This is a genomic window from Pseudomonas antarctica, assembly GCF_001647715.1.
GTDB lineage: Bacteria > Pseudomonadota > Gammaproteobacteria > Pseudomonadales > Pseudomonadaceae > Aquipseudomonas > Aquipseudomonas antarctica_A.
The window spans coordinates 1,324,245-1,377,420 of the sequence record NZ_CP015600.1 but is presented as its reverse complement, the minus strand read 5'-3'; the positions used below and the strand labels follow the sequence as shown (position 1 = coordinate 1,377,420).

Sequence of the window (53,176 nt, the reverse complement as noted above, 5' to 3'; positions counted from 1 at the left end):
TTGTTTGCGCTTGATTTATATCGCCGCCAGAGAACGTGCTGGCCTTCTGCATCGCATCAGCCATTGAGTTCAATTGGTCGCGGTTGAATCCTGCCGACTGACCGGTAGAGCGAAGTACAGCGCCGAGCTGAGCCTGCTCCTTTTCGGCGTTTTTAGTCTCAGTGACAAACCGTCCAAAAATACTCGCCACCGAAAATCCGGCAACTGCGCCGGCAGCAACAGTGCCAAGGGCGCTCCATGCAGTAGCGGCCTGATTGGCCGCATCGGCAATTTCCTTTGATGACTTTTTTGCAGCGCGGCCAGCCTGATCCATCGGTCCAGTGAAGCCGCCGATCTTGGCAATAAGATCAAGCGTAAGGGTACCAAGTGATCCAGCCATGGTTTTCTCCTGGCAACAAAAAGCCCGCACGTGGCGGGCTTACATAATTCAAAAAAGAGTTAACCGCCCTTGAGGCCGCCTACGGAAGCATCCTGAGCGAAATAGCAGGCATAGCGAACCGCGCTCATCATTGCGGCGAAGAGCAAGGAGTAGATGGCGCTACCTGCCGCCCAGAAAATAACCGGCCAATTCATAACCATTTGGCCTTGACTTAGGTAGCTTGGCGTCGACGCGACTTCGATGCGGCCAAAGTTGTACAAAACAACAATGGCGCCAATGAAAACCAAGGCCGCCATAACCTTTGCCAAAAAAACGCACAAGTCCAAACGAACTCTGTTCATAGAGCCTCCGATCATCAGAAAAGAGGCAATCTATCACCCATGATCTATCAGGCCCAACTTGCCACCGCCTCCTCCAGCGACCCGACGCGCGGATCCATATGCGGTGCGAAGTCCTGCTGGTACAGCCTCGGCGCGTCCTTGCCGGTCTTCGAGTTGACGTAGAACGCCTGGAGCTGCGCCAGAGCCATCTCGACCCGCATGCCCTGGTGCAGCGATCCACGCTTGGCGCGAAACTTCATCCAGACCACAAACTCGGAATAGGTCATGCGCTCCTGTGCTTCGGCAATGGTGCGGCCGCCGATTCCGTTCATGACCAGCTCGCACCACAACTCATCCGAAGGGTCTAGCGCTTCTTCTTTCCCGAGTTCTGCACCTCGCCGATGGCGATCAGTAGCAGGTTGGTCAGGTCAGGGTCGAGTGCGCCCTTCTCCGGATCGGCCTCGCCAGTGATGTCGGCCACGGTAAACACCGCCTTGCCCTCGGCATCACAGATGCTAGAGGCAATGCGGCAGGCCAGCGGGTCAGCGCCACGGTGGGCAGCGATGTCGCCCACGGCGGTCTGGTACGACAGGGGCCGGACGTAGCAGGTGAACTTGGCGCCTTCCCACTCGATTTCCTTGGCAACCGGCCGGGCGGTAAACGCCTTCGATTTCTTCAGGTTCGCGATGCTCAGTTCCATTATGGGGATACCTTACGAATCCAGGCGGAACCGCCCGAGCGCTGAATCGACACTGTCGATGCAACCACGGCGTTCTGCGCGAAGGTGAATGGGAAGTCGGCCACGTAGCCCTGGAAGGCGAACCAGGTGCGGGTCGGTGGCAGGTCGAAGTCGTCACCGGCAGTCAAGGAAACCGTCGCAGTAGCGCCAGTGCCAGCGCCGCCAGTGAAGGCGACGGTCGGGGCAGAAGTGTAACCGGCACCCTTGTTGGTGACCGTCACGCCGGTGACCACGCCACCGGACACGGTAGCTGTTGCAGTAGCGCCAGAGCCGCCGCCACCGGTAAGGGCTACAGTTGGCGCAGTGGTGTAACCGGTACCGCCAGCAGTGACCGTTGCCACGCCCAGGCTGCCGCCGGCGGCGATGGTGGGCACGATGTCTTTACCATCAGACCAGCCAACCACCCACTTGATAGTGGTGTCGCCGTTAGCTTCCGAGAGCTGATGTAGGCGAATGTGGCTCGCGTTGTTCGGGTCAGCGTTCAGACCGAGCGATGCTTGGCCAGGTGTGCGCAAGCCTTTCTTATAGCTGCGCTCATCAGCGCTGAGACAGGTATCTTCGACTTGCTCAGCAGGCGAACCGCCCGGATCGAAGCTGGTGGCGCACTCCACTTCCATGACGGTCATAGGCCCGGTACCGGTAAGCGGGGGGACCAGTGCGTAGATCTGGGTTCCTTGGGAAAGGATCGACATGGCGTTCTCCAAATGTCGGGCATAAAAAACCCGCACTTGGCGGGGTTGGTTTGGGTTGCAGCGTTATCGAGGTACGAACCAGCTTACGTCGAAGCTGTATCGGTAGTTCTTTGTGACCGGGTCGCGGCTCTCACCACCCCATCGGATGATGTAGGCGTGGGGCTCAATGGCATCCCGTAGCGCCCTGGCCGCGTCGCGAGCGTCTTTTCCGCAAGTCGCATACACGTCAACCTGTAGCGTGTAACCATCGATATCTGGGCGCCCCGCCAAGTAGTTTTCCGGGTCGCCGCCAATGGTTTGCCATACCGCGTAGGGCTTGGGCGCGTCCTGGGCGGCATCTCCGAACGAGTACAATCGCTGGGGCCCGCTACCCAGCAAGGCCTTGACGCCGTCATCAGCAGCACAAACTGCGTTGATAGGTGCGAACATCAGCTGTTGCTCCTTGCCTTGTTTTCACGGCGGATAGCCCTGTCGAGAGCCTTTTCGAACTGGGTGGCGAATTCGTTGGTCACTTCGGCTATGTGGCTTTCCAGCGCGGGCCGCATGAATGGAACCGCAGCGATATGCTCGGTACCAAACTCCAGCAAGCGCCAGTGAGGCGTTGGGCCATTGGTCGAAGTGCTGCCACCCTTTCGCAAGACCGCGCCGTGCAGCACGCCTACGCGGAACCCCAGGTCACCCGTACGCCTGAACAGGCGACCGTTCCAGCGGAGAACTATGTTGTCTGCTATCGAACGGCCTGTTTCGGGGTCATCGAGTTTCCGCGCGCCTTCCCTGACATACCCGGCCACCAGCTCAGCGGCGCGGCGGAGCGCTGTGCGCCCAGTTTTACGCCTGACCTCATCGTTCACGGTGGCGAGCTTTGCGAGCACGCCATCGATCCCGACAAGACTGAACTGGATTTCGTCAGCCATCGTTCACGCCCTCTGAATACGGCAAGGTCAAATACTCCCGTCCAGACTTCGGATCGGGTAGCACAGCCTGGATGTTGTAGATCTTGTCGCCTTCAATGCCACGCATGGCAGCTTTGATGTCAGATCGGTACCGGATCACTATCCGGCCGACCTCCTCGGACTGGGCGGCCTTGGCCTGAATGAACTCGCGACCGCTGAGCGGGTTAACCGCCGCCCACAGAGTGGCAACGTCAACCCACGACGCCTCTATAGGCTCCATGGTTTCGGGGTCCATCCCGCTTACCAGCTTCTGGAATAGGATGCGGTGACGCAGATCGCCTGCCTTCATGGGGTCGCCTCCGGTTCTTGCGGCCCGCGGAAGTTGCGCGAGGACCAAAGCAACGAGTCGACAGCCAAGGGTAGCTCGGCAGCGATGGTGCCTACTATTACCGCCTCACGGCTGTTGTAGGAGTGCCCGAGCAAAAGAAGCAATGCCGCCTTGAACGATGCGGGGAAGTCGGCCACGACCTTCAGCGATGGGTTATCGCAATACCACAAGGCCCAGGCCAGTGCAGACTCAGCGTAGAGTTCAATGAGGTCGTCGTCGCCGTCATCGTCAACGCGCAGATGCTTGCGCATCAAAGCGATCGGCAGCAGATCGGTGACGGGGATGCTCATTTTTTACCGCCTGCTTTCTTGGTTGCATTGGTCGCAGGTGCTTCTTGCTCCTGCTCCTGCTCCTGCTCCTGCTCCTGCTCCTGCTCCTGCTCCTGGATTGGATCGGCCTCTACCTCTTCTGCCAAGTCCAATCCGATCAATGCCTCTGCATATTCGTCCTTTACCTCACGGACCTCGAACTGGCTGAAATTGCCGGCGTGGTAGTGCGAGAACTGCCGCAATGCGCGAATCTTGATCATGACGCAATCGGGGCAGTTGCCTGCCCCGCCCTCGATTATGGTGCGGTTGCGAAAGGACCGGTGATGATCGCGGTTGGCCGGTAGTGAGCCAGGGCCAGGCGTTCTTCACAGAGGATGGTCAGCATATTCTTGACGAAGTTATCGCGATCTTCGCGGCTGACTTCGACGGTTGCGTCCATGCGGTCCCAGACCTGGGAGGCCAGATCAAAGCCGCCGACAGTGAACGTCCCCAGGGCCTGAGCCTTGGTTGCAACCACTGGCAGACCCCACATGACCTTGGCGGCGAAGGCTGCCGGCCCGCCGAAGATGTAGCGGCCATCAGCATCTTTCAGCAGCGCGATTGCGTGCCAGTCGCGCGGGTTGAGGATGATGCCGGAGGCTTCAAACTCAGACTCACTGGTCTGGAAGATCGCGTGGGCAATCTTGTCAGCACGGGTGTCACCGGTAACGTTCAGCGCTGCGTCGTAGGCCGTGGCAACCTTGTTCAGCCCGGTCAGGTTGTCGCCGGTACCGTCACCGTTCAGCAGCTGCCCTTCCTCAACCAGGGCCAGTCCGAACAACAGCCGGTTGTTCACGTACGACTCGAGCATCGGAGCATCGTCCATGACCTGGCGCGAGGCCTGAATCCAGTGAGCGATGGTTTTGACGTTCGCCGTTTCCTTGGTGAACGTCAGGTTGGACTCAGGCTTCAGCGTGCCCTCGGCGACCGGCGCGGCGCTGTTGGTGAAGATGTTCTCGCGGACATATTCCAGCGAGTTCGAGCTGATACGGCCTTGTGCCAGCAGGTCACGAATGGTGAGCCGGCGCAGGCCGGGCATCAGGATGCCAGCGTTGCGCTGAGGCTCGATCAATGCGCCAGCCGAACCAGCGCCGCTGCCAAGCTGCTTGCTGAAGCTTTTAACGTCAACCTTGCCCGAGGACTTGCCGTCCCAGGACTTTTGAAGGTCGAGCGCTGTTTGCTCGGCAAACGACTTCTTGGTTTCTGGGTTGTCCAGATTGCCCGACGCCAGCTTCTGTTCCAGGTCAAACAGTCGGGTACCGGACTTGGTCAGCTCTTCCTGGACGGTTTGGAGGTCGGTCTGCAGCTTCTTGCTAACAGCACCAGTCTCGGTGATTTCCTTCTTCTGCGCGTCGAACAGTTGGGTCATGTTCGTCTGCGCGTCTTCGATTGCCTTTTGGATTTGGGCCAATTCGGACATGGTTCAGTTTCCTACAGTTGGGAAGGTTTTAAGGCGATTGAGAATCGCGGTGATTTCGCCACCTTCGGAATCGCTCCGAACTGCGGACTTGATCCGGGCGATAAGGCCCAGGGCTTGCGACTTCGAAAGACCAGCTGAATCTCTCAACCAGTGCTCTACGTCGCGAATCGTTTCGATGCTCTCCATGCTCTTGAGCGCGGTAACTGTGGCGTGCTCGTTGGCAGGAAAGGTGCAGATGCTGATTTCGCTCAGGCCTGCAAAGCTCTTGAAGGTGCGGCCAGTGGCCGTAAGGTCGAAGCCATCACGGGCAGCCGTTGCGCCAATCGAAAGGCCCTCGACGGTGCCATGCTGCATTGCAGCCTTGATCGCCTCGGCCTGCGTGTAGCCAGGAGTCAGCTCGCCGCGAGTGAAAAGTCCCCTGCTGTCTTCTTCCAGAGTCAACCACTTACCAACTGGAATTTCGTTCCGGCGATGGTTGAAGAACATCGCAACCTGGCGGGTCTGTCCGGTCAGCGACTTCTTGAAAGCGCCCGGCAGGATGATGTCGCCATCCGAGTCGGTAACGTTGAACACCGAGGCATAACCCTCGAAAATGCCCTGGGTGCCGTTACCGGCGAACTTGATCTCAGCCTGATCAAAGGCGATGGTCTTTTCGATGATGGACATTGGGTAGCTCCAGAAAAACTAAACCCCGCTAGGTGCGGGGTTCGTTTGGCCAAGTTGGGTAAGCGGCACGTTCTGAGACTGCCGGGTTGCGACGTCACCGCCAGGAAGTGGCGGCAGGTTATCAATGCGGCGTCCTTCGTTGATCGTTAGAAGGCCTGTGTCGACCTTGGTCTTCATGTAGTTCGCTCGCGCGGTCGAGTCACCGCTCAGCAGTCCGGCCCGGTTGTGCTCGGCATGGATGCGACCAACATCCGAGGGATTGACGAGCCAGCGCAAAATGCTTGTCTCCCAGATTTCAAGGTAAGGGTCTAGGGTGTATTGCAGGAACCCAAGGTTCTGCTGCTCAATCCCGGAGCCCCAGCTGGTGGACTTCTCAACATCGCCAACCAAGTGCGGCGGTACCCCGAAGAACCTCGCCAACTCACTGACCTGGAACTTGCGGGCAGCCATGGTCTCGGCGTCCTGTGGGCTGACGCCAATGGCTTGGGTGGTAAACCCGGCCTCAAGAATCCAGAGCCGCTTTTTGACAGGGCCTCCAGAGATCTCCTTAAAGTTCTCCTCCACCTGGTCACGCTGCTTTGCGCTAAGCGTTTTTTCGCCAGTGGACAAAATCTGCGGAGATTTAGCACCGTTGGCATAGAAGTCTCGTTGCTGATCTTCCATGGCAACCGCGACTGATGCCGTCTTAGCGCCGAAGGCAATTGGCGACAACCCCACAAGCCCATTAAAGCCAAAGCCCTTGAGGTGGAAAATTTCGGACTGCTTGAAGTCGGCAAACTCACTGTCCCGGCGATAGCGGTAAACAACTCGCTTACCTTCCAACCGAACATCCATATTTACCGACAGCAACGGCACAAGGCTAATGATGTCGCCAGCGACGTTCCGCTCGATCAGTGCGTAAGCGTTGCCGTAGTAGCAAAGCTGCATGGTCATGGCGACACGGAAGTCAAAGGCCGTCATAAATTGGTTGGGGCTGTAGCGCAGCAGGCGGGCCAGCGGGTTGTCCAGTCCAACCTTGATTCGGTCGTCGCCTTTAGTTTCGAACACGTCCAGGGGTAGGCATGCCGTCACACTGGAAATTAGACGTACGCAGGCGAACACCGTTGAGATTTGAAGTGAACGCTCGTCGTTGACGACTGAATCCCCCACCACCCCGGAGGCCGAGATGGGACCGGTTTGCGATCCCTGGTCGGGTGATACCAGTCGCCCACCGACGAAGAAGCTCGCCATGCGCGCCCAGAAGGGACTGCGGGTGCGCAGGTCAATGCTGTAGTCGGTATCTGCCATTACATGCTCATCGGTCGATTGAGGAAGTCATCAAGGTTTGCGGTGTCGACGTGAGCACCGGAAACGCCTAGGGCCATCAGCAGTGCGGCCATATCGTCGATCTTGTCAGCCGAACGCTTCTTGTCCGGAGCCATATTCATGTTGTCGTCACGCCTGGCGATCAGGTTCGACGCGCACCAGTTGAGAAGCATGTCGCCACCGTGTGCCAGGGTTCCCGCGATGTAAGCCAGCTCCAGCGCCTGCATGGCTGGGTGGTAGGACTTCGGCCCCTGGATGAACTCCACCATTGGAAGCTCCGCCGCTACCAGGCGGTTTACCAGATCCTGGGCGTTCCACTTGTCGTAGGCGATTGCCTGGACGTTGAAACGCTCGCAGGCCGCCTTAACGTCCGCCTCAATCACGGCATAGTCAGTGACATCGCCCTCAGTCTGTTTCAGCAAGCCCGACTCAACCCAGGAGGCGTAAGGCACAGTGCCCCGCTCAGTGCGGAACGCTACCGCGCTCTCCGGCGCCCAGCGCCAGCCATAGGTGTAGATCACACCATCAACGTTCCAGACCAGCCGAAACGATGTGAGGTCAGTAGTCGAAGCTAGGTCGAGGCCACCCCAGCATGGGTACTGTGAAAGCCACTCAAGATCGACCTCGCCACCACAGCGCTGCCACTTGTTCAGATCGACCCAACCGTCAGCCGTTGAAGCCGGGCGGTTCAGGCGTTTGATTCGAAACTCGGCCATCTTGGATGGCATCTGTTTCGCTTCCACCGCCTCCTTGCGAATCGCCGCCAACAGGTGCGGGTTCACATCCATCAGCGGATTGGCTTTGATCCAACAGGCTTCGTCGAACTCATTGTCAGCTTTGATACCCAGCGTTTTGTCTTCGTCGTCGACCGCGTAAAACACAACCAGGAAGTGATCGGCGGTATTGCCGAACAAGCCAGACAGTAGCTTCTTCGCGAACATCCGAATTTCAGCCCACGGCCCAGGGTTGGTGTACCCCTCGGTCGTGGTGTAAAGCCAAAGCGGGTTGCCACGGGCGCCGGCCGCTGACGTCAGAACGTTCAGCAGGTCGGCGGTTTTGTGTGCGTGGATCTCATCGAGACCGACGTGCGACGGGTTCAAGCCGTCCTGTGTCGATGCCTTGGCATGAATAGGCTTGAAGCTCGCACCGGTTTCCATGCGACTGATCGACTTGGCCCAGACCTCAAGACCGAAGTACTCGCGCAGGTCGGCGTTCTTTTCGACCATGCGCTTGGCAGCGTTAAAGATGATCGCTGCCTGGCCGAAGGTGGTGGCGGCACTGACGATCTGCGCGCCCTCTTCCGGCTCGCAACATTCGCAGTACAGAAGGATCGCCGAGGACAATGTGCTCTTGGCGTTCTTCCGGGCTACGGCAAACAGGGCCGACGTGAAACGACGAGGGTGGAACATCCCGTCATCGTTCCAGCCTTCGGTGTATACCGCCTCGCGCTTACGGAATCCAAACAGCTGCACCACAAAGAAGATGTGGGAAGCGTGCATGACAATCGTCGGCGTTTCCCACTTGCCCTCTACGTGATGCAACTTCTCGATGAAGTCGCATGGGTCATTGGCGTGCCACTCATCAAAGATGAACGGACAATCCTTTTTCTTTGCGCGCTTCAGATCATCAAGGAATCGCTTCGATGCCTCGCGGATCAGGCGGCCGTGCTTCTTCCTTTTCTTGTCGGCCACCGCAGCCTTTGCGTAGTCGGTCGCGATCTTGACGAAATCACGCATCCCAACTCCAGACTGGACAACCAGATCATTCGATTATTTAGCACCCTGCTTGCGACCGTTACCGGCGAAGGCGTTCCCCTTTGGCTTCTCAGAACCTGACGAAACCTTACGCCGACTGGCCGGGGTCATTCCGAACTCTGAAAAAAGCGCTTTAAGCGCCGTGGTTTCTGCCGCTGTCGACTCCATATCTGCCTTGGCCTTCTTCCGAAAGCACTGCCAGGCGAAACAAAGCTGTTCCAGCGAATAGAGGTCGACGACCTGCAGCACCCTAGCGCTGACAAGTTGCCGGCCAAGTGATCGCCACATTTCGGAGCCGTCGACATTGAGGTGCTGCGGCGGATCTGGAAAGTCGGCAACAAGATCGAACTCCGGCGCGTCTGCTTCCTCGCGATCCGGGCGAGTTGTACCGGCCAGAACCTTGAGGTGCGGGGCCGTTGGCTTCCGTCCTCGGGTCATTTTTGGTCCTTCAATTTTGGAAATCTAATTTTGACGGTGCGAAAAAAACGTTTTGGCGCGGTCTAGAAGCAAATGTCTCTGAAGTTCCTACCCTCCCCCCATGTCGTAATGCGAAATAATCTCAACACGTTCATTTACGCCCTGTTTTAGTGCCTTTTTGCTCTTCAGCGGCGAGCGTTGCCAAACCCACCATCCTCGGATGCTGTCTTGCGACTGTGGCATGTGTGGCATAGGCCTTGCCACTGGGTGACGTCCCAGAAGATGGTCATGTCGCCTCGATGCGGCGTGATGTGATCCAAGTCAGTGGCGGGCTCAACCCTTCCTTGTCGCTCACACTCAGCACACAGTGGGTGCTTGCGTAGGTAGCCTGTCCTGCCTTGTTGCCACCGGTATCCATACCCTCGCTGGGTGCTGGTGCCACGCTGCTGCTCGACTGGTTGATGCAGAATGGTCTTGGCTGCTGCTGGTGCGTGGCGCTTCGGCCTCACTGGCACGGTGTGCCATCCATGTAGGTCAGTGGCGGTGCATCGGGGTCTTGCTCGACCTGATCATCTGCCAGCGCCTGGATCAGCAGGCTTTGCTGCTCGGCCATCCGCTCGAGGATTGCCGTCTGCTTCTTCTGCTCTTCCAGGCTCTCCTGGAGGAACTGGGCAAGTAGCGTGTTCATTGCGCTGCCTGTGCATAGGTGCGTGAATGCGACTGAAGGTCAGTGATGTCCACCTCGACGATGCGGGCCTCGGCACTCACTGGCTGGATGATCTCGGGTAGCACAGTGATGGTGGCTTCCCACACTCCACCCGCACTGGCCGTTAGGGTGACACCGGTCACACCGGTCAGCTCACTGCCGTCGCTCAGCATCACCTTCGTGCCCTGTGCCATCTGGGCTTGGCCTGGCTTCTGGTTTGGTGGAGGCATGATCGTGACCACGCTCAAGGAGTTGCTTTGCTCGCTCATATCCCAACCTCGTCATCTTGTTGATCCATTCGCGCCTGGCGGCGCATCCATTGCAAGCCACTACTGAGCCGCTCGACTGAGCGCTTCATCCGCCTTATCTGCAGCCTTGGCCGCCGTGTCTGCAGCCTGGACTGCTGTGTTCGAAGCCTCTTGCACCTTGACCGCCGCGTCCTGAGTCTTCTCGGCCAACGTGGTCAGCCGCAGGTCCCGCTTACCCAGGGCCGCGTCGTAAGCGGCGCGCACTTCGGCAAGCTGCTTGGTCTGCTCGCTGCTGGCCGACCAGACTCCGGCTTGGTAACCAAGGATCAGGCCGCCGGCAACCAGCACTAGAGCGATTACCCACACCTCTACGCGCCTCCACCAGTGGCGGGCAATGAAGTTGATTGCGCATCTCTCCATCAGGCGATACCTCCAAGCTTAGTGCGCAGGCGGTGAATTTCTTCGCTCTGCTCTGTGACGCGCTCAGTGAGCTGGCCCACCTGACTGGTGAGGGCTTCGATTTTGCCTTCCATGCGACCCACTGCGGCGGCAAGGTCATTGCGCTCCTTGGCGAACTGATCAGCGCGGGCCTCAGCCTCTTTACGTGCGGCGCGCTCTTGGTTCAGGAGTTCGTTCAGCCGCTTCAGCGTGCCGATATCGGCGCTGTCCATTGCCCGGTCGGTCGCGTCCTTGGAGAGGAACTTCCTCAACCACAACAAGCCTCCGAGCAACACGGTTCCGGTACCGCCTAGCCATGCGAATGTGCCTGGGCCGAGGTCGTTTGGGTCCATTGTTGCTCCGGTGTCTTGTGGTCATCCCGGGTTGGGAGTGAAGGAATGGATTAGCGGCGGCGCCAGAGCAAACCACCCTGGCGAAGTTCGGCGCGGATGACCTCCTTGACCTGATCGGCCTGCGCCGGGGTCAACTTATCAGCCTGCTCTTTCAGGTCCTGGCCAAGCTTGGTCTCGCTGATCTTTCCGGCGATAGCGTCAAGCACCGCATCAACGCCTCCCGCCAGCTTCCGTTCGAATTCAGTCGGGTACTTGATCGCGAACTTTTCAGCAGCTGTTATAAATTGCGACGACAGCCCAAGCCCGATGCCCGCGGCATAGCACTTACCGTCGGCGGCGAGCTTCATCCGCACACCCCATGCGGCCGGCCATGGCGACTTTATGATGCCGTCCTGAATCGTGGCCTCGCTGAGGTAGACCTTGTCGCCATCAACCCTGAAGGGCAGAGGCTGCTCAGGCTCTGGCTGGTCCAGATTGCCAATCGTGTAACGCACAACGCCGTTACAACTGACGGTGGTCACGCCATTCTTGATGCTGATGTGGGAGCCGGCCATCTCCGCCTTCTTCAGGCGATCAGCCAGCTCTTCCTCGGTTTCGAGACGGGAGTAGCTCAGGAACAGGCGAGCATTGAACGATTCATCGCCGTAGCTCGCATCGAACTCTTCGAACTCGGCGGCATGGCGATACTCTTCCGCAACCTTTTGCAGTTCGGCCTGCATGAACTGGAGCAGGTTGGCGGCGTTCTTGGGCAAGTCGTATTTGCTCCAGCTGGACACCTCGACCGACACCATCTGACGCTCGGGCGCATTCGCCGCGCTGCCAAGGGTGCAAGAGTTAATCTCGAACTCGCCGGTGAGGCTGTTGAGCTTCCAGCCGGAAACGCCAGGCACGTAGTTGGCGCTCTGGATATCACCGACGCGCGCTGTTTCAATTGATCCGATCCGCGCTGCCAATGCCGCGTCCGCCGCCACTCGCGCAGCCGACTCGGTCTGGATCTGGGTGCTGAGTGCAGAGAGCTGAGCGCCAACAGCTTGAAGTTTAGGATCGGACATTTGCTGTGCCTCATAACGAGAAAAGGCCCGCCGATATGGCGAGCCTCTGAAATAAGTTTGCGTGTCTCTCCACGCCTGTCCGTCTGAGCCGGCCCCAATAGCACAGGATGAGCTGCTCAAGCTGCCGGTGTTCTTTCGTAACGCGTGACTACCGGCGATACCGCGTCCAGGCCCGCCCGAAGGCCCACCCTGGCTATGGCTCTCACATCGTTTTTTGGACATAAAAAAACCCGACGCTGTGGTCGGGCTTTCATAAAACGGAATCAGTAGATGTCAATGCCGCTCAGTTTGGCTTGGGCAAATGGCGCGGTGGTTGGTGCTGAAAACTTCCAGTTCTCCCCGGCGCCAATGTCCGTTGCGTGAGCCACTGTGTTTCCGATGACATTCCAGCCCGCGTCATAGAGTTTGAACTTCACAAATACAGCTTTCAGCGGCGCATTGGTATTGTTATGAGCCGTGCCCATTACTGCGGTGAATCCTTCCGGCGCCTGGCCTGCATGAATATCGGACAACGTTACCCGGTCATCTGCAATTACAGCCGTGGACATAAGAAGTGCTGCTATGGCGAGGATCTTCCGCATCGGTACTGCTCCATTTTGAATAGAGCTCAACCTTTGCCCAACCAGCGGAGGCTGTCAACGGATCATCACAGCAACGCCTTAAACCCAGGCATAAAAAAACCCAACACTATGGTCGGGTTCGGCGGCAGTGCATCTCCTAGACACACAACCGCAATGTGGTGAATTAGATTCTCATTTTCTCAGTTCGTCAAGCCGCTTCTGCTATCAGCCCCGCTTCATTGAGAATAACCCAGGCTGAAGCGATTGCCGTGTCCCGCTCGGCCTCCAGCCATTTGCGCAGGTCAGACCGCCACCGATACAGCGTCTTTTCTGGCGTGGGCGTCTCGGCATTGTCCCAGGTGTGCAGCACCATGAAAGACTCCGGAAGGCGCGGTGTTGCCCATGCCGTCACGCACTTGGTCCTGAACAGGTGGTGAGACTTGCCGGGTGCTGACCGGGCCAGGTGCGCAATCGCGGCGAAGCGCTGCTGCTGGGTTGAGCCGTCAAGGTCGACCATGAAGTGGGCCACCAAGATATGCCACTGCGGCGCCGCCAGTACTCGGCGTAATAGCGCTCGGGTCATGCTGTCCTGGGTCAGTTGATCAAACCGATCCATTGGGCAAGGATTGTCGGCGCGCTCAGCCTCCCATGCGTCAGGTTTGTACTTGTTCTGCCACCCAGCGCCTTTGTGGAGCGATATCGAGTCGACGTTCATTGCTCGCATTACGGCGTGTTCTGCGCTGCGGTATACGCTCATGCAGCCCTCCGAATTCGACGTGGTGGCGGGTTGTCGTCCAGGCCCAGGATATTTCGCAGCAGCTTGTCGGCCGACTTGCTCTTGGCGTTCCCTTCTGCCACCCAGCGCTTGCAGTAATCCCCGAACTCGATATTGACCCGGGTGGCGTGCCAACTGGCGACCATATCCAGAAGGCAGGCCAATGCCAGCGCACCACCGACCTTCTCTTGAGCCAGGCCGTCCCCGGCAATCTTCAAGAACTTGCGCTCATGTTCCTGCAGGCTTTTGCGCGGCAATGCCGCCGTGACGTTACTCATAGAGTGGCACTCCGTACTTGCAGATATTCGTTTGGCTTCATGCCGTTGCGAGCCTGGGATGAGATCGCATGGCTCCAGGCGCGATACGCTTCCTCGGGCGAATCCCCAACTCCAGCCCAGGGGTGTTCCTTGGCGTAGCACCAGAACGTGCCGCTGCGGCCGGTGATACGAGCCTTCGGCAGTCGCCCGGTGAACCCGACCTTGCGCCGCGCCAGCCAACCCTCGACCGCGGGCCAGATGATTGCCTGCTCGGGCTTGGAGAAATCACCTTTACCGCCGTTGCTGTAGACCTCGGCCAGACCATAGTCTTGGTTTGCCACCCACAAGACGAACCCGCTTGGGGTGTGGATCAACTTGTAACCCTTCATCGTCCAGGCCCAATCCTCGGGATAGTCGCGGATCGATGCGGCGATGCGCTCGGCTTCGGGATATTCGGGCGCCGGTACGACAGTCGTGCCCAAGGGAAGAACGCATGGCTTTCCGGCTTCCAGGGCGGACTGCAAGGCTCTCAGCGATTCACCGGAAACGAAAGGTGCGGGAGCGGCGCTCCGCCCCAGCAGGCGGTCAAGCAGCTTAAAACTTCTCATCGTTCTTCCTCCCCTTGAAGCGACTGGCGAGCGGGCGCCCCATCTCAACCTCTTCTTCTGACGGATACGGGTTGCCAATCAGCTCGACAAACCTGTGATAGGCGCCCTGGTGCTGGACGCGGCATGAGCCGGTCGGGCCGTGCCGGTTCTTGTCGACGATCAGCTCGGTAACCCCGGCCTTGCCTGCGTCGGATTCACCGTCGCGGTGCACCAGGATCACCACGTCGGCGTCGGCCTCGATCTGCCCTGAGTCGCGCAGGTCGCTTTTGGTCGGGCGCTTGTTGGGGCGATTGCTCGGGCCGCGATTGAGTTGCGCCAGCACCACGATCGGCACGCCCAGCTCCTTTGCCAGACGCTTCAAGCCTTTGCTGATCTCGGTGACCGTCTCGTACCGGCTTGCCGCTTTGGTTTCGCCGTTGACCAGGCCGATGTAATCCAGGGCGACGAACGCCAGGCCGTGCTCGCGCTTCACTGTCCGGCAGATTTGGCGAATGTCCCGCAGAGTCAACGAAGAGTCGTCGCACATGATCAGCGGGGCATCCATCAGCTTGTTCACCGCCGAGGTTAGGCCTGGCCAATCAGCGTCGGTCATCGAGTGGCCTTCGTTGATGTGCTTGAGCTGTACGCTACCGACCGAAGCCAACGACCTGTTCGTCAGCTCCACGTCCGTCATTTCCAGCGAGAACACCAGCGCCGGCTCGTTCTTGACCAGGGCGACACGCTCGGCGATGCCTAGACCCAGGGTGGTCTTGCCACTGCCGGGCGTTCCCGCCACCACCACGACGTGGCCAGGACAGATACCCGGGATGAATTCATCCAGCGACGGCAGGCCCGTATCGAACCCGAGGCTTGCTGTCCGGTTGAACCGGCGGTCAACGCCATCGATCGCCTCGGGCAGAATGTCCTTGATGAACCGGTACCGGCGGCGGGAGTCGAGACCCTCCGCTTCAAGCGACACCCACGCCTGCTGGCCCTGGCTCATCACCTCATCAAGCGCCTCACCGTCGATCAGGCGCTGGCTCATGATTCTCGCGGCGGCGATAACCCGGCGAGCCACGGAGCGCTGCTTGACGACCCGTGCGTATTCGTCAAAGTTCGCGGCGCTCGGCGTGTTCTGCACCAGAATCCCTACAGCAGCCACAGAGCTCTGCCCGTCAGCAAGGAAAGGGCGAGCCTCACAGATGGTCACAACGTCCACTGCGCGACCTCTGGAGCGCAGCCCCAGCACGACCTCGAACAACTCGGCGCACGCGGGATGGTGGAAATCCGCTACGGACAGCTTCCCTCCGGCCTCATCGATCAGGTCGGATTGCTGGATCATGCTGCCAATCAGGGCGTATTCAGCCTCATGGCTGTAGAGCGCCGAATCGGGAACCTGCTGGTAGGAAGATGGGGAGCCGTCGAACTCAGGGTAATCCCTCATGCCAGGCCTCCCGATCGAGCAGACTTCCAAGTGAACGGCGCCAGTAGGCCCTCGTTTTCGCGCAGGCGATCAGCGGCGCGCGGGCCGATGAAGGTGTGCAGATCCTCCGGTTTCTGATTGCTGATCAGGATGGCGGGCTTGATCAGTTGGTAGCGACGGTCGATCACCTCGTGCAACAGGCCGGGCGTGAAGTCCTTCCCAGGCTTCGCGGTGTGCATACCAACCTCATCGATCACCAGCAGGTCGACAGATGCCAGCTCGTTGATCAGATCCGTCTTGGACGGCCCCGAGTTGCTGCGGAAGCTATCGGTTACCGCCTGGGTGATCGACTCGGCGGTAACGATCAGGCCTGTGCTGCCGTCGTTGCGAACAATGCACTGCAAGATTGCGCAGGCCAGATGCGTTTTGCCGGTACCGATCTCGCCCATCAGCATCAGCGCGCGGCCGGCGGCACGATGCTCGTCGAACTTATCGGCGTACTTGCGGCAGATGCTCAGTGCGCGCTGCTTGGCCTTGTCGTCGCCGGTGACGTAGCTGCTGAGGCTGCACTTGCGAAAGCGTGGCGTGATCCCGGTGGCGATCAGGTCTTCGTTCAAGCGTTCGGCTGCGACCTCCAGCACGGCCTGCAGGTGCGCGTCCTGATCCTTTGGCGTGTTGTACAGCGCCTGCCAGCGGCACGCCGGGCAAGTGTTGAGCTTCCACGATCCGTCGAACTGTTCAACCAGCGACTGCTTGAACGCGTTGTGCCCTGGAGTACCGCACGACTTCTCACGGGTTTCAGCCAACTCCGGCGCCAGGATGAATTTAGAAACGGTCATTGGGGTACATCTCCTGGGTGTGGGTTGGGACGCTGAGGACGGCGCTTTGGTTGGCGTGGTGCGTGGTGCCATATGCGGGCTTGAGCTCGTCAGTCCAGCGCTCACCGTTGAGCCAAGTAGCCGCATTCGGAACGTAGCGGCCGTCATCCTTGGTCCAGTCGCGGGAAGCGCGGTGGTTGCCCAGAGCGGTCATCAGAGTCAGGCGAAGTTCAGCGCTTGGCTTGAGCTTGTCCCATGCCTTGCGAGCGTCTTTCTTCGATTTCTTGTTCGGGTACAGCTTCCAGAACACTTCGAAGGCTTCGGCCAGATCCTTGTCAGCCATAGGTTTTTCAGTACTTGCTGCCTTATTCAGTACTTGCTTACCTTCAATACTTACTAGGGGGGGATTTACCGGCGACGGTTCAACCGGGCCCGGATAATCCGTCGCCGGTGATTCCGACACGGTGTAGGACCTTCCGCCGAACTCGCCACCTTCGGCACGCTCAAGGAAGATTTGCAGATAGCCGGCCTGCTCAAGCTCGCGTATCAGGCCCCTGACGGCATCGCGGCCCGATGCCTTGCCCAGGCAATCCTTGGTCTGCCCGATTAGATGGTGCGTGGAGACTTCCCAGTGATCAGGCTTGCCCAGAAGGAACACCAGCATTCCCCTGGCGCCCCAACTCAGGCGCTGGTCCTCACTGATTGCTTTGTTGAGCAGGTAGAAATTTCCCTCAGGACGAGGGGCGCGAATGATGCTCATACGTTCAGCTCCCGCGTCACCCGGCGCACGAAGTCGTCATAGGTCTCAGACATGACGAAGCCCGCCTGTTCCAGCAGCTCGCGATGAGCCTTGGCGCCGCTGTACATCTTCCAGCGCTCGCGCTCGGGCAGATCGGCGAACGAGGCATAGCTCGGCCATGGGCCGACGATTACCGGCGCTGTACGGGCGTCCTGGGGGGGGGCAAGAGGGTTGGTGGTGGTCATTGCAACGTCTCCCCGCTCGCCGTGGCGCGCCTTACCAGCGTCAACGCCGGACGTTTCGCCACAAGTGCATCAGGTACCGCAAAAGAGGCGCCTGTGAGGATCATCAGCCGGCGCACGGCGGTGTCGAGGCGGCGCTTGGCGCTGTAGCGTTTCTGTCTGGCCTTGTGGAGCGCCGTGCACGCATCGTTGGTGTACTCGATCACTCCGGCATACCGAGGATCATCGAGACGGATACCGCGGTGGTTTGGCTCGGGTTCGCCGTGGGCGCGGAAGTAGGTCTGGTACATATCGTTCAGTTCATTGCGACGGCGGCTCACGGCCAGACTGGAACGGTGGTGATCAATCGACAGCTCGATGATCTGGGCTTTGAGTTCGTTCTTGCTGTACTTCTTCATGCTGTAGCCCCCTCTTCCACCATCCAGCGCTCAGCGATGATCTGGTCTTTGAAGCTCAGGTCATCAACCCACTTTTTGAGTCGCGCAATCTCAAGCTCCCCAATCTCGGAGTCGAGCAGTTCTTCTGCCGCCTCGATGCGGACAGCGGAAACGCAGATCTGCCAGGCCGGATAAAAGCTCAGTCCCGTCAGAGCCATGATCTGGCGGTAGATGGTCAGAGAGACGCGCTCCAGGTCGATGAGCTGGCCTTGGTTCAATGGGTGGCGCTTGATGCGAGGCTGGTCTTCTGGCGCATCGATCAGGTTGTGGATGTGCCAGTACGCCTGAACGAGCGATACCAGGTCGCCGCCCTTTGCAGTGGGTTCTGGCACGTTAAGGTGCTGCCGGATGATCGCAGCGATCTCCATCGTAAGGCTGGCGACAACAGGGCTGTTCTTGATCACTGGGAATCTCCATCGGCGCCAAACAGGTCAGCCAGGTCAATTTGGTAAACGTCCATCCAGGCGCCAGCGGGCCAGGCGATAACCGAGCCGAATGTGGGATGGATAACGTGAGAGGCTTTGATGCCGCGTGCTTGGCACCACTTCTTGAGCGGGCGCCAGCCACTCCTGCCGAACTCGCGATCAAGGGCCTTCTCGACGGCGACGATGGTTGCCTGAATCACACCCATGCCTAGGCGTTCCTTAAGTTGGCGAGCCTCGCGAACGGCTGCAGAAGCCGTGGCCATCGCGGTCGCTTCACGACGCGAACCGATCTCGGCTTTGGTTTCGATAGCGTGGTCACGCTGCTCGATCGCCAACTTCTCGGAGCGTTTGGATTCCAGCAGATGCTCCAAGGCGCTGATGAAGTCGGTGGGTAGCGCCGGCGCCAGTTTGGGCTCCGCACGAAAGTATCGATTTACCAGTTGGCGCTGTACGTCCCAGGCCAGATCATCGGTCAACGATTTGACGATCATCAGGTAGCCCTGCTCCGTAAGCACGATCAGTCCCCTGTTGGGAATCTCGGCACCTAAACCTTGGATTTCAAGGTTTTGGGACTTGGCGAGCAGAAAGTAGTCAGCCCCCTCAATGAAGCGCTGGCGATTCTCGCGAAAATTGCGCGCAGCGGTACCATCGACACGCTGATGAACCTCGTCGATCATCGCCAGCGTGACCACCCGCTGGCCCCTGTACTCGACGATGGGCAGCTCGGTGTTGTGAATGGTGATGACGGCACCGCCGTCTGGGAATTCGGCGATGGTCATGGGCGGCTCCCGACGTGAATCGCGTCGTGGGCAGCGCCAGCGTGCCGATGCGGGAAAAGGAAGTTCCGGCTGCGAAACGTCACCATCTCTATGCGACGCTCAATTTCCGTGGCCAATGGGTTTTCAAAGCCACCCAGCGCCGGAATAACTTGCAGCATCAGGATTGCCCTGAGCTCCCTGAATGCGGCGCGAGCCTCGTTCATACGGGCCATGTCTTCGGCACTTAGGACTGTGTCATCCAGAAGTTCCCCTTCGAGGCAATCGATGATGGCCAAGGAGGTGGTCATGGACGCACCTCCGAATCCCGCGCCACGTTTTCGGAATCGCCGTTTCGTGGCGCCGGTCCAGTGGCGAACAGGTCGCTGCGTAACTTTTCGAGGGTGGCTTCCGCTTGGCTGGACATACCTCCCGCTACTGACGCGCCCAGGATTACCAGCTGGTCGAGGGTTTCGCGCACGAGGTCATCGTTTTGCATTGAAAAAAACAAAGCCTCGACCTGTGTAAGCGCCTCCTTGCAGGCCCGCAACTCATTCATGGCAATGCAAGCAATCTCGCGATTAGTAATGACGGATGTGGTCACTGGGCACCGCCTTGGCGATTGCCATACTCGACAGGGCCAACGCTGGCATCGACCAGGGCAGCAGATGCTTCGATTAGGAAACGCACACCGTATATATGGTTCGTGGTCATGCCTTCGTCGGTCAGGCTGGCCATGATCTCCAGCGCTGAGCCCATGAGCATCGAGGAAAGATTGAGAGCTTCTTTTGCCGGCTTCCCGCAGCGCACTTCGAGCAGCGACGATTCATACTCCCTGTGCGAGAGCTCATGAAAAGGAGTGCCATCAGTGAGTAGCGCCTCTTGCACTACTGTGGGTTTGTTGCTATTTTTCGGGTGCGTCATATCGTTCTCCAGAACGAAGAAGTGCCAAAGCCACCAGCTCCACACTGGTAGCAACTAAGAACCCGCCTCCACAGCGGGTTTTTTATTGCCTGGATGAAAGTCAGCCAGACAGCAAAAACTGGAATGGGTTACAGGCCGTCATGGAGCTGACCGCCTGGAACTGGATGGATGAACAGAGGGTTTGCCAGACTGATCGTTGGTCGGGATCTGAGGCATCATTTGATTCAAGGTCGCGGGCAGCTTCGCATCACTTAAAGCTAGCGACCTGGCATGCATATCCAGAATTGCCTGGCCCGTTGAGAAACGAATATCACCGCCTTTCGCCGCACGGTTAATCGTCGGCTGACTAACACCGATGTCGCGAGCAATCGCTGATTGTGAAATGCCTAGCGCCGAGAGGGCTCTGATTGCCTCTTGAGGATTCATATTGCAAACCTATTCGCATTTGTATTTTTAGAATACCCATACGAATAGATGCGAGCAATACAATTGCGAAATTCATTTCCAAATAGGCCAGCCACATGTCTACAGACGAAAACATGCCCATTGGCGATCGAATGCTTACCGCCCTACATCAGAAAGGATGGTCCTCATCTGAGCTGTCACGCCGATCCGGAGTACCGCAGCCCACGATCCATAGGATTGGCGCTGGTGTTTCTGCGAGCCCTCGACGAGACAGCATCGACAAAATTGCCAGAGCACTGGGTGTTAGCGCGGAGTGGTTGTGGACTGGCAAAGAGACAAGATCGACTAGGTCACCATCCACTGACATTTCGGACCTGAGTCTTTGGGACGAGGCCACCCCCCTCGATGATGATGAAGTCGAGGTGCCTTTTTTGCGCGAGGTAGAGCTGGCAGCTGGATCTGGCAGGTTCGCAATTGAGGAGGATCAAGCCGAAACCCTGCGGTTTCGAAAAAAGAATCTCCGAAAGAATGGTGTGCAGTTCAATCAAGCTAAGTGCGTGACCGTTCGCGGCAACAGTATGATTCCAGTGTTGCGCGACGGCGCCACCGTCGGTGTAGACCTGGGCAAGACGAGCCTCGGCGACATCATTGGCGGCGATCTCTATGCCATTAATCACAACGGCCAGCTACGCGTTAAGCAGGTTTTCCGGCTTCCGACCGGCCTTAGGCTACGCAGCTTCAATCGCGATGAATATCCGGATGAGGATTACACTTTCCAAGAAATGCAGGATCAGCAGATCGCTATCCTTGGGCATGTCTTCTGGTGGGCGATGTACGCAAAATAGTAAATCGCATAAAATCTATTCACTTACGTATTGACTGAATAAATTCATTCACGCATAGTTTGCTCCATCGCACCCCAGCATGGAGCTTCAGACATGACCACCAACACCCTCACCGCCGGCAACTGGCAGGGCACCCTCAAGATGGGCCTGGCTCCTCGTGAGCTTGAAGCCACCCTGTGGGCCGCTGCCGATCTGACGGTGAAAGAGATTGGTCGCGTCATGGGCATCAGCCCAACTACCGCCGAGAAGCGTCTCGACAGCGCCCGCTTCAAGCTGGGCGCCAAGACGATGCGCGGCCTGGTGCTGGAAGCATTCAAGCGCCAGATCATCAGCCCGCTGGTGATCCTGCTGTGCATGGTGATCACCGCTCAACAAGCCAACACTGAACAGTTCGGTCGCATCCGCCGCCCAGGCGAGCGCCGCATTGAGACCCGCGTGGCCGTACGCCGCATCGAGGCCGCTCAAGCCGTTTAACCCAACCTGAATTCTGCGAAAGCCAACAAACGCGGCGGGCCTTTGCTCGACCTGGAGAAAGTGAATGACTCGTAAACCGATCACCCCGTTCCAGTTGTTCAAGGTGCTGATTTCGATCCTGATCTATATCAGCGCCTTCGCAGGCTGGCTGCTCTTTGCCGCCCGAGACCTGATCAGCAGCAGTTCCGACCTTGATGTTGTCGGCGGTTTCTTCGGCACGGCGGTCTGGCTGATCGCCACGGCCTGCCTGTTCCTGCACATCACTACACCAAAACCCGGCCAATCGGCCAACACCACGGAGAAAGACCAATGAAGCGGATCGCCGCTGTTGCAATGCTGTGCCTGCTCGCCGTCACGGCGGGCTGTTCGAAGGTGCCCGCCGGCTACACGGGCGTAATCGTGAACCTCATGGGTAGCGACAAAGGGGTAGCGCCCACCGAAGCCACCGTCGGCTACAAGTGGCTGACGCCGAACGAGGAACTGTTCCTGTTCCCGACGTTCGCCCAGAACTTCAACCTGCAGCAGGTCAAGTTCCAGGACCGCGACGGCATGACGATCAGCGCGCCCATCGGCATCACGCTGCGCGCCAAGCCCGGGGCGGCACCTTTGCTGTTCCAGACCTACCGCAAGTCGATGGACGAGATCATCCAGGTCAACGTGCCGCAGGTGGTGCGTAACGCCTTCAACAACGCCGGCTCGAAGGTCAAGGCCTCCGAGGTTTACGGGCCAGGCAAAGAAGCATTCCTGAAAGCCATCGAGCAGCAGGTGCAACAGCACTTCGACAGCAAGGGCATCGTCGTCGAGTCGCTCTACCTGAATGGCGAGATCGTGCTGCCGCCCCAGGTGGTGGAAGCCTTGAACAACAGCATCACCGCCACCCAGAAGGCCCAGCAGCGCGAGAACGAATTGCGCCAGACCGAGGCCGAAGCCGCCAAGGTGCGCGCCGCAGCCCAGGGCGACAAGGACGCGGCAATCCTCAAGGCCCAGGGCGAAGCCGAGTCGCTGAACATCCGCGGTGAAGCGCTGCGCAAGAACCCGGGCGTGGTTGAACTCAACGCGATCGAGAAGTGGGACGGGAAGCTGCCGGTGTACATGACCAGCGGTACTGCCACCCCATTCATCGGCATCGGCAAGTAACCGACCAATCGAGGCGATGCCCCAGATATGGGGCGTCAGCCAGGAGATCAGCATGAGCGCCATCGAAACCAAAGCCCAGGTACTGCCGCCACCTGAGCGCATAACCGTTGTTCTGCGAGCGCAGGAAGGCGAAACCCTGGAACAAGTCCTACCGTTCGTTCAGCTCGGCGCACCAGTGTCCATCGGTCGCGGTCTGGCCGTGATCGCCGGCGCCAGCGATGAAGACCTGCAGATGGTGTTGGGTAAGGAGCGCGACGAGCGCTTCATGGATATCGAACGTCTGGAATCCGCGCTGGAGGTGGACAAGCACCTGGCCATGGCTGCGCCGGTAATGGCGAACCTGCTCAAGCGTATCGACGTGAAGGTGGGCGGACTGATGGCCGTCGCTGGGCACGGTATGGCGCCGAGCGAGGAGATGTGGAGCGAAGCGGAGGATGCGCTGGCCGAGATTGAGCTGGTGCTGAACCTATCCCAGGGTAAGCCGTATGCCCCGTCTCATTTGATAGACGAGGTGCCTCTCGAAAAATTTAAGGATCACCTAGAAAAATATTTGCCGGAGAGTTTGGCGGGGGCCGTACAGGCTGAATCAACTACCCAAATTCCGGGTAGTTTCACCACCTCGGTGCCCACCGCCTTTAATGCTACGAACGTAGCAGTTTCCGAGCCGTTCAACATCGACGATCACGTCCTGATGGCTGCGAACGCTCGGCGCTACGAGTGGCTCCGCGACCGTGACCGGGTAACCGACTTCGACACCGATCTGTGCGTGGCTCGCGACGACACCGTTTACTTCGGGCACGACCTGGACAAGAACGTCGACGACGCGATGCGCCTGGCTCACCTGGAGGAATTGCACCCATGCGCCGACTGATCTCGACGGCAATAAAAGTTGGACAAGTTGTCCCACTTTTCCGAAAGGGTGGGCGGATTCCGCTCACCCTCTCTGGAAGCTGGCTCAGGTTGCACCAGCGGGGTGGGAAGAGTGTTCCCACCCTCATCACCCTGCTGCTGATCGCTGGCCAGGCCACCGCCGGCGAGCAGTTGATCGACGTCCAGCACGACAGCGTGCGCGGCGTCACCTGCTGGATCATCGCCGGTACAGGGATCAGTTGCCTGCCGGATAGTTCGCTCCTACAGGCGTCCGCCAGCACCGCCGCCGACGAAAGCCAAGCGGCACGGGCCTATCTGGCAACTTACATGTGCCAAAACGAGCAATTGGGCACCACCCCGCTCCCACAGCAAACGGGGTTCCAGCTATGAACCACCGCAACGGAACCAAGGGCCAGCGCCTGATCGAGCTGTGGTCTGCCCTGCAGGATCGCAACACGACCGTGCTTCGGATTGTGACCCTCTCCACTGAGTGCGGCATCGACGCGCGCCGGGTGTTGGCTGACCACTTTCAGCAGGGCCATGGTCGTGCGTGAGGATGGTATCGGGCGGAGGTGGACTGAGCAGGAAGTCGCACTGCTGACCGAGCTATACCCGCTGACGCCTATAACTGAGCTCGAAGCAAAGGTAGGCAAGACGGCCGGCCAGATCAAGAACAAGGCCGCCAACCTTGGGCTGAAGCGCGACCAGTCAGTATCGGGCGCCACCCGATTCAGGCCATATCCACTCGGCCCATCAAGCCACAACTGGGTTGAGCCGGGAGAGAGACGGGATGACGGACGTTACATCCGAGTGAAGCTGCCCAGTGGCAAGTGGGTGCTGGAGCATCGCTGGGTTTGGGAGCAGGCGAACGGCCCTGTTCCCGACGACTGCGTGCTTGTCGCGGAGGACGGAAATATCAGGAACACGACCTTGGCCAACCTCAAGCTGGTGACCAAGGACGAGCATTGCAGGCGAAACCAGGTACGCAAATATCCAACTGAGCTACAGGACGTAATCCTGGCCCAGCAAGACCTCAAGAGAGCAATACGGGAGAAGAAATCATGAAGAACAAACTGAGCGATCTGCGGAACCACCTCTTTGCGCAACTTGAGGCTGTGCGCGAAGCGTCCGATGAGGACTTGGCCAAGGAGGTGCAACGCGCCACCTCCGTCTCCGACATCAGTCGAGTGCTGATCGAAAGCGCCAAGGTGGAAATCGACTACTTCCGCCACATCGGCGGCGAGAACAGCGCCAGCAGCTTTATCGAGTCGAAGCCGGCACTACCTCCAGGCAAGGCGACGCGTCAATGATTATCAAGGTCGCGACACCATCCACGCACAACGAAAACGTGTCGCGACACGATAGGAGGTAGGTATGTTTCTGACAGCAGAGGAAGTTGCCGACCTGACCGGCTATAAGAAGCCAGGGGCACAGATAAAGTGGCTGACCGCCGAACGCTACGGGTTTGCGGTAGGGGGTGATGGGCACCCGAAGGTGCTGCGCCAGGTTGTCATTGGCCGGCTGGGTGGTATTCAATCAAGGAAGGGGCCGGAGCTTCGGCTGGGTTGAGGTGAAGATCGATGCGTCCGCGCAAGAAGGACCGGCACCTGCCGGCGTGCATGTACCAGAAGCATGGCGCTTATTACCTTGTCCGCAAAGGCAAGTGGAAGCGCCTGGGCACCGACTTCCAGGCATCCCTGGCCGAGTACGCCAAGCTGCTGGACAAGGGTAGCCAGGGCGGAATGCCAAAGCTGATCGACGATGCGCTCGAGCACATGCGCACCAGGACCAAGCCTCCACTCAAGCCCAACACGCTCAAACAGTACGAGGCGGCTTGCGAGCGCCTGAAGGAAACCTTCGCCGACTTCGAACCCCGCGAGGTTCTTCAGCGCCATGTCGTTGCGCTCAAGCTTCACATGGCGGACACGCCGAATATGTCGAACCGCGTTATCTCTGTGCTGCGCGCGGTGTTCACTTATGCCCTGGAACAGCAGATCGTTGACTCGAACCCGTGCATCGGCGTACGTCGACACCTTGAGCACAAACGCGATCGCTACATCACTCACGGAGAATTCCAGGCCATCTGCGCCAACTCAAGCGACAACATGCGGGTCATCTACGAGATGTGCTACCTGACCGGCCAGCGCATCGGAGACGTCCTTGCTATCCGCCTGGCCGATATAAGCGCCGAGGGGATAGCCTTCAAACAGGAGAAGACGAACGCCAGGCTGCTGGTTCAGATGACTCATGACTTGGAAGACCTTATCGCCAGGATCAAGGCGCTGCCGAGAAAAATCCGTGGGCTTACCCTGTTCTGTTCGCCGCGCGGTGGAAAGCCGGTGCACTACAGCTCGGTGAAGGACGCTTTCGCTATCAGCTGCAGGAAGGCCGGCGTAGAGGATGCGAGCCTTCACGATCTTCGAGCTAAGTCCCTCTCCGACACCGACGACCAAGGCAATGACGCTCAGAAGCTCGGCGGCCACAGTGACGCCAAAATGACTCAACGATATCTAAGGTTGCGTAAAGTCAACGTGGGACTACCACCTAAAATGCCCAAGACGACACTAGTTTGCGAATCTTGAGATAAACCTGCTTAACACTTCGGCCCCCTCTAAAGTAAGTGCGCCGCCCCTAATGAAGCCTATTGAGTACATTTCACCAATAACCCAACCAGGAACAAAACCTTGTGAAGCAAGGGCATTGAACCGATCTGCTATAGCACTATAGGAAATCGTCTTATGTTGCCCGCCAAATTTCTCGCCAACGAAACCTGACAAAAAATCGAACAATTTCTCACTAACTCCACTCCAAACATTTTCCTTTACAACTGATGACTCCACGAGCTTAGAAAGTTCGGACTTTGCATGATCAGCCTCGGATTTCAGCTTAGTCATTTGAGCACTCATATTAGCTTTCTGAGCGTCATCCAGTTTCGCCTTCTCCATGAGACCTTCAATTATAGTTTGATACTCCCCTTCAACCCTTTTTATCGTTTCAATCTCCTCATCCTGAGATTTACTCATCCAAGCCAAATATTCTGGAGAACTATTTAACTTACTATTTAAATCATCATAACCCTTATTGATACTAACTAGCTGCGCACCGAACCTTTCTTCGATACGACCGAGCAACTCAGATATGTTTTTCGTAAACTCGTATGAGTTATTATAAAAACTCTTCGACGACTCGTCCGCCTTAAAATAAAAAGCAGCAGAAAGGACAATAGCCGAAATCGCCAATATCAAACTAAGCAAATCTGTAAAACCGAACCCGCTCAAATCGATTGTCATATTTGTTACAGCTAGGCGATACGCTATAGCTATAAACAAAAGCAACAAAGAAAGGTCTCGTATATTCTGCCAAGTAAGAAACCCACCGGATCGACGTGTAGTTTTTTTGAAAGAGGCCTTCTCGTCCATTATATATCTATCCATTCTTAAGGGTTGGCGTTGGCCTTATGCTATCACCCAAATGATGCATCCGTAATTCATTCCGGTAGCCAGCGCGGGGTCGCGAGCCTCAAGGTTTTGCCTGTAGTATTAGACAGATGTTAATCGTCAAATAGACAGGCAGAGCCGAACCCCCCGTATGACCGACCTTTCCAGCCACACCCCAATGATGCAGCAGTACTGGCGTCTGAAAAACCAGCACCCTGATCAGTTGATGTTCTATCGCATGGGCGACTTCTACGAGATCTTCTATGAAGACGCGAAGAAGGCCGCCAAGTTGCTGGACATCACCTTGACCGCGCGCGGGCAGTCGGCGGGGCAGTCGATTCCGATGTGCGGGATTCCTTACCATTCGTTGGAAGGCTATCTGGTCAAGCTGGTGAAGCTGGGTGAGTCGGTGGTGATCTGTGAACAGATCGGCGACCCGGCGACCAGCAAAGGGCCGGTAGAACGTCAGGTGGTGCGCATTATTACGCCGGGCACGGTGAGTGATGAGGCGTTGCTGGATGAGCGTCGCGACAACTTGATTGCCGCCGTTTTGGGCGATGAGCGCTTGTTCGGCCTGTCGGTACTGGACATCACCAGCGGCAATTTCAGCGTGCTGGAGATCAAGGGCTGGGAGAACCTGCTGGCGGAGCTGGAGCGCATCAACCCGGTGGAGTTGTTGATTCCGGACGACTGGCCAAAGGATTTGCCGGCGGAGAAGCGTCGTGGGACCAAGCGTCGCGCGCCGTGGGATTTTGAGCGTGATTCGGCGCTGAAAAGTCTGTGCCAGCAATTCTCGGTGCAAGACCTTAAAGGTTTCGGCTGCGAAACCCTGACCCTGGCCATCGGCGCTGCCGGGTGCCTGCTTGGTTATGCCAAGGAAACCCAGCGCACCGCCCTGCCGCATTTGCGCAGCCTGCGCCATGAACGCCTGGATGACACCGTGGTGCTCGATGGCGCCAGCCGTCGCAACCTGGAGCTGGACACCAATTTGGCCGGTGGTCGCGATAACACGCTGCAATCGGTGGTCGACCGTTGCCAGACCGCCATGGGCAGCCGCTTGCTGACCCGCTGGCTCAACCGTCCTTTGCGCGACCTGACCGTGCTGCAAGCGCGCCAGACCTCTATTACTTGCCTGCTGGATGGCTATCGCTTCGAAAAGCTGCAGCCACAGCTGAAGGAAATCGGCGATATCGAGCGCATCCTGGCGCGGATCGGCCTGCGCAATGCGCGGCCCCGTGACCTGGCGCGCCTGCGCGATGCCTTGAGCGCCCTGCCGCAGCTGCAAGTGGCGATGACCGAACTGGACACGCCGCACCTGCAACAACTCGCCGTGACGGCCGGCACTTACCCGGACCTCGCAGCGCTGCTGGAAAAGGCCATTATCGATAACCCGCCGGCGATCATCCGTGACGGCGGCGTGCTGAAAACCGGTTACGACAGCGAACTGGATGAGCTGCAGTCCCTGAGCGAAAACGCCGGGCAGTTCCTGATTGACCTCGAAGCCCGCGAAAAGGCGCGCACGGGCCTGGCCAACTTGAAGGTCGGCTACAACCGCGTGCACGGCTACTTTATTGAGTTGCCGAGCAAGCAGGCCGAGTCGGCGCCGATCGACTATCAGCGTCGCCAAACCCTTAAAGGTGCTGAGCGCTTTATCACGCCGGAACTCAAAGAGTTTGAAGACAAGGCGTTATCAGCCAAGAGCCGTGCCCTGGCGCGGGAAAAGATGCTCTATGAGGCGTTGCTCGAAGACTTGATCAGCCGCCTGGCGCCGTTGCAGGACACCGCCGCCGCGCTGGCGGAACTGGACGTGTTGAGCAACCTGGCCGAGCGTGCGCTGAACCTTGATTTGAATTGCCCGCGGTTTGTCAGCGAGCCGTGCATGCGTATCGTGCAAGGGCGTCACCCGGTGGTGGAGCAGGTGTTGACCACGCCGTTCGTCGCCAACGACCTGTCGCTGGACGACGATACCCGCATGCTGGTGATTACTGGTCCGAACATGGGCGGTAAATCCACCTACATGCGTCAGACCGCCTTGATTGTGTTGCTGGCGCATATCGGCAGCTTTGTGCCGGCGGCCAGTTGCGAATTGTCTCTGGTAGACCGCATTTTCACGCGGATCGGTTCCAGCGATGACCTAGCCGGTGGCCGTTCGACCTTTATGGTGGAAATGAGCGAAACCGCCAACATCTTGCACAACGCCACTGAGCGCAGCCTGGTGCTGATGGACGAAGTCGGTCGCGGCACCAGCACCTTCGACGGCCTGTCGCTGGCGTGGGCGGCGGCCGAGCGTCTGGCGCATCTGCGCGCCTATACGCTGTTTGCCACGCACTATTTTGAGCTGACGGTACTGCCGGAAAGCGAACCGTTGGTGGCCAACGTGCACCTCAACGCCACCGAGCACAACGAGCGCATCGTGTTCCTGCACCATGTGCTGCCAGGGCCGGCGAGCCAGAGTTACGGCCTGGCCGTGGCGCAGTTGGCCGGTGTGCCGAGCGAGGTGATCACCCGTGCCCGTGAGCACCTGAGCCGCCTGGAAGAAACCGCGCTACCCCACGAGATTGCCGTGGCCAGCCCGGCCAAAGCCAGCAACAAACCCAGCGCGCCACATCAAAGCGATATGTTCGCCAGCCTGCCCCATCCGGTGCTGGATGAGTTGGCCAAGCTTGACCTGGACGACTTGACGCCACGCAAAGCGCTCGAAATGTTATATGCACTGAAGACTCGGATATAACGCAGACGCGTGCAAGCTGATAGAATCTCGCGCGGTTTGGGATGCTGCGGGCTTTTAGCCTGGCCTGCAGACTATCGCTCCCGAACCTCGCGAGCCCCACCATAAGGGGTTTCGCTGCCGCCGCCTGAGGAGAAAATTAGAAATGACCTTCGTCGTTACCGACAACTGCATCAAGTGCAAGTACACCGACTGCGTCGAAGTGTGTCCGGTGGACTGCTTCTACGAAGGCCCGAATTTCCTGGTTATCCACCCGGATGAGTGCATCGACTGCGCCCTGTGTGAACCAGAATGCCCGGCCGTCGCTATTTTCTCCGAGGACGAAGTCCCGGCAGAGATGCAGGAATTCATTCAGTTGAACGTCGATCTGGCGGAAATCTGGCCGAATATTACTGAGCGTAAAGATCCGATGCCCGATGCAGCGGACTGGGATGGCAAGAAAGGTAAGATTGCACAACTCGAGCGCTGATAGCGTCGTTGCTCCCAAAAGGCCCTTTGCGGGCCTTTTTGCGTTTCTACGGAGTAGGTTTCACTTTCCTGCAGACGAAAAAAGGGGCGGTATGACCCGCCCACATTTTTTCCCTAGTCCCTGTATTCCTTTTCATCATCCTGATGAATCGCATCCTGCGACGTTCCTTAACCATCGTTCCTTGATGGCTGTGTCAATCCGTGGACACAGGGCTGATCTTAGAGAGTTCCGAGGGAAGTTCAACGGGATCCAGGCTGCGCAGAGGCAGAGTTGAACGCCTGATCAAGTATAAATAACTGTTACTTTTCAAATAGATAGAAAAATATCTCGAGATTTCGGGATGTCCATGCCCGGTAAAAAAACCAAACACTTACGAAAAAGTAAGTGAATGCTTACACGCGCAATTGCGTAAAGGGGTCATTGAGAACCGCTGGCTGATCAATAGGCATAAAAAAGCCCCGACAAGGTCGAGGCTTCTTTCCTTCAGCGGGATCAGTCGTCGCTGACCGTAATGGTCGGCATCGCCGGTGCCGCCGCTTCCTGCAGGACGATCCGCGCGCCGACGTGACGCGCCAGCTCCTGGTAAATCATAGCGATCGGCCCATCGGGCTCGGCCGCCACGGTGGGCTTGCCGCCGTCGGCCTGTTCACGAATCTCCATCGCCAACGGCAACGAGGCGAGCAATTCGACGCCATACTGGGTCGCCAGCTTCTCGCCACCGCCTTCGCCAAACAGGTGCTCGGCGTGCCCGCAGTTGGAGCAAATGTGTACCGCCATGTTTTCCACGACGCCCAGCACCGGGATGTTGACCTTGCGGAACATCTCGACGCCTTTCTTCGCGTCGAGCAGTGCCAGGTCCTGCGGCGTAGTCACGATTACCGAACCGGCCACCGGGACTTTCTGCGCCAGGGTCAATTGGATATCACCGGTGCCAGGCGGCATGTCGATCACCAGGTAATCCAGGTCACCCCAGGCGGTCTGGGTGACCAATTGCAGCAACGCACCGGAGACCATCGGCCCGCGCCAGACCATCGGCGTGTTGTCATCGGTAAGGAAGGCCATGGACATGACCTCCACGCCCATCGACTCGATCGGCACGAACCATTTCTGGTCCTTGACCTTCGGTCGGGTGCCTTCGGCGATGCCGAACATCACGCCTTGGCTTGGGCCATAGATGTCGGCGTCGAGAATGCCCACGCGGGCCCCTTCACGGGCCAGGGCCAGCGCCAGGTTAGCCGCCGTGGTGGACTTACCCACACCGCCCTTGCCGGACGCCACCGCCACCACGTTCTTAACGTTGGCCAAGCCCGGGATCTGCGCCTGAGCCTTGTGAGGGGCGATCACGCACTGAATGTCGACCTTGGCCGAACGCACCCCGTCCAGGCCCTCGATGGCCATTTGCAGCATCTGCGACCAGCCGCTCTTGAACAGGCCTGCGGCATAGCCCAGTTCCAACTGGACCGAGACCTGGTCGCCCTGGACCTCGATGGCTCGTACACAGCCGGCAGTGACCGGGTCCTGGTTCAAATAGGGGTCGGTGTATTGGCGAAGAACGGCTTCCACCGCTGCGCGATTGACGGCGCTCATGGGCTACTCCCGAAAAAAGACTGGCTGAAACAGGCGGCTATCCTAACCGTTCCGGCCGCCCAACGGCATGCTTTCGCAGGCCTGGGAAGATTCAGAAACAGCACCACGGGGTGAAATATATTTCCCGGCGCTTTATAGTGGCCGACCTCCGTTTCATCAAGTAGCCGAGCCCCATGTCCGAGCCACGCAAGATCCTCGTCACCAGCGCCCTGCCCTATGCCAATGGTTCCATCCATCTTGGCCATATGCTTGAGTACATCCAGACCGATATGTGGGTGCGCTTCCAGAAGCATCGCGGCAATCAATGCATTTATGTCTGCGCGGACGACGCCCACGGTTCGGCCATCATGTTGCGCGCCGAAAAGGAAGGGATCACCCCGGAACAACTGATCGCCAATGTGCAGGCTGAACACAGCGCCGACTTTGCCGAGTTCCTGGTGGATTTCGACAACTTCCACTCGACCCACTCCGACGAAAACCGCGAGCTGTCGAGCCAGATCTACACGCGCTTGCGCGACGCCGGGCACATTACCACGCGTTCGATCACGCAGTATTTCGACCCGGAAAAGAAAATGTTCCTGGCCGACCGCTTCATCAAGGGCACCTGCCCTAAATGCGGCACTGAAGACCAGTACGGCGACAACTGCGAGAAGTGCGGTGCCACCTACGCACCGACTGACCTGAAGAACCCGCGGTCGGCTATCTCCGGCGCCATCCCGGTGCTCAAGGATTCCCAGCACTTCTTCTTCAAGCTCCCGGATTTCCAGCAGATGCTGCAAACCTGGACCCGCAGCGGCACCCTGCAGGACGCCGTGGCCAACAAGATCGCCGAATGGCTGGATGCCGGCCTGCAACAGTGGGACATTTCCCGCGATGCACCGTACTTCGGTTTCGAGATCCCGGACGAGCCAGGCAAGTACTTCTATGTATGGCTGGACGCGCCTATCGGCTACATGGCCAGTTTCAAGAACTTGTGCGACCGCACGCCGGAGCTGGACTTCGATGCCTTCTGGGCCAAGGACTCCACCGCCGAGCTGTACCACTTCATCGGCAAGGACATCGTCAACTTCCACGCCCTGTTCTGGCCGGCGATGCTTGAAGGTTCGGGCTACCGCAAACCGACCGGCATTGCCGTTCACGGCTACCTGACGGTCAACGGCCAGAAGATGTCCAAGTCCCGTGGCACCTTTATCAAGGCACGCACGTACCTGGACCACCTGTCGCCGGAATACCTGCGCTACTACTACGCGTCCAAACTGGGCCGTGGCGTCGACGACCTGGACCTGAACCTGGAAGACTTCGTACAGAAGGTCAACTCGGATCTGGTCGGCAAAGTCGTCAACATCGCCAGCCGTTGCGCCGGGTTTATCCATAAGGGTAATGCCGGCCTGCTGGTGGCCGAAAACGCCGCACCGGAGCTGACCGAGGCGTTCCTGGCTGCCGCGCCAAGCATTGCCGACGCCTATGAAGCCCGCGACTTTGCCCGCGCCATGCGCGAGATCATGGGCCTGGCCGACCGCGCCAACGCCTGGATCGCCGACAAGGCCCCGTGGTCGCTGAACAAGCAGGAAGGCAAGCAGGCTGAAGTCCAGGCTATTTGCGCCACGGGCGTCAACCTGTTCCGCCAGTTGGTGATCTTCCTCAAACCGGTGCTGCCGTTACTGGCCGCCGATGCCGAGGCGTTCCTCAACGTTGCACCGCTGGTCTGGAACGACCACGCCACCTTGCTCAGCAACCATCAGTTGAACGAGTTCAAGCCGTTGATGACCCGTATCGACCCAGTGAAAGTCCAGGCCATGACCGACGCTTCGAAAGAAGACCTGGTCGCCAGCCAGACCGATACCGGCGAAGCGGCACCGGCCGGCAATGGTGAATTGGCCAAGGACCCGATTTCCGCGGAAATCGATTTCGACGCCTTTGCCGCCGTGGACCTGCGTGTCGCGCTGATCGTCAAGGCCGAAGCCGTGGAAGGGGCCGACAAGCTGCTGCGCCTCACCCTCGACCTCGGTGGCGAGCAACGCAACGTGTTCTCCGGGATCAAAAGTGCTTATCCAGACCCGTCCAAGCTCGATGGTCGCCTGACCATGATGATCGCCAACCTCAAACCACGGAAAATGAAGTTCGGCATTTCCGAAGGCATGGTGATGGCGGCTGGCCCTGGCGGCGAAGAAATCTACTTGCTGAGCCCGGACAGCGGCGCCAAGCCGGGTCAACGCATCAAGTAATACGGTGTGGTGAGAAGGCTGTTGTGACGGGCGGGCTTGCCCCGCGCTGTGGCACCCAGCAGCCCTAAACCGGGCACCCGGTTCCATCGGTGTAAAATGCAGCGGCCCTCAGTAGGGCCGCTTCGCAGCCCTACGCGGGGCAAGCCCGCTCGCCACGACAGGCCTGCCCACCACAACAGGCCCTGTTTGCTTAACCGGCATGCCAGTGATTCCCTCATGACTCTGATTCAACGTATCGACGCGCTGCTGCCGCAGACCCAATGCGGCAAGTGTGGGCACCCGGGCTGCAAGCCTTACGCCGAGGGCATCGCGCTTGGCGAGGCGATCAACAAGTGCCCGCCCGGTGGGCAGGAAACCATCGCAGGACTTGCACAATTGCTACGTGTGCCGGTGCTGGAACTGGACACCAGCCGAGGCGAGGCCCCAGCACAAGTCGCCTATATTCGCGAAGCCGAGTGCATCGGCTGCACCAAATGCATCCAGGCTTGCCCGGTGGATGCGATTGTCGGCGCCGCCAAGTTCATGCACACCGTCATCATGGATGAGTGCACAGGTTGCGACCTGTGTGTCGCGCCCTGCCCTGTCGACTGCATCGAGATGCGCCCTGCGGCCAATGTGGTGCCGATTGTGGGCGGCCTGGCGGCTGATGATCACCAACGCCAGGAACGTGGCCTCAAGCGCGACCGGGCGCGGCGACGCTATGAACAACGCAGTGCGCGCCTGCAACGGGAAGAAGCGCACAAGCTCGCCGAACGACTGGCACGGGCCAAGCGCTCAACGCCGGTTGCGCCCGTACAGGCTGATACCGCTCAAGCGGCCAGGGATGCGGCGGTCAAGAAAGCCAAAATCACTGTCGCAATGAGTCGTGCCCAGTTGCACAAGTCCTTGAAGGCGTTTGGTCACCCACCGACGTTTGAGCAACAGTCGCAGTTGATCGTCCTGCAACAGCAGTTCGAAGCGGCAGAGCAGGCACTTGCAACCCTGGAAGTGAGCAGCCCGGCGCCCCTGCCGCCACAAAAAGACCCGGCGCTCAAACGCGCCAAAATCCAGCTTGCCATGCGTCGCGCCGAACTGAAAAAAGCGCAGGACCTGAACGCTGACGAACAGCAACTGGCAACCTTGAGCGCCGCGCTGTCCAGCGCAGAGCAAGCCTTGCATGACGCCGAAGCTGGCAGTGAGCAACCCCGGCCAGCCTTGCAGCGCGTGGAAAAACGCCCCATCGACGCCGAACTGCGTCAGCTGAAAACCGCCCTGGCTTATGCCCGGGCCGATGTGAGCAAGTTACAACGCCAAGCGGACGTCAGCGCAGATGAACTGAAAGCCGCACAACGCAAGCTGGATGATGCACAGCGCCAAGTGGACGCCCATAGCGGCGCCTGATCGGCCACAGGCGCTGCCGGCTGTGCTGGCGATGGTTTATCCTGCAAAGCCTGCGCCTAATTTGAAAACCACGTTGACCGCCTGCAAGGAAACGCCTGCCCCATGAACGCCGCAAAACGCCTGGAAATTTTCCGCAGGTTTCACGAAGACAATCCGGAGCCCAAAACCGAACTGGCCTACTCTTCGCCGTTCGAGTTGTTGATTGCGGTGATCTTGTCGGCCCAATCCACTGACGTGGGCGTTAACAAGGCTACGGCCAGGCTTTACCCGGTGGCCAACACGCCTGAGGCCATTTACGCCTTGGGCGTGGAAGGTTTGTCGGAGTACATCAAGACCATCGGCCTGTACAACAGCAAGGCCAAGAACGTCATCGAAACCTGCCGCCTGCTGGTGGAGTTGCATGGCAGCGAAGTGCCACAAACTCGCGAAGCCCTGGAAGCACTCCCCGGCGTGGGTCGCAAAACCGCCAATGTCGTGCTCAATACCGCGTTTCGGCAGCTGACCATGGCGGTGGACACCCATATCTTTCGCGTCAGCAACCGAACCGGCATCGCCCGCGGCAAGAATGTGGTGGAGGTAGAAAAGCAGCTGATGAAGTTCGTGCCCAAGCCATATTTGCTCGACTCCCACCACTGGTTGATTCTTCACGGGCGCTACGTTTGTCAGGCCCGCAAACCCCGCTGTGGCAGCTGCCGTATCGAAGACCTGTGCGAATACAAGGACAAGACGTCCGACGATTGAGGGATCATTGGTTTTCTCGATCAGTCGATTGAAAAAATCTTTTTTACCCGTTCATGGATTATCGTTATAAGGAGCGCCAACGGCAGTCTTAGCCTGGAGTTAACCTTATGAGCACTGGCAAAGAACAACTGGATGTAGACGACGACCTCGTTGCAGAGTCGGACGACGATGGAGACGCACCTGTTGCAGAGGTGGCCAAGACCAATTTGAGCAAACGCCGCACTATCGATAACCTTCTGGAAGAGCGACGCTTGCAAAAACAACTGGCCGATTACGACTTCGATCTCTGATCGACCCGTTGACGACCGGAAGCCTCCCTGACGGAGGCTTTTTTCTGCCGGTGGTTCTAGCTCGGTGCGCAATGGCACCCGCCCTACACGAGGCCGTTGCGCTGGGCCAGTTCGATCAGATCCACGAGCGAACGCGCATTGAGCTTGAGCAACAGACGAGTCTTGTAGGTACTGACGGTTTTGTTGCTCAGGAACATACCGTCTGCGATCTCCTTGTTGGTTTTGCCACGGGCCAGTTGCTGCAACACCATCATCTCGCGACCCGACAAGCGCTCGACCATGTCCGCTTCGCTGGCATTGCCCATGGTGGAGCGGACCGAGTTGAGCGCCTGGTTAGGGAAATAGCTGTAGCCGGAGAGGACCGCCTTGATGGCGCTCAACAACTCGGTTAGATCCTGTTGCTTGCATACGTAGCCAGCCGCCCCCGCCTGCATGCAGCGCATCGAAAAATGGCCGGGCGCCTGAGATGTCAGCACCAGCACCTTGACGGGCGCAGGCTGCTTGGTAGACGCCAGGCGACAAATAACTTCCAGCCCATCAAGCTTGGGTATCCCGATATCCAGTATGACAATGTCTGGCACATGTTCCCGTGCAAGTTGCAACGCATCGACGCCGTTATCAGTCTCGGCAACGACTTCATAACCATGACGTTCCATTAGCATGCGCACAGCAAGACGAATGACGGGATGATCATCCACGATCAGCACTTTATTCATGAGAAAGTCCAATTTCGCTGTTCGAATTATTTAGAGCAAGCACAATAGCCTAGTCGTTTCCTAGTTGGCATAGCGCTCCCCCCCAAGCAACAGCAAGCAGAGACCCAACCCACAACGATATAGGAATTACCCTACAAAAAATCACAACTTCAGGCGCATCCGGTTTTACGGAGACTTTCAGAACTTTCCGGGGCCATACATATCTTGAGTTAAACATCCGGCACATAAGCGGTACGCCGTCTATGCACCGCACAGGGTTTTCAGGAAACGCCCCTTGCTTGTCGCGGCCAGGCGAGTGAGCAGGTGAAATACAATCAACGGTTTCAGTTCCATACAACATACCTGCTTACACCCTTATTTCCTACGGAATATTCAGCGACCTACACACTCACCTTACTTACGTAGTGAATCTTCTGTAAGACATAGTTCCTATTCAGGTGTAAAAATTTCATTCATCCACGCAGAAATAAACACGCCACCAAGGGTGGCGCCACTCTCAACTTCGATATTCAACAAAACTTAAACAACCTCGCCAAACGATAAACATCACGCCCTATTTAAAGCGCGCGTCTTTATAGCCAGGCAAAAAAAATGGCCCCTTGAACAAGGGGCCATTTTTCACAACGAGGGGAACACTCAGAACAGCTTGCGACCCTTGTTGGCAGCAATGCGCATGCGCAGCGCATTCAACTTGATGAAGCCTGCCGCGTCCGCCTGGTTATAAGCACCGCCGTCTTCTTCGAAGGTGGCGATATTGGCGTCGAACAGCGACTCATCAGACTTGCGACCGGTAACGATCACGTTGCCTTTGTACAGCTTCAAGCGCACCACGCCGTTCACGTGAGCCTGGGAGGCGTCGATCATCTGCTGCAGCATCAGACGCTCTGGGCTCCACCAGTAGCCGGTGTAGATCAGGCTGGCGTACTTGGGCATCAACTCGTCTTTGAGGTGAGCCACTTCGCGGTCCAGGGTGATGGACTCGATGGCGCGGTGAGCACGCAGCATGATGGTGCCGCCCGGGGTTTCGTAGCAGCCACGGGACTTCATGCCCACATAGCGGTTCTCTACGATGTCGAGACGGCCGATACCGTGTTCACCACCGATACGGTTCAGGGTCGCCAGCACGGTGGCCGGGGTCATTTCGACGCCGTCCAGCGCGACGATGTCGCCGTTGCGGTAGGTCAGTTCCAGGTATTGGGCCTTGTCAGGAGCGTTCTCCGGGGAGACGGTCCATTTCCACATGTCTTCTTCGTGCTCGGTCCAGGTGTCTTCCAGCACGCCGCCTTCATAGGAGATGTGCAGCAAGTTGGCGTCCATCGAGTACGGGGACTTCTTCTTGCCGTGACGCTCGATCGGGATGGCGTGCTTTTCAGCGTAATCCATCAGCTTTTCACGGGACAGCAGGTCCCACTCACGCCAAGGGGCAATCACTTTCACGCCAGGCTTGAGCGCGTAGGCACCCAGTTCGAAACGCACCTGGTCGTTGCCTTTGCCGGTAGCGCCATGGGAAATGGCGTCGGCGCCTGTTTCGTTGGCGATTTCGATCAAGCGTTTGGCGATCAGCGGACGTGCGATGGAAGTACCCAGCAGGTACTCGCCTTCGTAGACGGTGTTGGCGCGAAACATCGGGAAGACGAAATCGCGGACGAATTCTTCGCGCAGGTCGTCAATGTAGATCTCTTTCACGCCCATGGCTTGCGCCTTGGCACGTGCAGGTTCGACCTCTTCGCCCTGACCCAGGTCAGCGGTGAAGGTCACCACTTCACAGTTATAAGTATCCTGCAGCCACTTGAGGATCACCGAAGTGTCCAGGCCGCCGGAATACGCGAGAACGACCTTGTTTACGTCGGCCATGCCATCACTCCACGGGGTTGTACGGAAAGCCGTCGATTCTACCGACCAAAACCGTGAATTTACAGAGGCGCGACAGCAAATGAAGATAAAGCGACAGATTATGTCGAGCGGGCGACCGATGGTCGCACCTTATGAGCGCATTTTATGACGTGTGTGCAGGGTTGCTCGGGCCAGTCGCCTGAGGCGTCGGTTTCTCGGGGGCTGCCACCCGTTCGAGCTGAATATTCACGCGACGGTTACGCGCCCGGTTGGCGGCATTGGTATTGGGTGCCAGGGGATAGCTTTCACCGTGGAAACGCAGAGTGACCTGCGATTCCTGGATGCCGTTGGCCTTGAAGTAGTCCATGACCGCCAGCGCACGACGGCGTGAGACGTCGCGGTTGGTCAGGCGGTTGCCGCTGTTGTCCGAATGGCCATTCAACTCGATATGGTTGACCGTCGGATCGGCTTTCATGAACGCGACAATCACCGCCAGCTTCTTCTTGGCCGTCGCATCCAGCTCAATGCCACCACCGGGGAAGCCGACTTCGGTCTGTTTGACCTGATCGTAATTCATCGGCAACAGCTTGGTGGTACACAGTTGATAGTCGTTGTAGGCCTTGTTGAATTTCACTGGCAGCAGACGAATTTCCGAGTAGCCACCTTCGCGCCCGTAATGCCGCACAGTCGGGCTGCGCCCTTCCAGCAAGCCCATGAACAATCGCCCGGCCTGAGCCTGAGAGCTATTGAACAACACGTCGCCACTGCCGGCACGCACAGCGCCGAGGTTGATATCACCGCGGCCCGGCTGCCACGGGGCAGCGGCGGCCAACAAGGTCGCCGAGCCCGCGCCGAGTGCGCCACTGTAGGCTTTCAGACGAAATGTCGCCTGCTCGCCGGCCCGGCGCACGAACTCACCCGAACCGAAATCGGTGATCGGCTGGGTCAAGCGGCACTCGAACTGGTCGCCTTCCACCTTCCACTCAATATTCTCCAGACGTGTCTGAAACGTGAGGGCCATCGCAGGCAGGCTGGCGAACACACTGAGCAGGGCTAGATAATGCTGGCGCACGGGAGGCTCCACTGGTTTCTACAACACTTCAAAGCGTCATACGTCGTTAAGGCATACCTTGGGATATCGGTAGCGTCCTGCAAAACTTGATAGCGAGTGCCTGCAAGAGTCTTTTCCGGTAGCATTCCCACCAGATTGACCCGCCTGGAATCCCCAATGTCCGACCGCCTGACCCTGCTGCGTCCCGACGACTGGCATATTCATCTTCGCGATGGTGCTGCGTTACCCCAAACCGTGGCTGATGTAGCGCGCACGTTTGGTCGCGCCATCATCATGCCTAACCTGGTACCTCCGGTGCGTAATGCCGCAGAAGCCGACGCCTATCGCCAGCGTATTCTCGCTGCACGACCGGCCGGCAGCCGCTTCGAACCGTTGATGGTGCTCTACCTGACCGACCGCACCCAGCCTGAAGAAATTCGCCAGGCCAAGGCCAGTGGCTTCGTGCACGCCGCCAAGCTGTACCCGGCGGGCGCGACCACCAACTCCGATTCCGGCGTGACCAGTATCGACAAGATTCTGCCGGCGATCGAAGCCATGGCTGAAGTCGGCATGCCGCTGCTGATCCACGGTGAAGTCACCCGTGGCGATGTGGACGTATTTGATCGCGAAAAGATCTTTATCGACGAACATATGCGCCGTGTGGTCGAGCTGTTCCCGACCCTCAAGGTGGTGTTCGAACACATCACCACTGCGGATGCCGTGCAGTTCGTCACCGAAGCTTCGGCCAATGTCGGTGCGACCATCACCGCGCATCACCTGCTCTACAACCGCAACCACATGCTGGTGGGCGGGATTCGGCCGCACTTCTATTGCCTGCCGATCCTCAAGCGCAACACCCACCAGGTGGCGTTGCTCGATGCCGCCACCAGCGGCAACCCGAAGTTCTTCCTCGGCACCGACTCCGCACCCCACGCCCAGCACGCCAAAGAAGCCGCGTGTGGCTGTGCCGGTTGCTACACCGCGTTTGCTGCGATCGAGCTGTACGCCGAAGCGTTTGAACAGCGCAATTCCCTGGACAAGCTCGAAGGTTTCGCCAGCCTCAACGGCCCGCGCTTCTATGGCCTGCCCGCGAACACCGACCGTATTACCCTGGTTCGTGAAGACTGGACCGCCCCTGCCAGCCTGCCGTTTGGCGAGCTGACTGTTATCCCGCTGCGCGCCGGTGAAACACTGCGCTGGCGCCTGCTGGAGGAAAGCAAGTGAGTGAAGACCATTACGATGACGAACACGAGCACAGTGGTGGCGGTTCCCGTCACCCGATGGCCGAGCGGTTTCGCGGTTATCTGCCGGTTGTCATCGACGTAGAAACCGGTGGTTTCAATTGCGCCACCGACGCCCTGCTGGAAATCGCCGCCACCACCATCGGCATGGACGAACAGGGTTTTGTGTTCCCGGAACACACGCACTTCTTCCGTGTCGAGCCCTTCGAAGGCGCGAATATCGAAGCGGCAGCCCTGGAGTTCACCGGGATCAAGCTCGACCACCCGCTGCGCATGGCGGTGAGTGAAGAAGCGGCGCTGACCGATATCTTCCGTGGCGTGCGCAAGGCGTTGAAGGCCAACGGCTGCAAACGCGCGATCCTGGTCGGCCACAACAGCAGTTTCGACTTGGGCTTCCTGAACGCCGCAGTGGCGCGACTGGACATGAAGCGCAACCCGTTTCACCCGTTCTCCAGCTTCGACACCGCCACCCTCGCTGGCCTGGCTTATGGCCAGACCGTGCTGGCCAAGGCCTGCCAGGCCGCCGGTATCGACTTTGACGGCCGTGAGGCCCACTCGGCGCGCTACGACACCGAGAAGACCGCCGAGCTGTTCTGCGGCATCGTCAATCGCTGGAAGCAGATGGGCGGCTGGGAAGACTTCAACGACTGAGGTCGTTTCCCGCGCATAAAAAAACCGGCCTTCTCAGGCCGGTTTTTTTTGCGTCGAACGTGGCTTACAGCTTGCCAGCGTTCTCGGTCAGGTAAGCCGCAACGCCTTCTGGCGAAGCGTTCATGCCTTTGTCGCCTTTTTTCCAGTTGGCAGGGCACACTTCGCCGTGCTCTTCGTGGAATTGCAGCGCGTCGACCAGACGGATCAGCTCTTCCATGTTACGGCCCAGCGGCAGGTCGTTGATGATCTGCGAGCGCACAACGCCCTTGTCGTCGATCAGGAACGCGCCACGGAACGCCACGCCGCCTTCGGACTCAACGTCGTAAGCCTTGGCGATGTCGTGCTTCATGTCGGCAGCCATGGTGTATTTGACTTTGCCGATGCCGCCATCATTGATGGCAGTGTTGCGCCAGGCGTTGTGGGTGAAATGGGAGTCGATGGAAACGGCTACCACTTCAACGTTGCGCGCCTTGAAATCGTCCATGCGGTGGTCCAGAGCGATCAGCTCCGAAGGGCAGACGAAGGTGAAGTCCAGCGGGTAGAAGAACACCAGGCCGTATTTGCCTTTGATGGCTTCAGACAGTTTGAAGCTGTCAACGATTTCGCCATTGCCGAGGACGGCAGGTACGTCGAAATCCGGGGCTTGTTTGCCGACGAGTACGCTCATTGGATATCTCCTGATGCAAGGGTGACGATTGAAGTAAAAGGACCGCCTCCAAGTCTGCCGTTTATAAGCGACAGCCCTGTGACGCAGTCACGCTTCGTAAAGACCGACCATCATACACTGAAAAAACCGTTCGTCAGCGCGACGGCGCTGTGGCCGGAAAGACCTGCGAATCTACTTTGACAATCATTCTCGTTAACATTAAGATCCATCGCACTTAAGCCTTAAACCCGCGATGGTTCTCCCTTATGTATGTCTGCCTCTGCACTGGCGTCACCGACGGACAAATCCGCGAAGCAATCTACGAAGGTTGCTGCAGCTACAAGGAAGTACGTGAAACCACCGGCGTTGCCAGCCAGTGTGGCAAATGCGCTTGCCTCGCCAAGCAAGTGGTACGGGAGACCCTGACGCAATTGCAAACAGCCCAGGCCGCGCTCCCCTATTCAGCAGAATTTACACACGCTTAAATCAGCGTGTTTTAAAGAACCGGACCTGGTGTCCGGTTTTTTTATGCCTGAAATTCAATTAGTTAGCGCCAAGACGCGGAACACAAACATTCTTATTCAGATTAATTTTCATTTATTATTCAATAACTTAGGTTTGACACTAAGGGGTTCGCCGCTCAAACTCCGGCTTATACACAGCTATTACAGGGCAGGACCCCAGTCATGAAAGGCGACATCTCAGTCATCCAGCAACTCAACAAAATCCTTGCCAATGAACTGGTCGCGATCAATCAGTACTTTCTGCATGCGCGCATGTATGACGATTGGGGCCTGGAAAAGCTGGGCAAGCGTGAATACAAAGAGTCCATCAAGGCAATGAAGGACGCGGACGCGCTGATCAAGCGCATCCTGTTCCTGGAAGGTCTGCCGAACGTGCAGGACCTGGGCAAGCTGAACATCGGCGAACACACCCAGGAAATGATCATCAGCGACCTGAAGTTCGAACAGAAGAGCCACAGCGACCTCAAGGCCGCCATCGCTCATTGCGAAATCAAGGCCGACTTCGGCAGCCGTGAACTGCTGGAAGATATTCTTGAAGACCAGGAAGAACATATCGACTGGCTGGAAACCCAAGAGGGCCTGATCGTCAAAGTCAGCCTGGAAAACTACCTGCAATCGCAGATGGGTGAATAACCCACGGCGCGCAGGTACAAAAAAGCCCCGCTCTCTTACGAGAAGCGGGGCTTTTTATTGCAGTGCTTTTTACAAAAGCATCACGCTTCTGTCTTGGCTGCTGCTTTTTCCGCGGCATCTTTGACCAGCGCTTGCAGCGAACCGTCAGCCGCCATCTCAACGATGATGTCGCTGCCGCCGACCAGCTCACCGGCTACCCACAGTTGTGGGAAGGTAGGCCAGTTGGCGTACTTCGGCAGGTTGGCGCGGATTTCCGGGTTTTGCAGGATATCCACGTAAGCGAATTTCTCGCCACACGCCATGATGGCCTGGGACGCCTTCGCGGAGAAACCGCACTGAGGAGCGTTCGGGGCGCCCTTCATGTAAAGCAGAATGGTGTTGTTGGCAATCTGCTCTTTGATCGTTTCGATGATATCCATGGAACACCTCTGCAGGAACTTCGCGACTCACAGGTCGGCACGGTGGCGCATTGTAACGCAAAATTCCAGCGCGGTGCTCGGGCCTTATGCGGCTGCCACCTGCACCGGCACACCGTTCAGCGCGGCGTTTCCAGACAATTCGTCCAACTGCCGCTCGTCAGTCAAGTCATTCGCACTCGCCCCCGGCTGCCCACTGGCGATGGTCATCTGCACGCCCGGGCGACCGTGACCCCAACCATGGGGCAGGCTGACCACGCCGGGCATCATGTCCAGGCTGGCCAGCACTTCCACTTCGATCATGCCAATGCGCGAGCTGACACGCACGCGCTGACCATCGCTCAATTGCCGACTGGCCAAGTCATCCGGGTGCATGTGCAGTTGATGGCGCGGCTTGCCCTTCACCAGTCGGTGATAGTTATGCATCCACGAGTTATTGCTGCGCACATGGCGACGGCCGATCAGCAGAAGCTCATTTGCCACCGGCTCAGGTTGCGCCGTGAAACGCGCCAGGTCAGCGAGAATGACTGCCGGTGCCGCCTGCACCTGGCCGTTAGCGGTTTTCAAGCGTGCGGCGAGGTTGGGCGTGAGCGGCCCCAAGTCCATGCCATGGGGATGATCCGCCAGCATCGCCACCGACAGCTGGTGGCTGGATGCATCACCGTACGTTCCCGCGCGCAGCCCGAAGTCGATCATCTGCGCAGGCGCCATGGTCGGTTTGAGCGCGACGCCGGTCTGCGCCGCGAAGGCTTTGGCCAAGCCGACAAAGATTTCCCAATCGTGCAACGCGCCCGCAGGCTTGGGCAGAATCGCGCGATTGAAACGGGTGACGTTGCGCACGGCGAACATATTGAACGTGGTGTCGTAGTGATCGTTTTCCAACGCCGAGGTGGACGGCAAAATCAGGTCGGCGTAACGGGTTGTCTCGTTGATATAGAGGTCGATGCTGAGCATGAACTCCAGCCCATCCAAGGCTTGTTCAAGTTGGCGGCCATTCGGCGTCGACAGCACCGGGTTGCCGGCGACCGTCACCAGGGCGCGAATTTGTCCGTCGCCTTCGGTGAGCATTTCTTCAGCCAACGCCGACACCGGCAACTCCCCACCGTATTCGGGGCGCCCGGACACCCGGCTCTGCCAGCGATTGAAATGCCCACCGCCAGTCGAGGCGACCAAATCCACCGCCGGCGTGGTGCACAAGGCGCCACCGACGCGGTCAAGGTTGCCGGTCACCAGATTGATCAACTGCACCAGCCAATGGCACAGCGTGCCAAATGCCTGGGTCGAAACCCCCATGCGCCCATAACACACCGCCTTGTCCGCCGCCGCGAAGTCCCGTGCCAACTGGCGGATCTGCTCGGCTGGCACCGCACACTGGCGGCTCATGGCGTCGGCGGTAAACCCGGCAATCGCGTTGCGCACGTCGTCGAGACCTTCAACCGGCAAATGGCTGTCACGGGTCAGGTTTTCGCTAAACAAGGTGTTGAGCAACCCGAACAACAGCGCCGCGTCGCCACCTGGCCGCACGAACACATGCTGATCGGCAATCGCCGCTGTTTCACTGCGCCGAGGGTCAACCACCACCACCTTGCCGCCCCGCGCCTGGATGGCCTTGAGGCGCTTCTCCACATCGGGCACGGTCATGATGCTGCCGTTGGACGCCAGCGGGTTACCCCCCAGGATCAGCATGAAGTCGGTGTGGTCGATATCCGGGATCGGCAGCAACAGGCCATGGCCGTACATCAGGTGGCTGGTGAGGTGGTGGGGCAACTGGTCCACCGAGGTCGCGGAAAACCGGTTGCGTGTCTTGAGCTGACCGAGGAAGTAGTTGCTGTGGGTCATCAACCCATAGTTGTGCACGCTGGGGTTGCCCTGATACACCGCCACCGCATTCTGCCCATGCCTGGCCTGGATGCCTGCCAATCGTTCGGCCACCAACGCAAACGCCTCATCCCAGGGGATCGGCTGCCATTCGCTGCCCACGCGCAACATCGGTTGGTGCAGGCGGTCCGGGTCGTTCTGGATGTCCTGCAGCGCCACGGCCTTGGGGCAGATGTGCCCGCGGCTGAACGTATCCAGCGGGTCGCCTTTGATCGACGTAATCGCCAGGGTGCCGTCCTCGGCCTGGGTCGTTTCCAGGGTCAGGCCGCAGATGGCTTCACACAGATGGCAGGCACGGTGGTGGAGAGTCTTGGTCATGGCCAGTCTCTTTTATTGGGCTTTGGCCCAACTATGGGCCGTCACCTGCGTGGGCACCAGCAACGTTCGTCCTGTGAATCGGCAAGCATCAGGCCAGGACATGGCCAAGCATGTGCAAATGTTTCAGAACCTTACACACCGTTGCTGAAACCGACACAACCCGCTCTGGGCCCGCCCTCACACATTGCAAAAGGTCTCGGCGCCAGTGTACAAATGGGCTGCTGCTGTCAGGAATCAGTCTTCAAAAGCGCTCGCGCGCCCTTCTTGAACACCCTTAAAAACCGTAGCCCTATTGGTAAGACGCGACATTTAATTATAAGATCGCGCCTTCCCCTATTTCGTCGCCCCGTGCGGCTTTCGCCGCAGGTCTCGCCCGTTGTAACAATAAACAAGGCTTTGAGTATCTGCGGTCTGTTGCAAAAAGGTAGTTAATGATGAGCGCAAGGCACTTTCTCTCCCTGATGGATTGCACGCCCGAAGAGCTGGTCAGCGTGATCCGTCGAGGCATTGAGCTTAAAGACCTGCGTAACCGCGGCGTACTGTTCGAGCCTTTGAAAAACCGTGTGCTCGGGATGATTTTCGAGAAGTCGTCGACCCGCACCCGCGTGTCGTTCGAAGCCGGCATGATCCAGCTGGGTGGCCAAGCCATCTTCCTGTCCTCGCGCGACACCCAACTGGGCCGTGGCGAGCCGATCGCCGACAGCGCCCGGGTCATGTCGCGCATGCTCGATGCGGTGATGATCCGTACCTTTGCCCACAGCACCGTGACCGAATTTTCCGCCAACTCCCGGGTACCGGTGATCAACGGCCTGTCCGATGACCTGCACCCCTGCCAGTTGCTGGCCGACATGCAAACCTTCCTGGAGCACCGTGGTTCGATCCAGGGCAAGACCGTGGCCTGGATCGGTGACGGCAACAACATGTGCAACAGTTATATAGAAGCGGCGATCCAGTTCGACTTCCAACTGCGCGTCGCGTGCCCGGAAGGCTACGAGCCTGACGCGCGATTCCTGGAACAGGCTGGTGATCGGGTCACCGTGGTGCGCGACCCGCGTGACGCGGTGATCGGCGCACACCTGGTGAGCACCGACGTCTGGACCTCCATGGGCCAGGAAGAAGAGACCGCCAAGCGCCTGGCGCTGTTTGCGCCGTTCCAGGTAACCCGCGCGCTGCTCGACCTGGCCGCGCCGGACGTGCTGTTCATGCACTGCCTGCCCGCTCACCGTGGCGAAGAAATCAGCCTCGACCTGCTCGACGATGAGCGTTCGGTGGCCTGGGACCAGGCGGAAAACCGTCTGCACGCACAAAAGGCACTGCTTGAATTCCTCGTCCCGCCGTCGTACCACCACGCATGAGCCAGCCATTACTGCTTAACCTGCGCAATCTGGCGTGCGGCTATCAAGATCAACGGGTGGTGCAGAACCTCAACCTGCACCTCAACGCCGGCGACATCGGCTGCCTGCTAGGCTCTTCGGGCTGCGGTAAAACCACGACCTTGCGCGCGATTGCAGGGTTTGAGCCCGTGCACGAAGGTGAAATCAGCCTGGCCGGCGAAGTGATTTCCAGCGCGGGGTTCACCCTGGCACCGGAGAAACGCCGGATCGGCATGGTGTTCCAGGACTACGCGTTGTTTCCGCACTTGAGCGTGGCCGACAACATCGTCTTCGGAATTCGCAAACACCCGCAAAAAGACCGCGTGGTCGCCGAGCTGCTGGAACTGGTCAACCTGAAAAACCTCGGCAAGCGTTTCCCTCACGAGCTTTCCGGCGGCCAGCAGCAACGCGTCGCCCTCGCCCGCGCCCTGGCGCCGGAGCCACAACTGCTGCTGTTGGATGAGCCGTTCTCCAACCTTGATGGCGAGCTGCGGCGCAAGCTCAGCCATGAGGTGCGCGACATTCTCAAGGCACGCGGCACCAGCGCGATTCTGGTCACCCATGATCAGGAAGAAGCCTTCGCCGTGAGCGACCATGTGGGGGTTTTCAAGGAGGGCCGTCTTGAGCAGTGGGACACGCCCTACAACCTCTATCACGAACCACAGACACCTTACGTCGCGAGCTTTATCGGCCAGGGCTATTTCATCCGGGGTCAATTGAGCTCACCGGAATCGGTCAGCACCGAACTGGGTGACCTGCGCGGTAATCGCGCCTACACCTGGCCAACGGGTGGCGCGGTGGATGTGTTGCTGCGCCCGGATGACATCGTCTACGCACCGGACAGTGCGTTGAAAGCGCGGATCGTCGGCAAGACCTTCCTCGGCGCCTCGACCCTGTACCGCCTGCAACTGCCCACGGGCGCTCAGTTGGAGTCGATTTTCCCCAGCCATGCGGATCATCAAGTCGGTGCGCAGGTAGGGATTCGAGTGGCCGCTGAACACCTGGTGTTGTTCCAGGCGTCAGGCAGCGTGGCGGCGCAGATTCCTCAAGCCGAATCCGGCGTTCGCCGCTACAGCCCCGCCAACTGATAGCTGACGAAACCGACTCAAAATGTGGGAGCTGGCTTGCCTGCGATAGCATCCCCTCGGTTTACCTTAAAGACCGAGGCGCTTGCATCGCGGGCAAGCCCGACTCCCACATTGGATCTCACTCACTTCAAGATCTATGTCAGGCCCGGCCAATCGGCGCAAATTTGGCCTGGGTATGCTCAGCCAACACCGCCGCCGGCAGTTCAACTTCCAAGCCCCGCCTCCCTGCACTCACAAAAATCGTCGCGAACGGCTGCGCCGTCACATCGATAAACGTACGCAAACGCTTTTTCTGCCCCAACGGGCTGATACCGCCCAACAGGTAGCCGGTGGAACGTTGCGCCGCCGCCGGGTCGGCCATCTCGACTTTTTTTACCCCGGCCGCATGGGCCAGCGCTTTTAAATCCAGACTTCCGACGACCGGCACCACCGCCACCAACAATTCACCTTTCTCACTGCTGGCCAGCAAGGTCTTGAACACCCGCGCCGGATCGAGCCCCAACTTTTCCGCGGCCTCCAAGCCATAAGACGCGGCCTTGGGGTCATGTTCATAACTGTGAATATGATGTTCGGCGCGAACTTTTTTCAACAAGTCGAGTGCGGGGGTCATGGCTACTCCGGGCGCGGCAAAAAGACGCTCAATTCTAGGCCAAGCCCATGCAAAACGCTCTAGTGCGCGCCTCCTGAAATGAGTGCTGGAGTGGACAAGCATGATCATTCACCAGACCAATAGTTCAAAAATGACCAATGGTTCACTTTCGACCTTTGACAGAGGTCATTCTTGTCTATATTTTTTCGTTTCCGAATACTGTAGGAATAGTCCCACAGCGTTCCAGTAGTAAGCCGTAGTCAGGATGGGGATCCCGGTTACGGTGAAAATTGCGCAACGGCCCGTTGAGGTTGTGCGCCCAACAAGAACAACAATCGAGGTTTGCCATGACAACTGCACTTCAACAGCCTTCACTTTCGAGCCAATGCATGGCCGAATTCCTGGGGACTGCGCTTCTGATCTTCTTCGGTACAGGATGTGTCGCTGCGCTCAAGGTCGCGGGTGCCAGCTTTGGGTTGTGGGAAATCAGTATCATCTGGGGGGTCGGCGTGAGCATGGCGATCTACCTGAGTGCCGGTATTTCCGGGGCTCACCTCAATCCGGCGGTCAGTATCGCCCTGTGCATTTTTGCCGATTTCGAAAAGCGCAAACTGCCCTTCTACATCCTTGCCCAGATCGCCGGCGCCTTCTGTTCCGCCGCGCTGGTCTACACGCTCTACAGCAATCTATTTTTCGATTACGAACAAACCCATCATATGGTTCGTGGCTCCCAGGCCAGCCTGGAATTGGCGTCGGTGTTCTCCACCTACCCGCATGCGCTGCTGAGCACGGCCCAGGCCTTCCTGGTTGAAATGGTCATCACCGCAATCCTGATGGGCGTGATCATGGCCCTTACCGACGATAACAATGGCCTGCCACGTGGCCCGCTGGCCCCGCTGCTGATCGGCCTGCTGATCGCCGTGATTGGCAGCGCCATGGGCCCGTTGACCGGCTTTGCGATGAACCCGGCACGGGATTTCGGGCCCAAGCTGATGACCTTTTTCGCCGGCTGGGGTGAAATAGCCTTTACTGGCGGTCGTGATATTCCTTACTTCCTGGTACCGATTTTCGCGCCGATTGTCGGCGCATGCCTCGGTGCTGCGGCCTATCGCGGGCTGATTGCCCGTCATCTGCCAAGCGCCGCACCTGCTATAGCTGAAGCAACAACTGACACGGCAGTCAACGGCAAGACGCGTATTTCCTGATACCGCCAGCCTGGTCCCACTGCCCTTTTGCGGCCCAGGCTGATTACTCACTTCCTTATTTCCGTCCAAGGCAATCGACATGACCGACATTCAGAATAAGAACTACATCATTGCCCTTGATCAGGGCACCACCAGTTCGCGGGCGATCATCTTTGATCGTGATGCCAACGTGGTCTGCACCGCCCAGCGTGAATTCGCTCAGCATTACCCGCAAGCCGGCTGGGTCGAACATGACCCGATGGAAATCTTCGCCACCCAAAGCGCAGTGATGGTCGAGGCCCTGGCACAAGCCGGCCTGCACCATGACCAGGTCGCTGCCATCGGTATCACCAACCAGCGTGAAACCACCGTGGTGTGGGACAAGATCACCGGTCGCCCGATCTACAACGCAATTGTCTGGCAGTGCCGCCGCAGTACCGAGATCTGCCAGCAGCTCAAGCGCGATGGCCACGAGCAATACATCAGCGACACCACCGGCCTGGTCACCGACCCGTACTTCTCCGGCACCAAGCTCAAGTGGATCCTCGACAACGTCGAAGGCAGCCGCGAGCGTGCGCGCAACGGCGAACTGCTGTTCGGCACCATCGACAGCTGGCTGATCTGGAAATTTACCGGCGGCAAAACCCACGTCACCGACTACACCAACGCCTCGCGCACCATGCTCTTCAACATCCACACCCTGGAGTGGGATGCGAAGATGCTGGAGATTCTCGACGTACCGCGCGAAATGCTGCCGGAAGTTAAGTCGTCTTCGGAAATTTACGGCCGCACCAAAAGCGGCATCGCTATCGGCGGCATCGCGGGCGACCAACAGGCCGCACTGTTCGGCCAGATGTGCGTGGAAGCCGGCCAGGCCAAGAACACCTATGGCACCGGCTGCTTCCTGCTGATGAACACCGGTGACAAAGCGGTCAAATCGAAACACGGCATGCTTACCACCATCGCCTGCGGCCCACGCGGCGAAGTGGCTTACGCCCTCGAAGGCGCCGTGTTCAATGGTGGCTCCACCGTGCAATGGCTGCGTGACGAGCTGAAGATCATCGCGGATGCCACCGACACCGAATACTTTGCTGGCAAGGTCAAGGACAGCAACGGTGTGTACCTGGTGCCGGCCTTTACCGGTCTGGGCGCTCCGTACTGGGACCCGTATGCCCGTGGCGCACTGTTTGGCCTGACCCGTGGCGTACGCGTGGATCACATCATTCGCGCCGCCCTGGAGTCGATTGCCTACCAGACCCGTGACGTGTTGGACGCCATGCAACAGGACTCGGGCGAACGCCTCAAAGCCCTGCGCGTGGATGGCGGCGCGGTGGCCAACAACTTCCTGATGCAGTTCCAGGCCGATATCCTGGGTACCCAGGTTGAGCGCCCGCAAATGCGCGAAACCACTGCACTCGGCGCCGCTTACCTGGCAGGCCTGGCCTGTGGCTTCTGGGGCAGCCTGGACGAGTTGCGCGGCAAGGCCGTGATCGAACGCGAATTCGAGCCGACGCTCGATGAAGCCGCCAAAGAAAAACTCTACGCCGGCTGGCAAAAAGCGGTCAGCCGCACCCGCGACTGGGAACCGCACGAAGGCGCTGAATAAGCCAACCGCCGGACCCATATAGGGTTGTAACTGGCGGGGAGCCGCTTGCTGCGTCATCATGGGCCACTTTTGTATGGCAGCCCAAAGGACGCCCCATGAATCTGCCTCCCCGCCAACAACAAATCCTCGAACTGGTCCGCGAACGCGGTTACGTCAGTATCGAGGAGATGGCGCAGCTATTCGTTGTCACCCCGCAAACCATCCGCCGCGATATCAACCAGCTGGCGGACGCCAATCTGCTGCGCCGCTACCACGGCGGCGCGGCCTATGACTCCAGTGTCGAGAACACCGCGTACGCCATGCGTGCCGACCAAATGCGCGATGAGAAACAACGCATCGGCGAAGCCATTGCGGCGCAAATCCCGGACCACGCCTCGCTGTTCATCAATATCGGCACCACGACCGAATCGATCGCGCGTGCGCTGCTCAATCACAACCACCTGAAAATCATCACCAACAACCTCAACGTCGCCACCATGCTCAGTGCCAAGGACGATTTCGATGTGCTGTTGACCGGCGGTAATGTGCGCCGTGATGGCGGTGTGGTCGGTCAGGCGAGTGTCGACTTCATCAACCAGTTCAAGGTCGACTTTGCCTTGGTAGGTATCAGCGGCATTGATGAAGACGGCAGCCTGCTCGACTTTGATTATCAGGAAGTGCGGGTTTCACAGGCGATTATTGCCAATGCGCGCCAGGTGATCCTGGCGGCGGACTCCAGTAAATTCGGGCGCAATGCCATGATTCGCTTGGGCCCGATCAGTTTGGTCGACTGTTTGGTGACGGATCAGCAGCCGGTGCCGGCGCTGGTGCAGTTGTTGAAC

The 53,176-nt window shown here is 58.6% G+C and carries 71 protein-coding genes (2 of these 71 only partly in view); 26 read left to right on the top strand and 45 right to left on the bottom strand.

All coding sequences use genetic code 11. From position 1 onward, the window contains the following. The 36 genes from A7J50_RS06075 to A7J50_RS31750 form a co-directional block, all read right to left on the bottom strand. Positions 1–379: the 5' end (the start) of a phage tail tape measure protein gene (locus A7J50_RS06075; protein WP_064450981.1), read on the bottom strand. 2,633 nt of this gene lie to the left of the window's left edge; only the first 379 of its 3,012 coding nucleotides appear in the window; its start codon is at positions 377–379; its stop codon lies beyond the left edge, outside the window. Positions 380–438: 59 nt separating this feature from the next. Next, positions 439–720, bottom strand: coding sequence for a hypothetical protein (locus tag A7J50_RS06070; protein ID WP_064450980.1), 282 nt, complete (start codon positions 718–720; stop codon positions 439–441). Between the two features lie 47 nt (positions 721–767). Then, on the bottom strand, positions 768–1,031 hold the full coding sequence (locus A7J50_RS06065; protein WP_064450979.1) for a hypothetical protein: 264 nt from the start codon (positions 1,029–1,031) through the stop codon (positions 768–770). Positions 1,032–1,063: 32 nt separating this feature from the next. Then, a complete protein-coding gene (locus tag A7J50_RS06060; RefSeq protein WP_064450978.1) occupies positions 1,064–1,399 on the bottom strand; it encodes a phage tail assembly chaperone family protein, TAC in 336 nt (111 codons plus the stop codon). Then, positions 1,399–2,130 (bottom strand): phage tail tube protein, encoded by a 732-nt coding sequence (locus A7J50_RS32210; protein WP_064450977.1) that lies wholly within the window; start codon positions 2,128–2,130, stop codon positions 1,399–1,401. The genes A7J50_RS06060 and A7J50_RS32210 overlap by 1 nt, the downstream gene beginning before the upstream one ends. Before the next feature lie 63 nt (positions 2,131–2,193). Continuing rightward, positions 2,194–2,559: a DUF3168 domain-containing protein gene (locus tag A7J50_RS06050; RefSeq protein WP_064450976.1), complete on the bottom strand. Its 366-nt coding sequence runs from the start codon at positions 2,557–2,559 to the stop codon at positions 2,194–2,196. Beyond that, positions 2,559–3,044, bottom strand: coding sequence for an HK97-gp10 family putative phage morphogenesis protein (locus A7J50_RS06045; RefSeq protein ID WP_064450975.1), 486 nt, complete (start codon positions 3,042–3,044; stop codon positions 2,559–2,561). Before A7J50_RS06045 ends, A7J50_RS06050 begins: the two co-directional genes overlap by 1 nt. Then, a complete protein-coding gene (locus A7J50_RS06040; RefSeq protein WP_064450974.1) occupies positions 3,037–3,372 on the bottom strand; it encodes a phage head closure protein in 336 nt (111 codons plus the stop codon). The genes A7J50_RS06045 and A7J50_RS06040 overlap by 8 nt, the downstream gene beginning before the upstream one ends. Further along, positions 3,369–3,701: a head-tail connector protein gene (locus A7J50_RS06035; protein WP_082895832.1), complete on the bottom strand. Its 333-nt coding sequence runs from the start codon at positions 3,699–3,701 to the stop codon at positions 3,369–3,371. Before A7J50_RS06035 ends, A7J50_RS06040 begins: the two co-directional genes overlap by 4 nt. Continuing rightward, positions 3,698–3,940 carry a hypothetical protein gene (locus A7J50_RS06030; protein WP_064450973.1) on the bottom strand — a complete coding sequence of 81 codons (243 nt, stop codon included), beginning with the start codon at positions 3,938–3,940 and terminating at the stop codon, positions 3,698–3,700. The genes A7J50_RS06035 and A7J50_RS06030 overlap by 4 nt, the downstream gene beginning before the upstream one ends. A gap of 35 nt (positions 3,941–3,975) precedes the next feature. Continuing rightward, entirely contained in the window at positions 3,976–5,139 is a 1,164-nt protein-coding gene (locus A7J50_RS06025; RefSeq protein WP_064450972.1) for a phage major capsid protein, read from the bottom strand. A 3-nt stretch (positions 5,140–5,142) separates the two neighbouring features. Next, a complete protein-coding gene (locus A7J50_RS06020; protein WP_064450971.1) occupies positions 5,143–5,805 on the bottom strand; it encodes an HK97 family phage prohead protease in 663 nt (220 codons plus the stop codon). An 18-nt stretch (positions 5,806–5,823) separates the two neighbouring features. Then, a complete protein-coding gene (locus A7J50_RS06015; RefSeq protein ID WP_064450970.1) occupies positions 5,824–7,092 on the bottom strand; it encodes a phage portal protein in 1,269 nt (422 codons plus the stop codon). Beyond that, complete coding sequence (locus A7J50_RS06010; RefSeq protein ID WP_064450969.1) at positions 7,092–8,846, bottom strand: terminase large subunit; 1,755 nt, start codon at positions 8,844–8,846, stop codon at positions 7,092–7,094. The genes A7J50_RS06015 and A7J50_RS06010 overlap by 1 nt, the downstream gene beginning before the upstream one ends. Positions 8,847–8,879: 33 nt before the next feature. Further along, a complete protein-coding gene (locus tag A7J50_RS06005) occupies positions 8,880–9,302 on the bottom strand; it encodes a hypothetical protein (RefSeq protein WP_064450968.1) in 423 nt (140 codons plus the stop codon). Between the two features lie 164 nt (positions 9,303–9,466). Then, positions 9,467–9,790, bottom strand: a complete 324-nt coding sequence (locus A7J50_RS30420; RefSeq protein ID WP_335711414.1) for an HNH endonuclease signature motif containing protein — start codon at positions 9,788–9,790, stop codon at positions 9,467–9,469. Next, on the bottom strand, positions 9,787–9,969 hold the full coding sequence (locus A7J50_RS06000; protein ID WP_064450967.1) for a hypothetical protein: 183 nt from the start codon (positions 9,967–9,969) through the stop codon (positions 9,787–9,789). The genes A7J50_RS30420 and A7J50_RS06000 overlap by 4 nt, the downstream gene beginning before the upstream one ends. Then, complete coding sequence (locus tag A7J50_RS05995; RefSeq protein WP_064450966.1) at positions 9,966–10,256, bottom strand: hypothetical protein; 291 nt, start codon at positions 10,254–10,256, stop codon at positions 9,966–9,968. Before A7J50_RS05995 ends, A7J50_RS06000 begins: the two co-directional genes overlap by 4 nt. Positions 10,257–10,316: 60 nt before the next feature. After that, complete coding sequence (locus A7J50_RS05990; protein ID WP_064450965.1) at positions 10,317–10,655, bottom strand: hypothetical protein; 339 nt, start codon at positions 10,653–10,655, stop codon at positions 10,317–10,319. Further along, a complete protein-coding gene (locus A7J50_RS05985; protein ID WP_064450964.1) occupies positions 10,655–11,026 on the bottom strand; it encodes a hypothetical protein in 372 nt (123 codons plus the stop codon). Before A7J50_RS05985 ends, A7J50_RS05990 begins: the two co-directional genes overlap by 1 nt. A 50-nt stretch (positions 11,027–11,076) precedes the next feature. Then, complete coding sequence (locus A7J50_RS05980; protein ID WP_156526254.1) at positions 11,077–12,078, bottom strand: phage tail tip fiber protein; 1,002 nt, start codon at positions 12,076–12,078, stop codon at positions 11,077–11,079. Positions 12,079–12,341: 263 nt separating this feature from the next. Continuing rightward, positions 12,342–12,659 carry an FxLYD domain-containing protein gene (locus A7J50_RS05975; protein ID WP_064450963.1) on the bottom strand — a complete coding sequence of 106 codons (318 nt, stop codon included), beginning with the start codon at positions 12,657–12,659 and terminating at the stop codon, positions 12,342–12,344. Between the two features lie 187 nt (positions 12,660–12,846). Next, on the bottom strand, positions 12,847–13,395 hold the full coding sequence (locus A7J50_RS05970; protein WP_064450962.1) for a hypothetical protein: 549 nt from the start codon (positions 13,393–13,395) through the stop codon (positions 12,847–12,849). Then, positions 13,392–13,691 (bottom strand): hypothetical protein, encoded by a 300-nt coding sequence (locus A7J50_RS05965; protein ID WP_064450961.1) that lies wholly within the window; start codon positions 13,689–13,691, stop codon positions 13,392–13,394. Before A7J50_RS05965 ends, A7J50_RS05970 begins: the two co-directional genes overlap by 4 nt. Next, on the bottom strand, positions 13,688–14,278 hold the full coding sequence (locus tag A7J50_RS05960) for a hypothetical protein (RefSeq protein ID WP_064450960.1): 591 nt from the start codon (positions 14,276–14,278) through the stop codon (positions 13,688–13,690). The genes A7J50_RS05965 and A7J50_RS05960 overlap by 4 nt, the downstream gene beginning before the upstream one ends. Further along, entirely contained in the window at positions 14,265–15,701 is a 1,437-nt protein-coding gene (locus A7J50_RS05955; RefSeq protein WP_064450959.1) for a replicative DNA helicase, read from the bottom strand. The genes A7J50_RS05960 and A7J50_RS05955 overlap by 14 nt, the downstream gene beginning before the upstream one ends. After that, positions 15,698–16,519 carry an ATP-binding protein gene (locus tag A7J50_RS05950; protein ID WP_064450958.1) on the bottom strand — a complete coding sequence of 274 codons (822 nt, stop codon included), beginning with the start codon at positions 16,517–16,519 and terminating at the stop codon, positions 15,698–15,700. The genes A7J50_RS05955 and A7J50_RS05950 overlap by 4 nt, the downstream gene beginning before the upstream one ends. Beyond that, the gene (locus tag A7J50_RS05945) at positions 16,506–17,258 is read right to left on the bottom strand and encodes a hypothetical protein (RefSeq protein ID WP_064450957.1); all 753 of its coding nucleotides are present in this window, start codon (positions 17,256–17,258) and stop codon (positions 16,506–16,508) included. Before A7J50_RS05945 ends, A7J50_RS05950 begins: the two co-directional genes overlap by 14 nt. Then, complete coding sequence (locus A7J50_RS05940) at positions 17,255–17,482, bottom strand: hypothetical protein (RefSeq protein ID WP_064450956.1); 228 nt, start codon at positions 17,480–17,482, stop codon at positions 17,255–17,257. Before A7J50_RS05940 ends, A7J50_RS05945 begins: the two co-directional genes overlap by 4 nt. Beyond that, a complete protein-coding gene (locus A7J50_RS05935; protein WP_064450955.1) occupies positions 17,479–17,877 on the bottom strand; it encodes a hypothetical protein in 399 nt (132 codons plus the stop codon). Before A7J50_RS05935 ends, A7J50_RS05940 begins: the two co-directional genes overlap by 4 nt. Next, positions 17,874–18,320 (bottom strand): hypothetical protein, encoded by a 447-nt coding sequence (locus A7J50_RS05930; protein ID WP_064450954.1) that lies wholly within the window; start codon positions 18,318–18,320, stop codon positions 17,874–17,876. The genes A7J50_RS05935 and A7J50_RS05930 overlap by 4 nt, the downstream gene beginning before the upstream one ends. After that, positions 18,317–19,120 carry an ORF6N domain-containing protein gene (locus A7J50_RS05925; RefSeq protein WP_064450953.1) on the bottom strand — a complete coding sequence of 268 codons (804 nt, stop codon included), beginning with the start codon at positions 19,118–19,120 and terminating at the stop codon, positions 18,317–18,319. Before A7J50_RS05925 ends, A7J50_RS05930 begins: the two co-directional genes overlap by 4 nt. Next, a complete protein-coding gene (locus A7J50_RS05920; protein ID WP_064450952.1) occupies positions 19,117–19,407 on the bottom strand; it encodes a hypothetical protein in 291 nt (96 codons plus the stop codon). The genes A7J50_RS05925 and A7J50_RS05920 overlap by 4 nt, the downstream gene beginning before the upstream one ends. Continuing rightward, on the bottom strand, positions 19,404–19,700 hold the full coding sequence (locus A7J50_RS31325) for a hypothetical protein (protein WP_156526253.1): 297 nt from the start codon (positions 19,698–19,700) through the stop codon (positions 19,404–19,406). Before A7J50_RS31325 ends, A7J50_RS05920 begins: the two co-directional genes overlap by 4 nt. Beyond that, a complete protein-coding gene (locus tag A7J50_RS05910; RefSeq protein WP_064450950.1) occupies positions 19,697–20,020 on the bottom strand; it encodes a DUF3077 domain-containing protein in 324 nt (107 codons plus the stop codon). Before A7J50_RS05910 ends, A7J50_RS31325 begins: the two co-directional genes overlap by 4 nt. A 138-nt stretch (positions 20,021–20,158) precedes the next feature. Next, positions 20,159–20,446: a helix-turn-helix domain-containing protein gene (locus A7J50_RS31750; RefSeq protein WP_082895830.1), complete on the bottom strand. Its 288-nt coding sequence runs from the start codon at positions 20,444–20,446 to the stop codon at positions 20,159–20,161. A gap of 95 nt (positions 20,447–20,541) precedes the next feature. Here A7J50_RS31750 and A7J50_RS05905 point away from each other — a divergent pair, with 95 nt between their 5' ends. The 11 genes from A7J50_RS05905 (at position 20,542) to A7J50_RS05860 (ending at position 26,333) form a co-directional block, all read left to right on the top strand. Further along, complete coding sequence (locus A7J50_RS05905) at positions 20,542–21,270, top strand: XRE family transcriptional regulator (protein ID WP_237140891.1); 729 nt, start codon at positions 20,542–20,544, stop codon at positions 21,268–21,270. Between the two features lie 93 nt (positions 21,271–21,363). Continuing rightward, complete coding sequence (locus A7J50_RS05900; protein ID WP_064450949.1) at positions 21,364–21,744, top strand: LuxR C-terminal-related transcriptional regulator; 381 nt, start codon at positions 21,364–21,366, stop codon at positions 21,742–21,744. 64 nt (positions 21,745–21,808) lie between these two features. Next, the gene (locus A7J50_RS05895) at positions 21,809–22,057 is read left to right on the top strand and encodes a hypothetical protein (protein WP_064450948.1); all 249 of its coding nucleotides are present in this window, start codon (positions 21,809–21,811) and stop codon (positions 22,055–22,057) included. Then, positions 22,054–22,881, top strand: coding sequence for an SPFH domain-containing protein (locus tag A7J50_RS05890; protein WP_064450947.1), 828 nt, complete (start codon positions 22,054–22,056; stop codon positions 22,879–22,881). The genes A7J50_RS05895 and A7J50_RS05890 overlap by 4 nt, the downstream gene beginning before the upstream one ends. Before the next feature lie 52 nt (positions 22,882–22,933). Beyond that, the gene (locus A7J50_RS05885; RefSeq protein ID WP_064450946.1) at positions 22,934–23,752 is read left to right on the top strand and encodes a hypothetical protein; all 819 of its coding nucleotides are present in this window, start codon (positions 22,934–22,936) and stop codon (positions 23,750–23,752) included. Further along, complete coding sequence (locus tag A7J50_RS05880; RefSeq protein ID WP_064450945.1) at positions 23,740–24,141, top strand: hypothetical protein; 402 nt, start codon at positions 23,740–23,742, stop codon at positions 24,139–24,141. Before A7J50_RS05885 ends, A7J50_RS05880 begins: the two co-directional genes overlap by 13 nt. After that, entirely contained in the window at positions 24,138–24,305 is a 168-nt protein-coding gene (locus tag A7J50_RS31545; protein ID WP_167353676.1) for a hypothetical protein, read from the top strand. The genes A7J50_RS05880 and A7J50_RS31545 overlap by 4 nt, the downstream gene beginning before the upstream one ends. Further along, entirely contained in the window at positions 24,292–24,816 is a 525-nt protein-coding gene (locus A7J50_RS05875; RefSeq protein WP_064450944.1) for an HNH endonuclease signature motif containing protein, read from the top strand. Before A7J50_RS31545 ends, A7J50_RS05875 begins: the two co-directional genes overlap by 14 nt. Further along, a complete protein-coding gene (locus A7J50_RS05870) occupies positions 24,813–25,061 on the top strand; it encodes a hypothetical protein (protein ID WP_064450943.1) in 249 nt (82 codons plus the stop codon). The genes A7J50_RS05875 and A7J50_RS05870 overlap by 4 nt, the downstream gene beginning before the upstream one ends. 64 nt (positions 25,062–25,125) lie before the next feature. After that, positions 25,126–25,320, top strand: a complete 195-nt coding sequence (locus tag A7J50_RS05865; RefSeq protein WP_010564156.1) for a DUF4224 domain-containing protein — start codon at positions 25,126–25,128, stop codon at positions 25,318–25,320. A gap of 11 nt (positions 25,321–25,331) precedes the next feature. Beyond that, positions 25,332–26,333, top strand: coding sequence for a tyrosine-type recombinase/integrase (locus tag A7J50_RS05860; RefSeq protein WP_064450942.1), 1,002 nt, complete (start codon positions 25,332–25,334; stop codon positions 26,331–26,333). On the opposite strand, the gene A7J50_RS05855 is transcribed toward A7J50_RS05860, so the two are convergent. After that, positions 26,316–27,170 carry a hypothetical protein gene (locus A7J50_RS05855; protein WP_064450941.1) on the bottom strand — a complete coding sequence of 285 codons (855 nt, stop codon included), beginning with the start codon at positions 27,168–27,170 and terminating at the stop codon, positions 26,316–26,318. The two genes, A7J50_RS05860 and A7J50_RS05855, sit on opposite strands and share 18 nt — an antisense overlap. Positions 27,171–27,339: 169 nt before the next feature. Here A7J50_RS05855 and mutS point away from each other — a divergent pair, with 169 nt between their 5' ends. Both mutS and fdxA read left to right on the top strand, forming a co-directional pair. Continuing rightward, a complete protein-coding gene (gene mutS, locus A7J50_RS05850) occupies positions 27,340–29,919 on the top strand; it encodes a DNA mismatch repair protein MutS (RefSeq protein WP_064450940.1) in 2,580 nt (859 codons plus the stop codon). A 142-nt stretch (positions 29,920–30,061) separates the two neighbouring features. Next, complete coding sequence (gene fdxA, locus A7J50_RS05845) at positions 30,062–30,385, top strand: ferredoxin FdxA (RefSeq protein ID WP_064450939.1); 324 nt, start codon at positions 30,062–30,064, stop codon at positions 30,383–30,385. Between the two features lie 492 nt (positions 30,386–30,877). Here the strand turns inward: fdxA and apbC are convergent, their stop codons facing one another. Next, positions 30,878–31,972: an iron-sulfur cluster carrier protein ApbC gene (gene apbC / locus A7J50_RS05840; protein ID WP_064450938.1), complete on the bottom strand. Its 1,095-nt coding sequence runs from the start codon at positions 31,970–31,972 to the stop codon at positions 30,878–30,880. Positions 31,973–32,145: 173 nt separating this feature from the next. Here apbC and metG point away from each other — a divergent pair, with 173 nt between their 5' ends. The 4 genes from metG to A7J50_RS05820 all read left to right on the top strand — a co-directional run bounded on the left by metG (position 32,146) and on the right by A7J50_RS05820 (position 36,608). Then, positions 32,146–34,197 (top strand): methionine--tRNA ligase, encoded by a 2,052-nt coding sequence (gene metG, locus A7J50_RS05835; protein ID WP_064450937.1) that lies wholly within the window; start codon positions 32,146–32,148, stop codon positions 34,195–34,197. A gap of 216 nt (positions 34,198–34,413) precedes the next feature. Next, positions 34,414–35,577 (top strand): electron transport complex subunit RsxB, encoded by a 1,164-nt coding sequence (gene rsxB / locus A7J50_RS05830; protein WP_064450936.1) that lies wholly within the window; start codon positions 34,414–34,416, stop codon positions 35,575–35,577. A gap of 102 nt (positions 35,578–35,679) precedes the next feature. After that, complete coding sequence (gene nth, locus A7J50_RS05825; protein ID WP_064450935.1) at positions 35,680–36,318, top strand: endonuclease III; 639 nt, start codon at positions 35,680–35,682, stop codon at positions 36,316–36,318. A gap of 107 nt (positions 36,319–36,425) precedes the next feature. Then, positions 36,426–36,608: a PA3496 family putative envelope integrity protein gene (locus A7J50_RS05820; protein WP_064450934.1), complete on the top strand. Its 183-nt coding sequence runs from the start codon at positions 36,426–36,428 to the stop codon at positions 36,606–36,608. Positions 36,609–36,691: 83 nt separating this feature from the next. On the opposite strand, the gene A7J50_RS05815 is transcribed toward A7J50_RS05820, so the two are convergent. The 3 genes from A7J50_RS05815 to A7J50_RS05805 all read right to left on the bottom strand — a co-directional run bounded on the left by A7J50_RS05815 (position 36,692) and on the right by A7J50_RS05805 (position 40,229). Continuing rightward, positions 36,692–37,324, bottom strand: a complete 633-nt coding sequence (locus A7J50_RS05815) for a response regulator transcription factor (protein WP_053254650.1) — start codon at positions 37,322–37,324, stop codon at positions 36,692–36,694. A gap of 636 nt (positions 37,325–37,960) precedes the next feature. After that, the gene (locus A7J50_RS05810; RefSeq protein ID WP_048720141.1) at positions 37,961–39,178 is read right to left on the bottom strand and encodes an argininosuccinate synthase; all 1,218 of its coding nucleotides are present in this window, start codon (positions 39,176–39,178) and stop codon (positions 37,961–37,963) included. Between the two features lie 142 nt (positions 39,179–39,320). After that, positions 39,321–40,229: a flagellar protein MotY gene (locus tag A7J50_RS05805; protein ID WP_064450933.1), complete on the bottom strand. Its 909-nt coding sequence runs from the start codon at positions 40,227–40,229 to the stop codon at positions 39,321–39,323. Positions 40,230–40,385: 156 nt separating this feature from the next. On the opposite strand from A7J50_RS05805, the gene pyrC reads away from it, so the two are divergent. Both pyrC and rnt read left to right on the top strand, forming a co-directional pair. Next, a complete protein-coding gene (gene pyrC / locus A7J50_RS05800; RefSeq protein WP_064450932.1) occupies positions 40,386–41,432 on the top strand; it encodes a dihydroorotase in 1,047 nt (348 codons plus the stop codon). Further along, on the top strand, positions 41,429–42,100 hold the full coding sequence (gene rnt, locus A7J50_RS05795) for a ribonuclease T (protein WP_010564138.1): 672 nt from the start codon (positions 41,429–41,431) through the stop codon (positions 42,098–42,100). Before pyrC ends, rnt begins: the two co-directional genes overlap by 4 nt. 64 nt (positions 42,101–42,164) lie before the next feature. On the opposite strand, the gene A7J50_RS05790 is transcribed toward rnt, so the two are convergent. Next, positions 42,165–42,767, bottom strand: coding sequence for a peroxiredoxin (locus A7J50_RS05790; RefSeq protein WP_003172097.1), 603 nt, complete (start codon positions 42,765–42,767; stop codon positions 42,165–42,167). A 245-nt stretch (positions 42,768–43,012) separates the two neighbouring features. Between A7J50_RS05790 and A7J50_RS05785 the strand changes: the two genes are divergently transcribed. Together A7J50_RS05785 and bfr are read left to right on the top strand one after the other, a co-directional pair. Beyond that, the gene (locus A7J50_RS05785) at positions 43,013–43,231 is read left to right on the top strand and encodes a bacterioferritin-associated ferredoxin (protein WP_010564137.1); all 219 of its coding nucleotides are present in this window, start codon (positions 43,013–43,015) and stop codon (positions 43,229–43,231) included. A 201-nt stretch (positions 43,232–43,432) separates the two neighbouring features. Further along, entirely contained in the window at positions 43,433–43,903 is a 471-nt protein-coding gene (gene bfr, locus A7J50_RS05780) for a bacterioferritin (protein ID WP_064450931.1), read from the top strand. Positions 43,904–43,983: 80 nt separating this feature from the next. Here the strand turns inward: bfr and grxD are convergent, their stop codons facing one another. Together grxD and A7J50_RS05770 are read right to left on the bottom strand one after the other, a co-directional pair. After that, entirely contained in the window at positions 43,984–44,322 is a 339-nt protein-coding gene (gene grxD, locus A7J50_RS05775) for a Grx4 family monothiol glutaredoxin (protein WP_064450930.1), read from the bottom strand. Positions 44,323–44,406: 84 nt separating this feature from the next. Beyond that, the gene (locus A7J50_RS05770; RefSeq protein ID WP_064450929.1) at positions 44,407–46,515 is read right to left on the bottom strand and encodes a molybdopterin oxidoreductase family protein; all 2,109 of its coding nucleotides are present in this window, start codon (positions 46,513–46,515) and stop codon (positions 44,407–44,409) included. A 434-nt stretch (positions 46,516–46,949) separates the two neighbouring features. Between A7J50_RS05770 and argF the strand changes: the two genes are divergently transcribed. Both argF and A7J50_RS05760 read left to right on the top strand, forming a co-directional pair. Further along, positions 46,950–47,870: an ornithine carbamoyltransferase gene (gene argF, locus A7J50_RS05765; RefSeq protein ID WP_064450928.1), complete on the top strand. Its 921-nt coding sequence runs from the start codon at positions 46,950–46,952 to the stop codon at positions 47,868–47,870. Then, positions 47,867–48,976: an ABC transporter ATP-binding protein gene (locus tag A7J50_RS05760; RefSeq protein WP_064450927.1), complete on the top strand. Its 1,110-nt coding sequence runs from the start codon at positions 47,867–47,869 to the stop codon at positions 48,974–48,976. The genes argF and A7J50_RS05760 overlap by 4 nt, the downstream gene beginning before the upstream one ends. Before the next feature lie 139 nt (positions 48,977–49,115). Here A7J50_RS05760 and ybaK read toward each other — a convergent pair whose 3' ends face one another. Next, on the bottom strand, positions 49,116–49,586 hold the full coding sequence (gene ybaK / locus A7J50_RS05755) for a Cys-tRNA(Pro) deacylase (RefSeq protein ID WP_064450926.1): 471 nt from the start codon (positions 49,584–49,586) through the stop codon (positions 49,116–49,118). Positions 49,587–49,912: 326 nt separating this feature from the next. Here ybaK and A7J50_RS05750 point away from each other — a divergent pair, with 326 nt between their 5' ends. The 3 genes from A7J50_RS05750 to A7J50_RS05740 all read left to right on the top strand — a co-directional run. Then, positions 49,913–50,770, top strand: coding sequence for an MIP/aquaporin family protein (locus tag A7J50_RS05750; RefSeq protein ID WP_064450925.1), 858 nt, complete (start codon positions 49,913–49,915; stop codon positions 50,768–50,770). Between the two features lie 79 nt (positions 50,771–50,849). Then, positions 50,850–52,355, top strand: coding sequence for a glycerol kinase GlpK (gene glpK / locus A7J50_RS05745; RefSeq protein ID WP_064450924.1), 1,506 nt, complete (start codon positions 50,850–50,852; stop codon positions 52,353–52,355). A gap of 95 nt (positions 52,356–52,450) precedes the next feature. Beyond that, positions 52,451–53,176, top strand: the 5' portion of a protein-coding gene (locus tag A7J50_RS05740) for a DeoR/GlpR family transcriptional regulator (protein WP_010212755.1). Its footprint extends 30 nt past the window's final position; only the first 726 of its 756 coding nucleotides appear in the window; the start codon lies at positions 52,451–52,453; its stop codon lies off the right edge, out of view.

Coding starts and splice junctions, on each gene's coding strand:
- A7J50_RS05925 (WP_064450953.1), bottom strand. CDS start 19,120: ATGACCATCGCCGAATTCCCAGACGGCGGTGCCGTCATCACCATTCAC.
- A7J50_RS05950 (WP_064450958.1), bottom strand. CDS start 16,519: ATGACCGTTTCTAAATTCATCCTGGCGCCGGAGTTGGCTGAAACCCGT.
- A7J50_RS06030 (WP_064450973.1), bottom strand. CDS start 3,940: ATGATCAAGATTCGCGCATTGCGGCAGTTCTCGCACTACCACGCCGGC.
- A7J50_RS05970 (WP_064450962.1), bottom strand. CDS start 13,395: ATGAGCGTATACCGCAGCGCAGAACACGCCGTAATGCGAGCAATGAAC.
- A7J50_RS05860 (WP_064450942.1), top strand. CDS start 25,332: ATGCGTCCGCGCAAGAAGGACCGGCACCTGCCGGCGTGCATGTACCAG.
- A7J50_RS06025 (WP_064450972.1), bottom strand. CDS start 5,139: ATGTCCGAATTGGCCCAAATCCAAAAGGCAATCGAAGACGCGCAGACG.
- A7J50_RS05935 (WP_064450955.1), bottom strand. CDS start 17,877: ATGAAGAAGTACAGCAAGAACGAACTCAAAGCCCAGATCATCGAGCTG.
- A7J50_RS06000 (WP_064450967.1), bottom strand. CDS start 9,969: ATGAACACGCTACTTGCCCAGTTCCTCCAGGAGAGCCTGGAAGAGCAG.
- mutS (WP_064450940.1), top strand. CDS start 27,340: ATGACCGACCTTTCCAGCCACACCCCAATGATGCAGCAGTACTGGCGT.
- A7J50_RS05815 (WP_053254650.1), bottom strand. CDS start 37,324: ATGAATAAAGTGCTGATCGTGGATGATCATCCCGTCATTCGTCTTGCT.
- A7J50_RS06015 (WP_064450970.1), bottom strand. CDS start 7,092: ATGGCAGATACCGACTACAGCATTGACCTGCGCACCCGCAGTCCCTTC.
- A7J50_RS05760 (WP_064450927.1), top strand. CDS start 47,867: ATGAGCCAGCCATTACTGCTTAACCTGCGCAATCTGGCGTGCGGCTAT.
- A7J50_RS05920 (WP_064450952.1), bottom strand. CDS start 19,407: ATGACCACCTCCTTGGCCATCATCGATTGCCTCGAAGGGGAACTTCTG.
- A7J50_RS05865 (WP_010564156.1), top strand. CDS start 25,126: ATGTTTCTGACAGCAGAGGAAGTTGCCGACCTGACCGGCTATAAGAAG.
- A7J50_RS31545 (WP_167353676.1), top strand. CDS start 24,138: ATGAACCACCGCAACGGAACCAAGGGCCAGCGCCTGATCGAGCTGTGG.
- A7J50_RS05905 (WP_237140891.1), top strand. CDS start 20,542: ATGTCTACAGACGAAAACATGCCCATTGGCGATCGAATGCTTACCGCC.
- A7J50_RS05810 (WP_048720141.1), bottom strand. CDS start 39,178: ATGGCCGACGTAAACAAGGTCGTTCTCGCGTATTCCGGCGGCCTGGAC.
- A7J50_RS05975 (WP_064450963.1), bottom strand. CDS start 12,659: ATGCGGAAGATCCTCGCCATAGCAGCACTTCTTATGTCCACGGCTGTA.
- pyrC (WP_064450932.1), top strand. CDS start 40,386: ATGTCCGACCGCCTGACCCTGCTGCGTCCCGACGACTGGCATATTCAT.
- A7J50_RS05910 (WP_064450950.1), bottom strand. CDS start 20,020: ATGACGCACCCGAAAAATAGCAACAAACCCACAGTAGTGCAAGAGGCG.
- A7J50_RS06020 (WP_064450971.1), bottom strand. CDS start 5,805: ATGTCCATCATCGAAAAGACCATCGCCTTTGATCAGGCTGAGATCAAG.
- A7J50_RS32210 (WP_064450977.1), bottom strand. CDS start 2,130: ATGTCGATCCTTTCCCAAGGAACCCAGATCTACGCACTGGTCCCCCCG.
- A7J50_RS06070 (WP_064450980.1), bottom strand. CDS start 720: ATGAACAGAGTTCGTTTGGACTTGTGCGTTTTTTTGGCAAAGGTTATG.
- A7J50_RS06060 (WP_064450978.1), bottom strand. CDS start 1,399: ATGGAACTGAGCATCGCGAACCTGAAGAAATCGAAGGCGTTTACCGCC.
- nth (WP_064450935.1), top strand. CDS start 35,680: ATGAACGCCGCAAAACGCCTGGAAATTTTCCGCAGGTTTCACGAAGAC.
- grxD (WP_064450930.1), bottom strand. CDS start 44,322: ATGGATATCATCGAAACGATCAAAGAGCAGATTGCCAACAACACCATT.
- rsxB (WP_064450936.1), top strand. CDS start 34,414: ATGACTCTGATTCAACGTATCGACGCGCTGCTGCCGCAGACCCAATGC.
- fdxA (WP_064450939.1), top strand. CDS start 30,062: ATGACCTTCGTCGTTACCGACAACTGCATCAAGTGCAAGTACACCGAC.
- A7J50_RS05855 (WP_064450941.1), bottom strand. CDS start 27,170: ATGGACGAGAAGGCCTCTTTCAAAAAAACTACACGTCGATCCGGTGGG.
- A7J50_RS05885 (WP_064450946.1), top strand. CDS start 22,934: ATGAGCGCCATCGAAACCAAAGCCCAGGTACTGCCGCCACCTGAGCGC.
- A7J50_RS05820 (WP_064450934.1), top strand. CDS start 36,426: ATGAGCACTGGCAAAGAACAACTGGATGTAGACGACGACCTCGTTGCA.
- A7J50_RS05750 (WP_064450925.1), top strand. CDS start 49,913: ATGACAACTGCACTTCAACAGCCTTCACTTTCGAGCCAATGCATGGCC.
- metG (WP_064450937.1), top strand. CDS start 32,146: ATGTCCGAGCCACGCAAGATCCTCGTCACCAGCGCCCTGCCCTATGCC.
- A7J50_RS05980 (WP_156526254.1), bottom strand. CDS start 12,078: ATGTCCGATCCTAAACTTCAAGCTGTTGGCGCTCAGCTCTCTGCACTC.
- A7J50_RS06005 (WP_064450968.1), bottom strand. CDS start 9,302: ATGACCCGAGGACGGAAGCCAACGGCCCCGCACCTCAAGGTTCTGGCC.
- A7J50_RS05785 (WP_010564137.1), top strand. CDS start 43,013: ATGTATGTCTGCCTCTGCACTGGCGTCACCGACGGACAAATCCGCGAA.
- bfr (WP_064450931.1), top strand. CDS start 43,433: ATGAAAGGCGACATCTCAGTCATCCAGCAACTCAACAAAATCCTTGCC.
- A7J50_RS06035 (WP_082895832.1), bottom strand. CDS start 3,701: ATGAGCATCCCCGTCACCGATCTGCTGCCGATCGCTTTGATGCGCAAG.
- A7J50_RS05880 (WP_064450945.1), top strand. CDS start 23,740: ATGCGCCGACTGATCTCGACGGCAATAAAAGTTGGACAAGTTGTCCCA.
- A7J50_RS05960 (WP_064450960.1), bottom strand. CDS start 14,278: ATGAGAAGTTTTAAGCTGCTTGACCGCCTGCTGGGGCGGAGCGCCGCT.
- A7J50_RS06065 (WP_064450979.1), bottom strand. CDS start 1,031: ATGAACGGAATCGGCGGCCGCACCATTGCCGAAGCACAGGAGCGCATG.
- A7J50_RS05955 (WP_064450959.1), bottom strand. CDS start 15,701: ATGAGGGATTACCCTGAGTTCGACGGCTCCCCATCTTCCTACCAGCAG.
- A7J50_RS05900 (WP_064450949.1), top strand. CDS start 21,364: ATGACCACCAACACCCTCACCGCCGGCAACTGGCAGGGCACCCTCAAG.
- A7J50_RS05890 (WP_064450947.1), top strand. CDS start 22,054: ATGAAGCGGATCGCCGCTGTTGCAATGCTGTGCCTGCTCGCCGTCACG.
- glpK (WP_064450924.1), top strand. CDS start 50,850: ATGACCGACATTCAGAATAAGAACTACATCATTGCCCTTGATCAGGGC.
- A7J50_RS05990 (WP_064450965.1), bottom strand. CDS start 10,655: ATGGAGAGATGCGCAATCAACTTCATTGCCCGCCACTGGTGGAGGCGC.
- A7J50_RS05995 (WP_064450966.1), bottom strand. CDS start 10,256: ATGAGCGAGCAAAGCAACTCCTTGAGCGTGGTCACGATCATGCCTCCA.
- A7J50_RS05965 (WP_064450961.1), bottom strand. CDS start 13,691: ATGAGTAACGTCACGGCGGCATTGCCGCGCAAAAGCCTGCAGGAACAT.
- A7J50_RS06045 (WP_064450975.1), bottom strand. CDS start 3,044: ATGGCTGACGAAATCCAGTTCAGTCTTGTCGGGATCGATGGCGTGCTC.
- A7J50_RS06050 (WP_064450976.1), bottom strand. CDS start 2,559: ATGTTCGCACCTATCAACGCAGTTTGTGCTGCTGATGACGGCGTCAAG.
- A7J50_RS05770 (WP_064450929.1), bottom strand. CDS start 46,515: ATGACCAAGACTCTCCACCACCGTGCCTGCCATCTGTGTGAAGCCATC.
- A7J50_RS05790 (WP_003172097.1), bottom strand. CDS start 42,767: ATGAGCGTACTCGTCGGCAAACAAGCCCCGGATTTCGACGTACCTGCC.
- A7J50_RS06010 (WP_064450969.1), bottom strand. CDS start 8,846: ATGCGTGATTTCGTCAAGATCGCGACCGACTACGCAAAGGCTGCGGTG.
- A7J50_RS05985 (WP_064450964.1), bottom strand. CDS start 11,026: ATGGACCCAAACGACCTCGGCCCAGGCACATTCGCATGGCTAGGCGGT.
- ybaK (WP_064450926.1), bottom strand. CDS start 49,586: ATGACCCCCGCACTCGACTTGTTGAAAAAAGTTCGCGCCGAACATCAT.
- A7J50_RS05870 (WP_064450943.1), top strand. CDS start 24,813: ATGAAGAACAAACTGAGCGATCTGCGGAACCACCTCTTTGCGCAACTT.
- A7J50_RS05895 (WP_064450948.1), top strand. CDS start 21,809: ATGACTCGTAAACCGATCACCCCGTTCCAGTTGTTCAAGGTGCTGATT.
- A7J50_RS06040 (WP_064450974.1), bottom strand. CDS start 3,372: ATGAAGGCAGGCGATCTGCGTCACCGCATCCTATTCCAGAAGCTGGTA.
- apbC (WP_064450938.1), bottom strand. CDS start 31,972: ATGAGCGCCGTCAATCGCGCAGCGGTGGAAGCCGTTCTTCGCCAATAC.
- A7J50_RS05945 (WP_064450957.1), bottom strand. CDS start 17,258: ATGAGCATCATTCGCGCCCCTCGTCCTGAGGGAAATTTCTACCTGCTC.
- A7J50_RS31750 (WP_082895830.1), bottom strand. CDS start 20,446: ATGAATCCTCAAGAGGCAATCAGAGCCCTCTCGGCGCTAGGCATTTCA.
- A7J50_RS05940 (WP_064450956.1), bottom strand. CDS start 17,482: ATGACCACCACCAACCCTCTTGCCCCCCCCCAGGACGCCCGTACAGCG.
- A7J50_RS05875 (WP_064450944.1), top strand. CDS start 24,292: ATGGTCGTGCGTGAGGATGGTATCGGGCGGAGGTGGACTGAGCAGGAA.
- argF (WP_064450928.1), top strand. CDS start 46,950: ATGAGCGCAAGGCACTTTCTCTCCCTGATGGATTGCACGCCCGAAGAG.